Genomic DNA, 57,671 nt, shown 5'->3' with positions numbered 1-57,671 from the left:
TGGTTCCGACACAAGCGATCGCGAACAAAATTTCGGGCTTCTGGACGTGAATTCCGATCCGAAGCCTGCAATGGACGTTCTGGTAGCTGCCAACAAAACCGGAGGCTGTATCTGAAATATTTCGCCATGCTAATCTGCAGTCGGCAAAAAACGGACAATACCAACCGGCGCATTTCCATCGACTTCACAAGCAGGCACAAGTACTGAAGAAAAGACCTGCCGCCTGCCAACCACTGGATGAATTCATGCAATTCTGATGCTTGTCGGATTAATCCGTGAAATACGGATAATTCGCTCTGCCAGATGCTCCGATTTCGCATTCCCGTGGAAGGAAGGTGGTCGACGTGCGTCGACTTCGATTACCACTCGTATGTGCACTGCTACTGACGATCGGATCGTTAAGCGCCTGTGCACCCAAGCCGGTAACAACAACAACGACAAGTGCCCCGCCCGCAACCTGCAGTTCTGTCGGGTTGGGTATCGCAGGCGGAGCGCCACTGAATTGGCTCTCACAAGCCGATCTGGACACCGAGTTGAGTGCCATGAAGAACGCAGGCACGACATGGCTGCGCTTCGACATCGACTGGTCTGCCGTCGAACCGACCAAGGGTCAACAGAATTGGGCAGCAACTGATCGTGTTGTCGATCGAGCGAGACTACAAGGATTGAGTCTCGTCGGCATCGTTACCTACACGCCGGCATGGGCACGTGTGGCCGGAGCAACCGACACTCATGGTTATCCCTCTGACACCGCGACATTTGCCAAGTTCGCTCAACAAGCAGCGCAACGCTATTCAACGAGGATCAGCACTTGGGAGATCTGGAACGAGCCGAACCTCACACAGTTCTTCCGCCCGAAGCCCAACGTCAACACCTACGCAGCGATACTGAAGGCTGCGTCAACCAGTATCCGGGCGGTCCAACCCGGGGCCAAGATCCTCAACGGAGGATTAGCGCCCGCGGTCGACAACGGCTCCGACATATCACCGGTCACCTATCTGAACGCCCTCTACAGCGCCGGCGCTAAATCGTACTTCGATGTGTTCTCCATCCACCCGTACAGTTGGCCTGCCTTGCCGTCCGACGCATCCACCTCGAGTTGGAATACTTTCTACCGGATTCGTTTGATGCGCGACATCATGGTGAAGAATGGCGACACGGGAAAGAAGGTCTGGGCAACAGAATTCGGCGCTCCTACCGGATCGGGATCAACTGCTGTCACTCCGCAACTACAAGCCAGCATCATCTCCGACGGATTTGCGCAGGCACAGGCACTCGGTTACATCGAACGCATATTCATCTACAGCATGCGTGATCGCGGAACCAATTCCCGAGACATCGAGCAGAATTTCGGTCTGGTGACGATCAACTACACGCCGAAACCTGCCCTGGACGCAGTCAAGAAGGCAATCGGGGGTTGCAGCGCCCCCAAGATCTGAATCCCGATATCCTCTATGTCAATCCGGTATGTCAATCCGGCTCCCCGTCCGTACCTTCCTGGTGCACTGAGCCCACGCGCCTCACGGACTGCTCAGCGCGAGTATCACCGTTCTTATTGGTGACCAATACAATCCGCTCGGTGGGTGCCTCGGAGTTGATGTCGTCGCCAATGGATGCGCCATCAACTCCGTCGGGGGCACTTACCCCGTCCTGATCGGTTCGCTGTACTGCCGTTTCTGCGCGAGCGGTTCGGGCTTTCTTGCCGGCAGACGAGGGTAAGCGATTTCGTTCGATGGTCACGGTCTGCGCGTCGATCAACTTCCCACGCTCACTGCGATCGGCAGATTTGATCAAATCAACTGAATGTGCTTGGCGCACAGGCGCTGGTGTTGCAAGGGATACAGCCTCCGCCGACGCCACTGGTGTCGGGCCACTTGCCGGAGTCTGCGCGTAAGGCGAGGTGTCCGGCACCGCCAATATCGTCGCAACCGATTCCTTGACCACAGGCCGTGGACTCACTGAGTGTGATGTGTCGCCTCTGCCCCGAAATCGTGACAACGTAATCAGTTCGATGAACGGTTCAGACGCGGCTGGACCGACGAGCACCAGCGAGCGTGTGACGTCAACTTCTGCCAGCGCTCTGAGAGCATCGACGATGTCTTGCTGTTCCGCCTTCCGAGCCGAGACGAGCACAATGGCGAATTCCGTCCCACTCGAATCGATCTTGCTCCACCATTCCGATTTCAAGGGGTGGACGGCTATCCGAGATTGCAGGTTTTCCGGAAGGTGCCACGAGTTGGTGTCTACTCCGTCCCCCACCAGCACGAGTACGTCGTCACCCAAGCTCGCGCGCTGACTCAGTGTAAGAGCGACATTCGACGGAATATCGGCGCCCGATGTGTGCTGCACGAGCAATGATGCACCGAACTTTCTGGAGGCACGCCGAGCCCACGCGTCGGTAACCCGAGAACTGAACCGTCCACGGCAAGCAACAAGAATTTCTGCCACCAGTATCAGGACAACCAGGAACACAACTGCTGCTTCTGCAAACGGTTTCGGCGCTACCGGTAGACCGGTCCCCGTCGGTGCCGACAACAGCTGCAACCGATCCGCTGTCGAGTCGGAGGCACGCAGTTGCCTGAGCTGTTCAAGCCTTGCATCAAGATCGGCCGAGGTCGTCGGATCGGCTATCGGTGTCTCGTCGTTGTCGATGCTCTCTTGACGCGCAGCCGCGAGTTGCGAGTTGAGCCGCGCAATGTCGTCAGTCAATGCTTTGGTGCGCAGAGCAAGAGTTTCAGCGTTGCGTTGAGACTGCGCATCGCTCAGTATCTCGACTACGCTGCGGGCGAGACGGTCCGCCTCCTCCTGACTGGATCCAGTCGCCTTCACCAACACCAGGGCCGGCGAGGTGCCGGGAGTAACCGCGATGTGACTCGAAACGTCAGACGCCGTCCAACCGTTGTCCATCCGACTCTGAATGCTGGCAACTACCGCGCTATCAGAGGCGAGAGCGGTGTATGGCGCGACCAGTTGTCCTAGATTTGCATCACTGACGACAACCTGGGAACCCGCTTGCACTTCCGCGACGATGTCCGATTCATAGACCGGTGACTCACTCCCCCGAACGAGATACATCGCACCACCGGCGATCAACGCAATTACTAACGCAGGCAGCATTACCCGAGAGAGATTCCGAACGTGCGCTACCAGATCAAATGTCGGTGGCACGCCCAACTCGCGACGAATCGCTGCGTCCCTGGCCCGCACATCTGACACGTCGAAACCTCCAATTCGGCCCTACAGTTCAAGATCAACAAAGGAAACCGCAAGTTTGCTGAATAACCACAAACATACCCGAAGTGCGGTAGTCAGTTACCCAGCAGGCATCGAAGTTTCGACGACACCACGGCAATACTCGACAATTCCGGCGCCGACGAGGTCGCCTGGTCCGCTCAGCGACACGGTCCCAGACCTGTTTTGCCCCTACGTAATCCACAATGCCGTAAATCCGGCATATGCCCCGAGGGGTTCACATCCATCAATATCGCGCGCATCGATGCAGGTATTGTCGGGCTATCAGAAAAATGTCGAAAGCCTCGAAAATCGTAGCCATCTCGGTGTCCGCGCTCGCCCTGACAACCATCGCAGGGTGGCCACTCTACGTGTCCCCGAAGGTTGACGAACCGCAATCTGCCGACGCCGTCGTAGTACTAGGTGGCGCCCACGACGGCCGCGAAGAAGTGGGACTCGAACTCGTGCGACGCGGATACGCACCACGAATTATCTTCTCCAATCCCTACAGCGACAACGACAAGAAGATGCAATCGATCTGTAACGGATCATTCGATTTTCCGGTCGATTGCTTTGTGCCTTCCCCCTCGACAACCGAAGGGGAAGGTCTCGAAATCGAGCGGCTTGCGCGCCTGAACGGTTGGACAACCGTCATCGCTGTGACCTTTGTTCCTCATATTTCGCGCGCACGATTCATTATTTCCCAGTGCTATTCGGGGGAACTACTGATGGTCGCGAGTCGTCCTGACCTCTCCATCGGCACGTGGGCCTACAATTACGTCTACCAAACAGCGGGGTATCTCAGAAATCTGCGGGCCGGTTGCGCAGACTCCCGTTTCAGCGCAGCTCGGTAAGTTGTTGCTAGTAAGCCCCGTCACTCCGGACTACCGCTGAGACCGTGCGAGCGATGATCGAAAGATCCTGCACCACAGACCAGTTCTCCACGTACGAAGAATCGAGCCGAACCGATTCTTCCCACGACAGATCGCTCCGACCGCTGACCTGCCACAGACCGGTGATGCCTGGCTTCACGAACAGACGCCGCGACACTTCGTCGTCGTACATCTCGACTTCGCGTCGCAACGGCGGACGCGGACCGACGACACTCATCTCACCACGTATGACGTTGAAGAACTGCGGAAGCTCGTCGATACTCAACCTACGGAGAATTTTGCCGATGGGTGTGATTCGCGGATCCTCACGCATCTTGAACAACACTCCGCCGGCGCCCTCGTTGTCACCCATCAGATCGACAACCTGTTGATCGGCACCCGCTACCATCGTTCGAAACTTGTACATGGGGAACGGTTTTCCGTTCAGGCCGATCCGTTCGGCCTTGTAGAATACCGTGCCTTTCGACGTGATCTTCACAGCAAGTGCAGCGGCAACCATCACCGGTGCAACAAGCAGAAGCATCACAGCCGAGAAGGCCTTGTCGAACGCCCCTGACGCCCAACCGTTCGCGCCTTCGTATCGTGGACGCGCCACATGCATCAACGGGATTCCCGCGACCGGCCGGATCATCAAGCGGGCCATAGAGACGTCGGCTATGACTGGCGAAACAACGAGGTCGATTCCTTCAGCTTCCAAGTCCCACATCAACTTCCGAATTCCGACCTGACCGAGGTCCTCGGTTCCCGTCACGATCACGGTGTCGGCATTGCTCGCCCGCATTGCCTCGATTACTTCGAATTCATTGCCGAGCACCGGCACACGAGCGCCGTCTACGACAATGTGATCGTCGAGGGCCGTCGAGCGTCGTGGAATGCACACGCCCACAACGTCGTAGCCGGCTCCCGACTCTCGAACGAAAGATCGGGTAGTCGCAACCACGGACGCGTGACCACCGACCAGCAGGACCGAGTTGCGGCACAGACCCGCTGAGCGCTTCCCCTGAATGCGGCGGCGCCACAGGTAACGACCAAGAATCAGGGCCACCAGTCCGAGCGGCAATGCAATCATCAGGTAGCTTCGCGCGATTTCGATCCCGAGAAGGATTCCCGCGAGTGCACCCAACCCGAAAACCTGGCCAGTGGCAAGGACCACCCGCTCGTACTCGTCGCGTCCGTCGCCCAGCATCGCTTGATGCCGACTGCGTCCGCGTGCAAGCACCGTCATCCACAGCACGCCCAGAGCAATAGATGCAACCACTTTGAGCGGTGTCAGCCACTCGATCGGATTGGGCCACATGCTTCCAACCTGCGCGAGCGCGATAACGAGGGTGACGATGACCGTATCTGTGATCGCAATCCTTCGCCCGTACTCCCGCCGCCAGTCAGTCCGCAGTTCTGCATCCGCCCGCCGTGTTGTCGGCTGGATCCCCACCTCAGCATGAACGCTCATGATCATCAGTCTTTCGTGTCTACATGCGGCGGCACCGGCTACATCATGGTTCGCATTGGTGGTCGCTGATCGGTAACCAACCCTGGAGCCAAGCACGGCAACACCCCGCCGGCTGCCGTACCTGGCATCTCACAGTGCGGAAACGAACCGACGATCATTTGCCCAACATAACCGCCGTTCAGGCAGCTATTTCTTGAAAAAACAACCGTAAGTAGCTCGTTCCGTACGTAAACATACCTCAGGTTTGTTTTCTCTGCACCTGAGTGACACGAGCTACTTTTACGATTGCCAATAAATTACCGGGCAAATCATTTCAAATCGGACGGATTCGGGCGTTAGAGGGATGGGTCGGCCTCGCGCGCGCGAATCGCGCCGATCAGCAAGTGAAGGGCACCGGCAAGCGCCGCATCTGCTTGCTTGCACTGCGCAACGAGTCGCTCCAACTCTTCCTCGTCGATGGCGTCACTTAGTCCTGCTTTCTCTGCCCGCGCCCGAACCTTCGCGGCAAGGAGGATCGGCGGTTGCGACGTGGCGATTCCGTCCATCACCGAAGCCCGAGCCTTCTCGGCAGCTTTCAACTCGTCCCAGGCGCGCTCTTGCTCGGCAATATCGACCACCCCCGAACTCGTCAGGTGTGGACTTCGATGGATCAGCTTCTCGATCAATGCGGCGGCTACGTCGTCCAGCTCGAACACATTGTGTGCTTGTGCGATCCGCGAATGGAAAAGAACCTGCAGCAGAAGATCGCCAAGCTCCTCACGAAGGTCGATCTCGTCACCGCTGCGGATGGCGTCGAGCACTTCGTACGTCTCCTCCACAAGGTAGACCGACAGGCTCTCGTGGGTCTGAGTCGCTTCCCAGCCGCCACGGCTCCATAACCGATCCATGATGGAAGCAGCCTCTACAACACGATCACCCTGAACAGGCGCCGCCCGGATGACGTGCACCCCGGCTTCCGCCTGTGCGGACACCGCTGCGTCGTCGCCGGCCATCATCACGATCACTCCGGCACCCGGTGTCGACTTCGGAAGCGCCTCCCGAACCGACACCGGCACGTCGTCGTCGATCCGGATCGGTCCGGACAACAAAGAGAGTGCCTCGAGCGGAAAAACGTGCGGCCGCAGCGGATCGAGCAGAACTATCGTCGATATCTCGGTCACGACCGGGTCATGCCTCCATCACCACGGCACTCGCGGCGCGACCGTCGATCGCCAGGATGAAATCGGCAATGTACTGCAGCAATTCCACATCGCGCAGGCGATCGGAACCCACTCCCCCGGTTCGCGGCAGTGGCAGCTGCACCAAGCCTGTCGTCGCCCGGTACTGCGCGCTCGGATAGATCCGCTTGAGCCTGATCTGCTTGGAATCGGGCAGCGACATGGGCGAGATCTTGAGTTGAGTACCGGTTACCGCCACTTCCTCGAGTTGGTACTCGCGGCACAGCAGCCGCAGCTTCGCCACCGATACGAGTCGACGCACTTCTTCCGGTATCGGGCCGTACCGGTCAACAAGTTCTTCTACGACGGCAGCGATGCCCTCGGAATCTGTTGCGGCAGCAATCTTTCGATAACCTTCGAGACGAAGCCGATCGCTGGTGACATAGTCCGGCGGAATATGTGCGTCGACGGGTAGATCGATGCGAACCTCTTTCGGGCCCTCGTCGGTCGTGATCGGGAGCCCGTCAGCGGCGGCGCGGTAGGCCTCGACCGCCTCGCCGACCAGGCGGACGTACAGGTCGAACCCGACGCCGGCAACGTGTCCGGACTGCTCGGCGCCGAGGACGTTACCGGCGCCGCGGATTTCGAGGTCCTTCATGGCAACGGCCATACCGGCGCCGAGATCGGAGTTCTGCGAAATGGTGGCAAGGCGATCGTATGCCGTTTCGGTCAACGGCTTCTCCGGCGGATACAGGAAGTATGCGTATCCGCGTTCCCGGCTGCGTCCGACGCGACCTCGCAACTGGTGGAGCTGTGAGAGGCCGAGTGAATCAGCGCGCTCGACGATCAACGTATTCGCGTTGGAGATATCGAGACCCGTCTCGATGATCGTGGTACACACCAGGACGTCGAAATCTCTCTCCCAGAATCCTTGAACCGTTTTCTCGAGAGTGTCCTCGTTCATCTGACCGTGGGCGACCACAACCCGCGCTTCCGGTACCAGTTCACGGATTCGCTTGGCAGCCTTGTCGATCGAGCTGACGCGGTTGTGAACGTAGAACACCTGACCGTCGCGCAGGAGCTCGCGCCTGATGGCGGCCGCGACCTGCTTGTCTGCATACGCCCCGACGTACGTCAGAATCGGATGACGCTCTTCCGGCGGGGTCAGAATGGTAGACATCTCGCGGATGCCGGCCATGCTCATTTCCAGCGTACGAGGGATCGGCGTTGCAGACATGGTCAGAACATCGACGTGGGTCCGCAAGGATTTGATGTGTTCCTTGTGCTCGACGCCGAATCTCTGTTCCTCGTCGACGATCACCAAACCGAGGTCCTTCCACCGAACGCCGGTCTGCAGCAGACGATGTGTGCCGATGACGATGTCGATCTCGCCCTCGGCCATGGAAGTGATGATTTCCTTGGAGTCCTTGGCGTCGGTGAAGCGCGACAATCCGCGTACCTTCACCGGGAACGACGCCATCCGTTCGGTAAACGTCTGAAGGTGCTGCTGCGCCAGCAGAGTTGTCGGAACCAGGACAGCCACCTGCTTACCGTCCTGTACCGCTTTGAAGGCGGCTCGCACAGCGATCTCGGTCTTGCCGTATCCGACGTCACCGATCACGACGCGGTCCATCGGGACGGCTTTCTCCATGTCGCCCTTGACTTCACTGATCACGGTCAGCTGATCGACCGTCTCGGTGAACGCAAAGGCGTCCTCGAGTTCCTTCTGCCACGGAGTGTCGGGGCCGAATGCATGGCCGGGTGCTGCCTGACGCGCGGCATAGAGCTGCACGAGTTCGCCCGCGATTTCACGAACCGCTTTGCGTGCCTTACGTTTTGTGTTCGCCCAATCGGATCCACCGAGCTTGCTCAGCGCGGGCAGCTCACCGCCGACATAGCGGGAGAGCTGATCGAGCGATTCCATCGGCACGAACAACCGGTCCCCCGGATGGCCTCGCTTGCTGGCAGCGTATTCGATGACCAGGTACTCACGCCTGGCCCCGCCGATGGTGCGTTCCACCATCTCGACAAAGCGGCCGATACCGTGCTGGTCGTGAACGACCATGTCGCCTGCGGCAAGTGCAAGCGGATCCACTTGGTTGCGACGCTTGGCCGGCAACCGCTTACCGTCGCCCACTGCCGCAACTCGATTGCCGGTGAGGTCGGCCTCGGTGACGACAACCATTCCGGGAACGTCGCCGTCGCCGTGCAGAACCAGACCGTCGTGCAACGATCCACGCAATACCGAGACCTGACCGCGTGCCGGGACCGCACCTGGCTCAGCCATTGTGGCCGGAACCTCGGCCTCACCGAGTCGTTCGAGGACTCGTTTTGCCGTTCCGGCACCGGCAACAACCACGGCCGCGCGTCCACCCGTGGTCACGTGCGCACGGAGGCTGACGAAGAGCTCGGCAAGAAGATCGTCCGACCCACGCACCTGCGGGGCAGGCTGAATCGGGAGTTCGAGTTCTTCACCACTCCCCGATGCCAGCGGGCTGACGGTCCACCACGGACGCCCACCCGCTTCTGCGGATTCGCGCACCTGACGCAGCGACCGGTAGGCAGACGCGCCGAGCCCCGAGTCGCCGCCGGCGAGGATGGAGGTATCGAGGGGTGCCGCGCCGCCGATAGACGCCGCAGTCCACGACGCTTCCAGGAACTCCTGCCCGGTGCGAACCAAATCCGTTGCGCGGGTGCGCACTTTCTCCGGGTCACAGAGCAGAATGTGGGTTCCGGCGGGAAGAACATCGGAAAGTAATTGCAATTCACCAGGTTTCAGCACCGGAAGCAACGCCTCCATGCCCTCCACCGGAATACCCGCCGAGATTTTGTCCAGCATCTCCACCAGCGAGGCGTCGGCCTGGTTCTCTGCGGCAATCGCGGCAGCCCGATCCCGAACGTCGGGGGTCAACAACAATTCACGGCACGGCGGCGCGATGACGAGGTCGACGTCGATATCCGGTAGCGAACGCTGGTCGGCAACGGAGAAGTAGCGCAGCTCCGAAACCTCGTCGCCCCAGAACTCGATGCGAACAGGGTGATCCGCGGTGGGTGAGAAAAGGTCGAGAATGCCGCCCCGCACTGCGAACTCGCCGCGCTTGCCGACCATGTCGACGCGGGTGTACGCCATTTCCACCAGCCGGACCAGAACCGACTCGAAGTCGATCTCGGTGCCGACGCGCAGTGTGATCGGCTCGATCTCACCCAGCCCGGGGGCCATCGGCTGAACCAGAGAGCGCACGGTCGTGACCACAACCCGCAGCGGCGCACCGTACGAGGAATCGTCAGGACGAGCAAGGCGTCGGAGAACCTCGATACGCCGCCCGACGGTATCCGCGCTGGGCGAGAGCCGCTCGTGAGGCAACGTTTCCCACGACGGGAACTGTGCAACCGATCCGCCGATCATCTCGGTGAGTTCGGCCGTCAGATCGTCGGCTTCACGACCTGTTGCGGTCACCAACAGCACTGGCGTTCGCGATGCAAGCGCGGCCGCGATGAACGGCCTCGCCGGTTTCGGCGCAACGATGTCGAGGGTGGCTCTACCGATCGCCTCGGTCACCGAGGCGAAGGCCGCGTCTGCGAGCGCGGCCTCGGCAAGGCCGGCAAGCGAAGTCTGGGCGGCGGGCAAGGCAGTCAACGAATGCGCTCCTCGGCGGTGACGGCGAGCTGCGGACGAACAACCCGAGCGTCACCCACCAGCAGTGGCGTGACGCCGAGTCGATTCTATCCGCGAGCGTGCCCTACCTCCGCGGAACCCGCTTGGTCGACGGTTGCCGAGGTGGATCGGCAACCAACGGCGGGCTGACCGGGGCGCTGGAATGGGAATTGAGTGCTCGAACGCGACCGATCACCATCTTCGCCTGACCGGTGCGACGCAACCTCACCGTCCGCGCACCGCCTGGTGCGAGATGAAACCAGGAATCTTCGGGCTCGAACCCCTGCAGGTCCAGCGACACGTATTGCGCCGTACCTTCCGAGGTGACGTCGACAAACCAGTCGTCGCCGACACTGCGGGCAATGGCGGCGAGGCCGACGGTGCGTTCCAGGGGTCTGGCCGGGCTTCCCAACAGATGCACAACTTCGTCGATAACCACGCCTTCCTCGTTCTCGAGAGTGATGGTGACTGCGTCGTAGTTGCGCGGCCCGAACTTGAAGACGTGCGTGAGATCGGTGAATCGCCCCACCACCTCGTCGACCGTCAGACTCCGTTTCCCGTGGGCGTCGACCTTGACGGGCGCGACCACATCCACCGGGACCACACCAGACCTGTTGTGCGCTCGGATACGGATTTCGGCAACCAACGGGTCACCGGTCTCGTTGATCACGTCGAGCCGGAGTCCGTCCAGACCGTCGTCGGTGACAATAAGGGCCACGGGTTTCGAGTACCGCCGTAGCACGTACCACGGAGCCTTCGGTGTGCCATGCCAGTCGAGGATTCCCCACCCTGGCCCAGGTTCGAGATCCATCAAAGCCAAGGTCAACGCACCGTCACAACCGGAATCTGCTCGACGCCAGTAACCGAGTGCTGCGCCGAAGGCCTCGCAGATCGCCGCACGCCCCAAGTCGAGATAGCGTTCCGGATCGGACCAGCGAACCTCACTCGGATCCTCGCCGAACAACGTTCTGACGTAGTGATCACGAACGTCCTCGAAGTCCCAGGACGACCCGTTGTCCCGTGGCACAGCAGCCTTCCACGACGGGTGGTGGCCGGCTACGGACACAGAGCCGAACTCGTTCTCGACGGCAGTGTTCGACGGCGGAATGGAGAACGCCAGGCACTCGGTTGCGAATCGCACCCGCGCGCTCAACACATCGTCGAGTGGACGCCGGTACCCGCCTATTCCGAAGTAGTGGGCGATACCGGTGCCTACGTGAGTCGCCAATGTTTCACGGTCGGGCGGTGCGGACGGAGACGAAGTGACGTACTCGAGTCCCGGTGCGAGTTCCTCGAGCATCGCAGGCAAGCGGGAATGAATGATCGAGATGTGCTGATCGACCAGACCGAGCATGGTCGGTTGCTGTTCGGTTTCACTTCCTCCGCAGAAAACCGCGAGCGCCGGGTTGCCACCGACCTGTTGCAGGAACGCACGTACCTCGGCGGCAAAGAGTGCAAAGAACTCGTCGGTGTCTGGCGGATCGAGCGTCGCGAGCATCGCGTCCTGCCAGACGAGAATGCCCAACCTCGAGCATTCGTTCCAGAAGTGATCACTCTCGTAGACTATGGTTCCCGGAATACGCAGCATGTTCACGCCGGACGCTGCACAACGCTCGAGCACCGACGTTGTTTGCGCCTCGCCGCGGAAGGAGACGGGATCGGTGGGCACCCACACCGATCCCCGGCAATACACGTCGACCCCATTGACCGATACTCGAAATCCACCGCCGGTTCGATCTACCTCGAGACTACGAAAACCGATGTGCCCCAGGTGGAGCACATCTCTGCCCACGTCGATCGACACAGAGTATCGATGCGGCCGACCGTGCGTGTGCGGCCACCAGAGATCCACATCAGGAATTTCGACGACGCCGGATACGACGGCAAGTCCACCGTCTCGCGATGTCACTGTGAGGGAACCACGAACGTTTCCGACGGTCACCGGCACTGCCGTGACAGTGCGGGGCAGACCCGTGAGACGCGCCGAGATCTCGACGGCCCCGGACGTTCCATCGACGGTAGCGTGAAGAGTCCGGGAAACGACGCTTGCCTTGCCGACGTCCAACAATCGAATACCCCGCCACGGCCCCACCGGCACCGGCACACCGGCGAATACGGGTGCACTCCCCAGCAGTGTTGTACGTATCCATCGCAGGCCCTGCTCACGCACCAACGACGAACGCCATCGGCCACGAGGCCGACGCGTACTCAGAACTGTTGCCAGAGAATGAAAGTGGATCGAGAGTGTGAATTCACGACTCTTGGCCGCCTCACGGGTTACGACTACCTCACCGGGAACGAACATGGACTCAGAAGACAAGACGACAGTGTCATCGACCCAGACGTCCGCGCCCGCCGTCAGCCCCTGGAGGTGGAGCAGCCACGACCCCTCACCGGCCGTGGCAACCCTCGTGACGAACCACCAATCACTGGCGTCGGCAGCCACCCGACGAGCCGCAGCGGAGCCGTCGGCTTCGCGGACCGCCCCGGCCACCGTGCCCGGCACCGTAGCCGGTAGCCATCCCGTCTTTCCCGACAGCTGCGCGGGATTCACGATTTCGCCGGGTTGCGTTGCGATACAGCGCCACTGCGCTTCCTCGAGAAGATCTGTAGCGTATTTCCGCGGCATCACACCAACCTGAGATGTCGCTGGGAATCAACTCCGACAATGGAGGTGATGATGTCCATGGACTGTGTCCAGGACACCGCCATCTCGTCGAGTTGATCACGGGGATCCACAACGCGCCCCCTCGCCGCACGCGCCATCTGAAATTGCACACTCTTGGCGCCCGCAGCGACACTGCGGAACCCCGCCGCCGCCTGCGCTGTACCGGAAAACCCTGACGCATCGAGAAATTCGCTGACATCGCCGGCAAGTTCAGCGCTGGCGCCGCACTGCCTCAGCAACCCGAACGACCACAGATGGAATGCCTCCATGCCGGCTGTGCGGATCCACTCCGAATCCTCGACGACCCTGCGCCCCAGCTCGCGTACCGGATTTCCCGGAGGCCGAACTGCCGCGTTCCGACGAGCTACTTCTGCGATGTTTCCCGCGTTCATCTCGTGAACGGGCGAAAGACGGACCTGCTCGACGTAAGGAACGAAAGGCGGGATGCTCGAACGATCGAGATCGAACACCCCGGAAAAATCGTCGCCCCGAAGTACATAATATCCACTGTTGTGGAAGTACTCGAGTTCTCCCGCTACTCGATCGATCCGGTTGGGGACAATTGTTGTCTTGGTATGCGTCTCATGGTAACTCGTACCCAATGTGTCCGGCAGCCAGTAACCGTCGACCTCCACCGTAGACAACATTCCTGCCTCGAGGTTGTCCTCGACGTGTATCAGTGGCGCGCGCCAGACGTTCATCTCGGCAACGTCGATCCCGTAGAGCGCAAAGATATCCTCGGCCTTGAACTTGAGGAACGTCCACTGAGCACCGTCGAACCGTGACGCAAACGCACATGCCATGGCGGGAACCGGGTCGAGGCCGAGCGAATGCAGAACCTCGATCCAGAGATCCAGGTAACAGTTCGTCTGCGCCCACACCCGGTCCTCGTGATGCACGGCATGTGAGTTGTAGCGATCAGGGGTGATATCGAGGAGTCTGGCCATCACAAACCCATATGTCCACGGACGCCGCCTGGCCAGGCAGCAATGTCAAGACCGTGTGTTCGCAAGAGAGACAGAGCGATTCGCTCCATTCCGAAACCGACGCAGGAACTGTGCGCAACCTCCCCGTTGGCGGTAGTGATGTCGAATGTCTTGCCGAAGTGATCGAGGTGGTTGTTGGATGACACGATTGCCGTGCCCTCGTCGAGATCGCCGTACAACCGAACTGTCAACTCCGTCTTCAGGTTTTCATCGCGTTGGTTGGCCGCCAACATCCGGCCCGCCCTTCCGAAGAACGGATCGTTGGCAATGACCGGCGTGGCATCGAGGCCGAGGTCGCCCAAGACTCCCATTCCGCGTTCGATCCACTTTTTGCGGTGAGCTGCAGCGGCGTCGGCGTCGCCGATCGTCACGAACTCGTGCATGCGGAACGCCTGCATACGGGCTGGATCGATGGCCGGTTCGTGCCGAAAGCAGAATCCGTAGATATCAAGAAGCACTCCGCCTTCGGGCAACTCACCCGTGTACTGAGCGTAGGCGGGGTGGCACGCGGCCGACACCAACATCGTCTCGGTCGGTTCGAGATAGCGATCCCACGATTCACCGTTGGCGCGATCTGCGAGCAACTGTGAGTGATCACGATTGCTTCCGTTGAAAGTATTGATGGCACCGGTCAAGTTGGGGAACGACGCGATGTAATCGGTGCGCTCGAAACTCGTGCGAGGAAACACCGGTGGAAAGCGCAGACGCGTTGCTGCGGATCCGGGACCCGCAGCAACGACCACGCGGTCGATTCCGTCGATGATGTCCTCGAACAACCCGGAACGTCCGTAAAGACCTAGGACATTTGTCTCGATGAGAATTCCCGCACTCAGCAATTCACGCTGAAACTCGGCCCTGGCGAGATCGAGTTCGGAAGGGGTGGAATCGGTCTCGGCGTTCACGAAGTCGGTAGTCACATTGTTCCTTGGTATCCGATGGCCATTTGAGCGGACCCAGCCATGATGCGATCGTTGTTCACCATCACGGCAGCCCCGTGGGCATCACGGAGATGACGCCCGAGCGAGAACTCACTGTCTTCTCGGTACCCGGAGATACCGCAGATCAACATCGTCTGACCGACAATCTCCACCACAGATCTCGATGTGGCGACCTTCAGGTTGTTCATCGACAGCGAGAACCCGACACTGTCGGTTGTCGTCGCCCCATCCAGTTCGCCGCGAGCGCAGACGGCGCGGTCGTAGCGACTGGCGGATGCGTCAACCAAGTCCGCGAATTGTTGAGCAGTGGACGCTGTTTCAGCCAGACGAAGCGCTGCCGGCGACGAGACTCCCGGCTGCTTGCGCGCCGCGGCGCGCACGTACTTGCGCGCCTTGTCGAGTGCCGCGTCAGCGATGCCGAGCCACACCGAACTCCACACGACGTGCGACACTGGCAACATCGTGTTGGTGGAAATGTCGGCGTACGGAGTATCGATCATCATGTCCGGCGTGGACGTCGCCCGCAGGATGTACCCGAGGCTGCATGTTCCCCGCAACCCGAATGCGTTCCATTCGGCAGTCCTTTCCAGTGTGAGATCCCCGCTGCGACAGACAACAAGAACCTGATCGTTCGGCTGACTTTCCGGCGAACGTCGGGCGGTGACCAGAATCGCGTCTGCATGCTCGCCGTACGAGATCACCGGCGCGTTCTTGATCAGCAGCAGATGGCCACCGAGATCCTCTACAGCGCAGTAACTTCGGCTGACGTCGCCGCCGATTCCCAACTCCGTTGTTGCCGATGCGAGCAGCAACTGCTTTTCGACGGATTCGACCACGAACGCCCGCAGCGCCTCGGTGTTGCCGTGCTTGACCAGGGAGTAGATCTGCGTCTGATGCATCGCAAAGATCATTCCGCTGGACGCACAGCGTGATCCGATGATCCGCGCGATGGTGGCAACCTCACGCAAGGACAAGCCGTCGCCACCGAGCTCGGCGGGAACGGCGACAGAGAGCAGACGCTGCTCGCGCATCGCAGCAACCGCCTCGACGGGGAATCGAGAGTCTTCGTCCACCTCGGCCGCCCACACGGCAGCAACTTCGTCTGCGACACGGCGTGCCCGATCGAGGGCGGGCTCGACAATAACGTCGGGATGCGGAATGCTCACGCTTCACCCAGGCCGATCAACGCACTCTCGATCGCCCTGACGCTGGCAAAAGTGCTCTTCCGGAGCAACTCGTCCGGGAATTCGATATCGAACGAATCTTCCAGCGCCAGCATCACATTGACACTCGCATGGGAGGTCAAACCCAACGCGTACAGATCGGCGTCGATGTCGATTGTGCCGACGTCGACTGCAAGCCGACCATGCTCCATGAGCACTTTGCGAATTGCCTGATCACTCATCGGTGACTTAGTCCTTCTGTTTGTTGCGAACGGCCGCGATGCATGGCAATCACCATGGCGATAGCGACGTCGGCCTCATGCGAAATAGACACTTGAAAATCCTGAAGATCCTGCGCCACAGCAAGTTTTGCTGCTTCGCCGAAAAGCTCTACCCCACATCCCCCCCACAGCTCACGCGTAATCTCGATGGAATTCCACGGAATTGCTGTGTCCGCGGGCCGGAGAACCTTGACCACTGCTTCCTTCGCGGCAAAGCGCGCCGCGAGTCGCTGATCCCTGGCAGCCCCGCTGCAGATCTCCAACTCGCGTGCGGTGAACGTCCGCTCGAGGTATCGGCTCCCGAACAGATCGATACTTCGACTGACATCCACGACATTGACGACGTCGCAGCCGATCCGGGGGGTCCCATCGAATGTTGCTGACGAAACAGCCGAAACTGCCGAAGTCCCCGACGGTACAGATTCACCCATCTTCGATACCCCTTTCATCGATGGACCGGGCGACCCCCTACCCCGCCCGGTACACCGACTTCGTCTCGAACAATCGAGCTTCCCTGACCGATCGACAGGTTGCAGCAATTGTTCAGCTACTGGAAGAACATACCGCAACGTCGAGCAGGTCGGCAAGATCAGACCATCGGACATTTAGTTACGGGATAAACATACTCTGAGTTTGTTTCAAAAGCCCAATATAGGCCAATACCACTTCCGTGACACGATTAGATCCACACAAATGGGAGATACATCCCACCAACTGTCCAGGTCACCGACCCGAGCGCCATTCGGACCGGCGCAACCAGATTGCGACCCCGGACAAATTGGACGTCCCCTTATTTGTTCGGATTGTCCACCGGAAGTTACGGGATCGGGCCACATTTCGCAGGATCCCGTTGTCGCGACCACGCGCCCTTCCCGTGGAAGAGGTAGGGAATCTTCCCACCTGGGTCGCTCTTCATGCATTCGCGAAAAGCCGCAGCGAGGACGATCGTGCACTGTTTAGCGGAATTGCTCCCGAATAGCCGTCCCTCGGATGCAGTTTCACTGCGCGCGTTTGATGGCTTTGGACGCCAGCGTCCGATCCTTAGCCAATTCTAGCTACCCTCCCCAATTGACGGTCCGGGGCCGGCGTTGCGGATCCGCGTCGGGTTCCTCGCGGCGTACGTTGGAGGAGCACTCCGACCGGTTTGGTGGGGGCGACATTTTGGGAGGGTGGGAGTTCGCCACCAATCGACTAAATGGTGTCGAACATGGACTGCAATTCCTTGTCTTCTAGCGGCCGTCGTTTTCGGTGTCGAAACAGGCTGTCCGCATAGCCTCCATTGCAGGTCAGGAGCTCCGCGAACATTGCGATTCCCGAACTACCGAACTACGACCACTGCACCAAGGCAGGTCGCCGCACATGCGGAAGATGCACTCCGTACCCCAGCCAACGGAGCCTTCACTTCAGGCTTCTCGGACAGGCGGCGCATCTGTCCAGCACAGATCCTGGTACTCAGATCGGAATACTCAGAGATGTTGCTAGCCCCGCGGCGGATCGTTATCCCTGTTCGCGTCCGGCGACAGCAGCCGGCGCCCGCGCCGCGGGCGATAAGGGTTCGAACCGAAGGCTGCAACGGCCGCGGCATCAACAAAAATCGGCATCAGACTGGACTCGGTCATCGATGCGATCTCCTCGAGTAGGCTGCCTCCCAAGAGGTATGGCCCTGGTTCGGCAGACGGGCAGAGGACTACGACACCGCTGCAGTCACTGGCCAAGACGGTGTTCGCAGTGCTTTGCATTCCCCTGTCCACATACCGATGCCTATCGATCGTCACTGACGGCCACACCCCTGGAACGGCACAACTCGCCGCGAAGGCAGCAACAAGCGAAGTCCCCTGATCCCCCTCGAACACTACGAGCTCCCCCGAACTGCACATCGATCGCCGTGATCATCAGCAACCGATTCGGCCAATCGTGCAAGGGAAGGCGAGCTTCGATGACTGACCTGCGCACGACTTCGCTGACTGTGGGAGCCCTCAATGCCGAAGCGCCGATCCGCACGAGTCGGCCGCGAGGCGACGCGGCCGCGTCGACGAGACCGTGGGCGAAAACCTTCATCAGCTGATCCATCTCGGCGCCCGACTCGATCTCACTTGCCTCCTCTGTGCACATAGTAGAGGTCCAGCAAGCTTGCCCCACTGGCGATTTGCGCGGCCACAGTGGAACAGGAAGACGTGCCGAAGAGGCGCCCGGAATCGAGTAGTGATTGCGCCACACTCATCTACTCGTCTTGGGTCCGAGAAGAAATCCCAACTCCCGCGCGATGCCTCCGACGCCGCCTCCCACCAGCAAAAAGTGCTCGATCCCTCAGCGGCCAGATCCTCCCGTATTGTTGGATGTCACAGCGAGTGGAATACGCTCCGCTGCAAGTGCGACTCAGCCTCCCCCAGAGCATCCGCGAGTTGAGCCAGAGAATCATCTTGCATCTGCAACCGTCCATCGTTGATGTCTGGGTTCTGCTGGTCGCCTTCGCACAGGACGCACGTGGACCGCCGACTGGCGTCAGCCACCCATTCGCCGGTTAGTTGGAAGGCCCACCCGGTGCCTTGAGCAGCGAACCTGCATCAACCCTCAACTGCTGACCGGTGACATACCGGGACTCGTCAGAGGCGAAGTACAGCACCGCATTAGAGATGTCGGCCGGTTCGACGTAGGGAATAGGCATCGCCTGGAACGTTGTAAAGGCAGGCTCCACGTCCTCACGCGTTGGGTGCTCGAGATCCGGACGGAACATGGAGTAGAGACCGTCGTTGTGCAGTAGGTGCGTGTTGCAGTTTGTGGGATGAATACAATTGACACGAATGAATTCCGGAGCCAGGTGCAGTGCGAGTTGCTCCGTGTAGCCCATCAGAATCTTCTTCGACCAACCGTATCCCGCTGAGCCCGGTCCCATGCTCGGATTATCCGTAGTGTTGGGCATCATCGCCGCAGTCGATCCGGTGATCACCACCGACCCATTGCGGCCCAGATGCGGCATTGCCACCGCAACGGTGTTCATCACACCTACGAGGTCAACATCAACTGCGTCGACAAAGTCGGATGCGTGGGGATCACCCATCGCCATCGGCAAGATACCGGCGTTGGCCACAACGATGTCAACATGACCCAGAATCGCGAGTCCCTCATCGAGCGCCGATTTGAGCTGGGATCGGTCTCGAACGTCGGCCTTGACCGTCACGATCCGACGACCCAGCTTCTCGACCAGTGCAGCGGTCTCTGCCAGATCTTCCTCTGTCGCAAGCGGATACGGATTCGACTCGATCTGTGCGCAAATATCGATCGCAATTATGTCGGCGCCCTCTTCAGCCAGCCGCACCGCGTGGCTCCTACCCTGGCCTCGTGCCGCACCGGTGATAAAGGCGACCTTGCCTTCGACACGTCCTGTCATGATTTCTCCTCGTTCAGTGTTGATCGTCGATGAATGGATGTGCTTGATTGATCAGGGGATGTCCAGCGGCAGCGTCGACGCGACGGCCTTAGTTTCGAGATATGTTTCGAGACCTTCGATTCCGCCTTGCCGACCGATGCCGCTGTGCTTGTAGCCGCCGTATGGTGAGTCTGCCCCGTAGAACATGCCGCCGTTGATCATGAATGAACCGGTACGCACCCCGCGGGCGATGGCAAGCGCACGTTCCGGCGAAGACGTGAAGACATTGCCGGACAACCCATAAACACTGTCGTTTGCGAGTCTTATCGCATCGGCGTCATCGTCGAACGGCGTCACAGACAGCACCGGACCAAAGATCTCGGCCTGAGATATCGTGGCCGAATTATCCACGTCGGCAAACAAAGTCGGTTGTATGAAGAAGCCGTTGGGCTGGTCCTCGGGTATTTTCCCGCCGACGATCAGACGGCCACCTTCGGCTTCACCGCGCTTGATGAGGTCGAGGATGTTGGTACGTTGCTTCTCGCTGATAACCGGCCCGGAGAACACACCTGGATCAGTTGGATCACCGTAAGGAATTGCGGCGTAAACCTGTTCGAGCGTGACGATCGCCTCGTCGTAGCGCGATCGGTGCACCAGCAACCGTGTCGGCAACGCACAGCCCTGTCCAGCATGCATGCATGCCGACATGGCCGACGGAAGTGCGAGCCCAAGATCCGCGTCGTCCAAGATTATTCCGGCACTCTTTCCCCCGAGTTCGAGCAGCAACCGCTTGAACGTTGGGGCGGACTTCTCCGCGATCAGCTGTCCCGTTCGGGTGGAACCCGTGAACGAGATCATGTCCACCCGCGGGTCGGTGACCAACTGTTGCGCCACTGCGACGTCACTGGTGGTGATTATATTGACCACTCCGGCCGGAATGTCGGTCTTCTCAGCGATCAGCCGCCCGACACGCGTCGCATTCCACGGTGTTTCGGACGCAGCCTTGACGACCACGGTGTTGCCCGTGGCCAGGATCGGCCCGATCTTGTTGATCAAGATTTCGAACGGAAAGTTCCACGGAACAATTGCCGCAACCACGCCGACCGACTCTTTGAACACATGCCTCATGCTCGTCATCCCCAACAGAGGACTATCGGGCAGACGCCGGTGCCACGACAGCTCACCGACAGCTTCGGCAGGCCACAGGAGCCCCTCAGACAATGGCCAATCAAGCTGTGCCATATACGTAGTCATGAGTGGCGCACCCACCTCGGTAACCAGTTCGTGGCGAAGTTCTTCCACCTCGGACATGATCGCCTCGTGAAGCTGCCGGAGGCAGCGCTGCCGAAACTCGAGATCCGTCGACCACGAGGTGGTGTCGAACGCCCGACGGGACGCGGCGATGGCGGCGTCCATATCGCCCGCAGTGGCGTCGGCGACGCAGCCGACCACTTCTCCTGTCGCCGGATTGACGACGTCGAATGTGGACCCGTCTCCCGAGTGCCACATCTTGCCGTCGAGCAGAAATCGCTCCTCGTGAATGACCGAAACCGATTGTGATGCTGACATTTACATCCTCTCAACCCTGCACGTCTACGTACAGCGAAAGCTGTGGCCCCTGTCACAAGCTACCTTTTGGATCTGAGGTCCACAACCCCTGGCCGTAGTATTGTTTCGCGAGCAGAAAGGGCAGATGACCGAAGTGCAGAAGATCAATCGGGGCGGACGGCCCCGCGTCACCGACAAGGCTGCGATTGCGGCTGTCGGGTTGCGACTGTTCGCCGAACACGGCTATGACACAGTCACTATGGCCGATATCGCCGAGGCCTGCGGAATCGGGCGCAGTACCCTCCTCCGATACTTCGACACCAAGGTGGACATCCTCTGGGATCGCTCGGACGATGAGGTGAGCGCACTGGCCGAGAAATTGCACGCCGTGCCAAAGACTGCCGACGCCGTGACTGTGCTGTGCACGAAGCTTTCAGCAATGCTCATCTATGCGGATTCTGAAATAGACCTACTACGCACGCAGGTGAGAATCCTCTCCGAATCGGTTGACAGAGGGCCACTCGGCTCTGCCCGGTTCAAACCGTGGGAATCCGTGGTCGTCGGGTTCATCACCGAACGCACTCACCACGGGATGAACGACCTGTTCACAAAGCTGTTGGCGCAGAGCCTCTTCAGCGCCGGATGGACGGCATTGACAGTCTGGGCAGAGTCCGACGAAGACCGACCGGAGCGGCTACTCGAGGAAGCTTTTGCACTGGTACGCAACGGTTTCACAACCGAATGACGGTATATCAATCCCACATCAGGCCACCGTCGATAAGCAATGTGTGTCCCGTGACAAATCCCGCCTCGTCCGACAGCAGGTAGGCAACGGCTGCAGCTACCTCATCCGGCCGACCCATGCGGCCCACCGGAATGAGATCTGCCCACACACCCTGCTGCTCAGCGCCAAAGGCGGCCAGACCCTCGGTGAGAATTGTGCCTGGACCGACGGCATTGATCTGAATATTTCGGCGCGCGTATTGCAGTGCAGCATTCTTTGTCAGGCCGACAACGCCATGTTTCGCCGCGGTGTAGGCCGCCATACCCGGGGCATTTTTGGTGCCCGCATTGGACGCCATGTTCACGATCTTCCCGTGACCGGCCTCCACCATATGTGCAAGCTCTCCGCGCATACACAAGAATGTTCCGCGCAGATCGACACTCATCACCGCGTCCCACTCTGCGATGTCCAGCTCATGCAAATCGCCTGGCGTGTGCGCAATTCCGGCATTGTTCACGGCTAGATCCAGGCCGCCAAGGTAGTCAATCGACCCCGCAATGAGCGCGTCGACGCTGTCCGCATCCGAGACGTCTGCCTGAATGAACGTGGCCTGTCCCCCGGCGGCCGTGATTGTTTCGACCGTTGCCGCTCCTCCATTTTCGCTGATGTCGGAAACAACCACCCGCGCTCCGTCTTTCGCGAGTCGAACGGCGATCGCCCGGCCCAGACCTGAACCCGCTCCCGTGACCATTGCTCCGGCCTGCTCAAATGTCATCATCTTCTCCTCAACTGAGTTCGCGGCATGCAGGTTCGACCGGCCCGCTGGGCAGCAACCGAAGTAGTAGAACTTCCCTACTCGACTCCATCGCCGCCGACCAACGACGATGGGTTGGTGCCCATAGTGGCGCTCGCACGCCTCCCCTGTCAATCAATACGCACTCAATCCAATGGTGACGAGCACGTTAGATCAGTGACGAACTTCGACAAAACTCCGCTGAGAACCTGAATTCACAGCCGGCCGAATCCGCCAATGCCACAGACTCAACTGAGAAGTGCAAACCACGTTGCACTTGACAGAACAGTCCACCAGGAACAAAAGTAGACGCTACTGTCAGATACTGGAGGATGATACCCGTGGCTTTTGTAATCTTGCAGGCTTGCTGCAACGACGCCTCCTGCGTTGATGTATGTCCGGTCAACTGCATACATCCGACGCCCGACGAACCGGGCTTCATGCGTGCCGAAATGCTGCATATCGATCCACAATCATGCATCGACTGCGGCGCTTGCGTTGAGGCCTGCCCTGTCGAGGCCATCAAAGCCGAAGACGAGTTATCGGACGAAGAGCTCCCCTACGTCGCGCTCAACGCCGAATATTTCGAGCAACACCCGATGGAGGAAGCTCAGCTCGACGCACCAAAACCACTGTGGCGCAAGGCCGACTTCTCGAATATGCGGGTCGCGATTGTCGGTTCCGGACCGGCAGCGTTCTACGCGGCGTCCGAACTGATCGCACTGCGTGGCGTTCAGGTCGACATGTTCGAACGACTACTCACGCCCTACGGATTGGTGCGGTCCGGGGTCGCACCCGACCATCCTGGCACCAAGGCAGTCACCGACATCTTCCGAACTCTCGAGCGACGCAGGAACTTCAGGTTGCACCTCGGCGTTCAGATCGGCGAGGACCTGACACACGATGAACTGGTGGCACACAACCATGCAGTCATCTACGCAGTTGGGGCCTCCTCGGACCGCCGCCTTGGTATCGAGGGCGAGGATCTGCCCGGCAGCCACACTGCGACCGAGTTTGTCGGCTGGTACAACGGGCATCCCGACTACGCCGACCGCACCTACGACCTGAGCGGTGAACGCGCCGTCATCGTCGGCAACGGTAACGTCGCACTCGACGTCGCCCGCATTCTTCTCACAGATCCTGACGAGCTCGACCGCACCGACATTGCCGATCATGCGTTGGAGGTATTGCGCAACAGTAGTATTCGCGAAGTCGTCGTACTGGGCAGGCGGGGAGTCGCGCAGTCCGGGTACACCAATCCCGAAATGATGGCGCTACGCCATCTGCCGGGCGTAGACCTGGTGATCGATCCCGACGAGGCCCAGATCGACGAGGTGACCCAAGCCATTCTCGACTCGCCGGACACCGAGTCTTCAGTCAAGGCAAAAATCGCACTGGCACGAAAGGTTGCCGACGCCCAGCCTGCGGGCCAATCGAAACGGCTTGTGCTCCGCTACCTCACCTCCCCCACCGAGATCTCGGGTGCCGAGCGCGTGGAGACCGTAACTATCACCCGGAACCGTCTCGAGCAGACGGCAGAGGGCACGGTCATCGCGGTTCCGACCGATTCGACCGAAGTCATCGAAGCCTCAATGGTCTTGCGTGCAGTAGGTTATCGCGGTGTTCCAGTCCCTGGGGTGCCCTTTGACGACGCCCGCGGTGTGATCTCCAACCTCGAAGGTCGAGTTGTGCCTTTGGGTAGCGAGGATCCGATTCACGGTGTGTACGCCACCGGGTGGGTCAAGCGTGGCCCGTCGGGAGTCATCGGAACCAACAAAAAATGCGCAGCTGACACAGTCGATCTACTACTGCAGGACTACGTCGCCGGCGCCCTCCCCTCCCCACAGATCGACGCAGAGTCATTTGCGAAATTGGTATCCGGGCGGGCCCCCGACGTCGTCGACTTCGCAGGCTGGTCGCTGATTGACAAAGCCGAGCGTGCGGCCGGAAAGCCTCGTAACCGGCCACGTGTGAAGTTCGTGGATGTCGACTCGATGATGAACGTCGTACGCGGCGACTGACGGGTACCCACCAATCGCCAATCTCTGCCAACAAATCTGACACCAGTGAGTGTTAAATACATAAGGCCAGGCGTCGATCACATCAGAATTTGACGCAAGAGTTTTCGCCAGTTCGCATCCCAAATGTCGGCTTTGTCGCCTTGGCCCGCAATTTTGGGTGGAATTTTGATTACATTTCAATAACATTGTTACCAAATAGGCGGAGTGACGCCCGTCATAGCTCACGATTCAGTGGTTCGTATCTGACATTGCGTTTCTAAACGGTGTGATCCTCGATCCGCCCGCAGAATCCGACACGACGCTCAACGAAACAACCATGCGGGCGCAGTCTCAACGTCCCGACGGAGGAGCACAACATGCAGAAATTAAGGACCGGCCGACGGTTGCTCGCAGTAACCGTGCTGTCTGCCACCCTTACCGCAGGAATGGTCGCCTGCAGCAGTTCTGACGACAGCGGCAGTTCAGCCGCCAAACCGTCAGCCAACGAGACCGTCCTGGGTACCCCGAACAAGGCGACCGGCTCGCCGGTAACAATCGGATTCATCAGCGAGGGCAAGTCACCCTCCATCGATACCACCGACGAGATTCGCGGCGCCAAAGCTGCTGCCGCATATGCCAACGACTACCTCGGAGGCATCGGTGGCCACCCCATCGAGGTGAAGGCTTGTGAAGCACTGGCGCAGCCCGCTGTTGCCACCGATTGCTCCAACCAGATGGTGCAGGCCGGAGCGGCAGCCGTAGTAGGACCCAGCCCCGGCGAGCTCGACAACCTCATCGACGTCCTGTCACCGGCCAGTATTCCGCTCGTCATTCACAGCGGTTCCACGCCAAAGGGGCTCAGCTCTCCCGGAGTCTTCTCCCTCTCGAACGGCACCGCATACTTCGCCATCTCTGCCGTCTCCGCAAAGGACCAAGGACTCAAGAACACCCTCGGTATCGCGATCGGCGTGCCTGGCGCCGAAGGTCCCACCAAGCAGATCGGTGGCTTGCTCTGGGGCAATGCAGGTCTGAAGTTCAATGTCACCGGAATCCCGCCGGGTACCGCAGACATGACCCCGCAGATCGCCTCCGCCGGGGCTGACGCCGACAACTTCTTTGTCATCGGCAACGACAGCTTCTGCACCAGCGCATTCAAAGCGATCAAGACAACCAAGCCTGACGCCCCGATCTTCGCAATCGACCGCTGCATCACCATCGGTGGCGGCAGCTCGATTCCCAACGGTTACGAGGGTATAAACGTAGCGACGTCGCAGAACCTCAGCCCGGATGCGCCTGATTCCCAGCTGTACTCAGCTATTCTCGCGAAGTACGGCGACGGCGCAAAGTTCGGTCAGATCTCTTCGGTCGGTTACGCACCGATGCTCGGCATGATCAAGGCACTCAATGCTGCCAAGATTAGCGACCCGACGAAGGAGACCGTGATGGCGGCTATGAAGTCGGCGCCGCCGACCGAGTACCCATTGACCAACGGAATCATGTTCCAGTGCAACGGAAAGCAGATCCCCATCTCGCCCAACATCTGCAGTTCAGACGGAATTGTCGCCAAAGCGAACAAGAACGGTGAACTCACCGACTTCCAGCAGGTCAAGATTGATCCGTCGCTCTACGCAGCACCGACTCCCTGATCACTAGCTTCACCTGAACTGGCCGTCAGCCCCTCAAGGACTGACGGCCAGTTCATTTGTGCCACTGAGCTTTCCCTTCAACTCGGTCACATCTTCTGCAACGGTCCACATCGATCCCACCGCTCAACTCCAGCGACTGCCGACAACTAAGGCAGGCAGGCACAGCGTGGATCGGGCGTATCTGCCCAGCGAATATCGTGACCGGACACAACAACGCCGGCCACCACTCCGTTGAGGAATGGTGGCCGGCGCCGTGGATAAGGTCAGACAGCCTCGCCGAGATACGCCTTCTCCAGAAGATCCGGATTCTTTGCGAGATCGCTTGCCGGACCGCTCAGTCGAACTCCGCCGTGCACAATCACCACGGCCTCGTCAGCGACTTCCAACGCCAACTGGACATGCTGTTCCACCAGAACTACAACAGCTTTGGTCTCGTCCGCGATACGACGCACAATCGGAAGCAGTTCCTCGACAATAACTGGCGCTAGCCCCATGCTCATCTCGTCGATCAGCAGAACCCTAGGGTTCTGTGTAAGTGCCCGAGCGACGGCCAGCATCTGCTGCTCGCCACCCGATAGCGCTCCCGCGGCGACCTTGATGCGCTTACCGAGCGCAGGAAACATCTCGATCGCCGCGTCCACGTCCAATCCTCCCGGCCGCTTGGCAATCGAAAGATTCTCTTTGACGGTCAGCGTGGTGAACAGAGCTCGATCATCCGGAACCAGAACCAATCCATGACGATTGGCTTCGGCAGGTCTTCCACTTCGCAAGGCCTTTCCCTCGACGATGATCTCACCGCCCTTGCGCGGCAACAGGCCCGCAAGAGTATTCATCAGAGTCGACTTACCCGCACCGTTAGGACCGAGGATCGCAAGCACCGTGCCTGCCTGAAGCGAGAAACTCACGTCACGCACGACTCGCACCGACCCGTAGCCGGCCGAGACGTTGCGGCATTCCAGGACCGGGATCCCCGTCGGTATCGGGGCATCATTCGAATCATTCTTACTGTCTATCAATTCCAAATCAGCCATTGACCTTAGCCTCTCTACCTAGGTATGCCTGCGCGACAGTTCTATTGGCCCGAATTTCTGATGGCGTCCCCGACGCGATCAATTCACCGAAGTTCAGGACGTGCACTTCGTCGCAAATGTTGAGCACCAGATCCATATCATGATCCACCATGAGGATGGTGATCCCGCTGTCACAGATTCTCCTCAGACGTTCACCAAGCCAACGACTCTCGGCACTGTCAAGGCCTCCGGCCGGTTCGTCGAGCAAGAGAAGGTTCGGTGATCCCGCCAATGCTCTGGCGATGGACACCAGCTGCCGCTGCCCCTGCGAGAGTTCGCCGGCGGGCCGCTCACTGATGTCACCGATCCCGAGTAGATCAAAAACCTCGGCTAGATGGCCGATGTCGTTGTGTTCGGCCGAGGCAGCCGGACGATGCACGGCCGCTGTGCGGCCCACCTTCACATTTTCGGTGACGCTCAAGTCGTCGTAGAGTTCGATCGCCTGGAAGGTACGTCCGAGACCTGCGCGGATCCGGTTGTGCGGAGCAAGGCCGGTCATCGACGCACCTGCCAGCACAACATCGCCGCTGTAGTCGGCAAACCCGGTAATGGCATCCATCAGGGTGGTCTTACCAGCTCCATTCGGACCGATAAGTCCAACCAGTGCACCCCTGGGTATCTGCAGCGATACCTCCGACAGCGCAACCGCGCCACCGTATTTGACCGACACGTTCTTCAAATCAAGTTCCGGCTGCGCCGTCCGATCAAACTTCCGCGGCTCGGTAGGTATGTATTCCTTACTCACGCCCGCAGTCGAGCTTGCTGCCGAAGGCCCGGCCTTGGCCTCCAACGCTGCCGAGCGGCGGCTTGCGATCAAAGTGTGCGCCGGTCCGACGATACCCTCGGGGTTCAGGATGACCGTAAAGATCAGCAACACACTGGAGATCACGATATACCAGCCGCTTACCGACCACATTTCATCGACGAAGATGTAAAGCAGCCCGTTGGCAGCAGTGACACCGGCCAAGATTCCGCCGGCGACGGACGTAATACCCGCGAGGTAGACGGTGGCGAAGAGCGCAACACCGGCCATCGCCGCGTACGAATCAAAGGTGACTGTCTGCTGTTGGTATGCCAGTAGGGAGCCGCCGAGCCCGGCAATGAATGCGCCAATCGCGAAGGCCAAGATCTTGACGCGGACCACGCTGACACCGGCTGCGGCAGCGGACCTTTCGTTGGCTCGAACGGCCAACATCTCCGTGCCGAGCCGACTACGCCGCAACAGCGCCACCCCGACCGCGACCGCAACGAGCACCACCAGCACCAACACACCGAACGTCACGCGCGGGTATTCCAAGCCCTGACCAATACTCAGATCCCACCCGAACAGACTGGGCTTCGGCGCTTTGATGCCTTCGGAGCCGACGATGTCAACGTTTCGGAACCACACTGCCTCCACGGCGAACGCCATAGCCAATGTCACCACAGCGACTGTAAGACCTCGAATCCGCAAGGCCGGCAACCCGATCAGCACACCGAGGGCAGCTGCGCAGATCGCCGCCACGATGGGAGCGATCGGGAACGGCAGATGGAAGGTATTGGCGATGGGGCCGAGGAGGAAGCCGGCAACACCCGCAATAGTCAACTGCGCCAGCGAAACCTGTCCCGCATAGCCGGTGACCACCACTGACGACAGCGCGATGATAGCCATGATGAAGCTGACGATAAGACCGTTTCGCATGCGGTCATCGAGCAGTACAAGCGCCAATACTCCGACAATCGTCATCACCACCGCAGTAGGCGCCACGTGGTGTGGACGCGGCGCGCGGCCGAGGGTTTGCAAAATGATCGCACCGCGCGCCGGCAGGGGTTTCGCACGAATCAACAGCACTGCGAGGATGAGGACCAGTGGCACGAGTTCCGGCAGTCCCGACGAAGGAAGGAAGTCGAATTGTGCTGCCAGATACTGAACTTCGGATTGCAGCATTCCAACAGCCAGACCTGCAACGACCGCGACAATGACGAAGTCGAAACGCGCCAGAATCGCGGCGGCCAGAGCCGGCACGATGAACAAGGTATACGCGACCGGAACCAGCGGGACGATCGGTGCGATGAGAATTCCGGCCAGACCTGCGACTGCGGAGCTCAGCATCCAGTTGTATGCCGCGATTCTGTCGGGATTGATGCCGCTGACGTAGGCGCCGCGTTCGGTTTCGGCTGCGGCACGGGTAGCCAAGCCAAACTTGGTGTACCGGAAGGCCAATGCGAGCACCACTGCAAGCAGCAGGATCGTCAACGCAAAGTAGAAGCGGTCAGCCGACAACTGCAGAGCACCGGACTTCCAAACGTCTGACGGGAAGATGGGCTCCACCGTGACCGGGTCGGTGCCGAGTTTCTGTGCCACCAAACCGGCAATCAGCAGGGAGATTCCCAAGGCCGCCACAGCTCGCGCTACCAGTGGTGAGGTCCGTAGCGGCCGGAACACCAGCAGATACAGAACCAATCCGAGCACCGCTGCGATCACGAGGGACATCGCGATTGCGGGCAACATGCCGATCGGACCGCCGAGATCTATGGAGTCGGGCAGCCCCGGTATCAAGATCAGCAACTTACCTTCGCGTAGATAGGCGTACGTGTACGCGGTGTACAGCGCGATCGCTCCCGTCGCAAAGTTCACGACGCCCGAACTGCGATACGTCAAGACGATCGCCAGTGCCAGAGCACCGAAAACCGCACCATTTCCTAGACCGAGAAGCAGAAATACCAAATGCTGCATGTGACGACATTCCTCACCGGAGATCCTCTGAAGGTGACACTGATGTTAGATCATGGTGCGACGTACGTCACGTCTTATCTCAAAACTGACGAGCATCACACTCGGGGAGGGGTCGGGTGACATCCCTGCAACTCCGCCCGGCGACGAGGTGCGCCCGCGACGGGAGCCGGAATTCGAGCTGGACAGTGCAACTGTGGCCGAGCTAGCTGCCTGTCTGCGCAACCCTGTGCGCCCGGACATTCGGAGCAACTTCAGTTGCAAAAATTCGCATTGTCTCGGCGTTCGCAAAGTCATGGAATCGAAGGACGAACAAGTCGATCCCGCGGGCTTGTTCATCCAAGAAGAGATCGACCAATTGATCGGGCGTACCGACGAGCGCTTTTCCCCATCCAGCTTCGGGCATCCGACGGGCCGTCTTCGCAGCCACCTCGTCAATGTCCGCTGTGGTGCGAGCAAGACCGACGGCATACTGAGCCGAAATCCTGGCACTTCCCCGCAGTGGGGCAAGATCCTCGAGTCGATGGCGTGCACTTCCCACGCAGTTCCACCAATCCGCATGTCTGGCAACCAGTGGCATGGTCAACTGTCGCCCACCTCCGCCGATGTGAATTGGGATTCGCCCGGCGACGGGACGTGGTAAGCCGAACGCACCGCGGAGTTCGAAATGCTTACCGCTGTAGTTGAATGGCTCTCCGGTAAACATCAATTCAAGAATCTCGAGAGTCTCACCCAACGCATCGGAACGTTCGCGGCGCGATCCGAAAGGGAATCCAAAAGTTGTCAGCTCGTCCTCTACCGATCCCCAGCCCAAACCCAGGTCCAGCCGACCTCCACTGATCTGATCGACTGTGGCCGCCATCTTCGCCAGAAGGGAAGGGTGCCGAAATGGATTGCACCCCACTAGATGACCAAGGCGAATCCTTGACGTCGCTCCCGCAATCGCAGAGAGCAGCGTCCAGCTCTCCAACGAATCACAGCCGGGAGCGCCGGGCGCATAGAGGTGATCCATGATCCAGAAGGAATCAAACTGATGCTCTTCAGCTTGCTGCGCAACAGCAATGACCGATGCTGCATCCATCTTGAGTTGGGGAACGTACAATCCGAACTGCGGACCAGGTATCGAATCGTTCATAGCCGGTTCTCCGTAGTCGGCTCAGGGCTGCCCGGGCAGGAGCCGTACAAAAAGTGCCTCCGCGTCGACAAGTAGATGCTCACCGTCGAACAGTCGACCCGACACCATTGTCTTACGACCTTCGATCGAATCTATCGATGCTTCCACTCGCAGGACCTTCCCGATGGGGGTGATCTTGCGGTAATTCGTTTTGAGATATGCAGTCCGCGAACCCTCTTGGCCCTTGCGGCTCACGAAGATACCGAGCAGATCGTCGAAGAGCAACGGAATCACGCCGCCGTGAACAGCGCCGTTGCCACCGAGATGAGCTTCCGTAAACTCCACGCTTGCCACCATGGTCCGCTCACCGAGCTGCTGGAACGACCAGGGAACCACTACCGGATGATTGCGCCCCGGCAAATCTGAGAGTCGCACGTACTGCTCATCGTTGGGTACCTGAAACTTCGCCAGTTTTGCAGTAATCTGCCGAAACTCTTCTGCAAGTTCGGCACTGAACGCTGCTGGTGGTGCGACAACACACAACGAGGCTTGCAACCCACGAAAAGCCTCCACCGCGTCGAGGAATCTCGCGTGATTCTCACCCAACGACTCTTCCACGAATACCAACGCGTCGACCTCTTCGCTCACGCGCCCTACTGCTGCCCTATTCATCTCTGCTTCAACCCATTTCGTTCAGTAATTGTTGGAACAGATACTCGCTGCCACAGCAACACTGCATCGAACGCCGGTAGGGCCGAGACGTTGCGACTCGGCCCGATCCGTACGCCGCTCGTCAGTTCGAGATCAGCTTTTCGCCCATCATCGAGATATCTCGCTTGAATTCGTCGAAACTTCGACTGGACGGTTCGATCGTGATCCACGTGACGCCCGCATCCTCGTACTCACGCAGTCGCGGAGCAACAGCTTCACAGAACCCCACCGAATCGCCGGAATGCAACAGGTCCTTCTCGAACGGCACGAAGGATACGTCGATGTCAGGCTTGCCCGCCTCGACGCGCTTCTTGTTTTGTGCAGTGATCATTGTCCGAAGCTCATCGATGTCCTCGAGCGGCGGAGTCTTGGTGATCGCCGCCATTTCGGAGGACTGCGCCATCGGCATCCACCCATCGGCCAGTTCGACGACACGCCGTTGGGCGGCCTTGCTGTTTCCACCGATCCATATCGGTGGTCCGCCATGCTGCGCAGGCAATGGAAGTGAAATGTGATCAGTGCGACCGAACTCAGGGCCGTCATGATCGATACCCAGCCACGTTGCCCTCATCGCAGCGATTGCTTCGTCCAACAACTTGCCACGACGCTTGAAATCCGCTCCAAGCGCGTCAAATTCGGCCTCGAGGTAGCCGGCAGCCATACCGAGTGTGAGTCGCCCGCCCGAGAGCAAGTCCAGACTCGCTGCCGAATTCGCCGCCAGATAGGGGCTACGATAACCCGCCACCATGACGTACGTGATGAGCTGGATCCGCTCGGTCGCCTGCGCCGCCATACTCAACGAGACAAACGGGTCGAAAGCATGATGGCCACCGTTAGCCAGCCATTTCTTGCTCGGGTACGGATGCTCGCTCATCGAAAAGCCGTCAAATCCGTTGTCCTCGACAAACTTCGCCACACCGCCGAAGTCACCACCGTCGATCCACTTCGAATAGTGCTTGACAGCCCGCATCGGAAACATCAGGTTGAATTTCAAAGCCATGCTCGGCGCCCCCTCGTCACTTCAACAAATCTCGTGCGATGACCACACGCTGAACTTCGGTAGCGCCTTCGCCCAATCGCTTGACCCGTAGATCACGGAACCATCGCTCGAGCGGAAGCTCGTCGGAAAGTCCCAGCGCTCCGTGGATCTGTATACAACGGTCGACCACGTTGTACGCCACCTCGGTTCCGTACATCTTGGCGACGGACGCATCGACTTTGACGTCCTTACCGAGGTCGGCATTCCAGGCAGCCTGGTACATCAACAGTCGAGCGGCACGAAGCTCGACCTCGCTCTCCACCAGCATCCATTGGATACCTTGTTTGTCAGCTAGCTTGCCTCCGAATACATCTCGGTTCTTCGCCCACTGACATGCCATGTCGAGTGCTGTCTGCGCAATACCGATCGGACCTGCCACGTACAGGATCCGGCCGTAGATGAGGGAGCTGGTGGCCAGGGCGAATCCTTTGCCCTCCTCCCCGATCATGTTCTCGACCGGGATCCGCACGTTGTCGAAGTGCACCTCATATGGAGCAAAGGAAGCCATAACGCCGATTCGGCTGAAAGATGTTCCCGGAGTGTCTTTCTCCACGATGAAGCAGGAGATTCCTCCGCGCCCCTCACCAGTGCGAGCGTAGACGATCCCCCAGTCGGCCTTCTCGGCGTGACTCGTCCACATCTTTGCCCCGTTGAGGACGTAGTGGTCGCCCTCGCGCACAGCTTTCAACTGGATCGCGCGAGCCGGATCGGATCCGCCGGACGCCTCACTGATCGACGTGTAGGCCTTGGTGGCGGTTCCGTCGATAATTGGCTGGGCAAACTTGTCGAACTGCTCTTTGGTGGTGTTGAACATGATGTTCGGCGGATTGCCACCGAAGGCACCCAACGCTGGAAAGAATGCGCCCATACGGCATTTGGCGGCTTCTTCCGCAACAACAACTTGTCCGAGCACGCTGAGACCGGCTCCACCGAACTCTTCCGGGGTCTGCAGCGCCCACAGCCCGAGTCGTCGGGCTTTCTCCTGTAGTACGACGAGCTGCTCGCGGGGCAGGCCCGCAGCATCATGGGGCAGAGTGCTTTCCAGCGGATGCACCTCTGTCTCCATGAACCGCCGGACGGTGTCGCGGAGCATGCGAAATTCTTCCGGTAACTCCCAGGCTCCGGTCACTGATGCCTGTTCCACGGTGGTCATCGAGCTGTGCCCTAAACCTTTTCGCCGAAGCGACGTGCACGCGCATTCTCGAGCTGCGGCTCGTGGTTCGCGTCGTACTGCGCGATCCATTCTTCCGGCAGCTTGCCCCACGCGTCGCCGATGCGCAGCCGAAGTGCCTCGTTCAGAATCTCGGACGCGACTACGTCGCCGACAAAAATGGTGCTTTCCTGAACGTCGAGCGATCCGGAGACTCGAGCTTCCACATAGCTGTGCGCGTCAAGCAGGATAGGGGCGCCGGTGACTCCGGTCTTGGTGCGCAGCGTCGACAGCTTGTCACCGTCACGCCCCGACCTGCCTCCGAGAGTCATCAAGATTTCGAGCGACTTCTCGATCTGATCATCGGCTGCACTCAGCATATGCATGACGAAGATGCCAGAGTTCAACACCATGTCATGGGTCTTGTTGTACTTCGTCAGACTGATAGTCGCACGGGGAGCCTCCGGAACGATGCTGGCCGAGCCCGCAGAGAGTGACATCAGACCATTGGCGAACCCGCCGTCGATTGTGGTGATAGCCACCGGGAACGGACGAAGACCTGCGAGAACTCTGTTTGCGATGTCGGGATCGTAGCTCATGTGGGTTTCCTCTTTCGTGTTTGACCTGTGCGAAAAATTGCAAGGCAGTCGACGTCTTTGCTTGAGAATTATTGCGCGCCTGTCGATATCGATCTATTCAGGTAATCGAGAAGCCCGGCGGTAAAGACGTCGTTATCGTCGCCGGCAACCATGTGACCCGTATCCCGCACGTCGATGACTTCTGCATGCGGGATGAGAGTGCGCATTTCAGCAACGCCCTCGTCGGAGACGACGTCGGACTCCTTGCCCCGAACCAGCAGCACCGGACAGGAAATGTTTCCAGCGGCTTGTTTCGAACGCTCGTAGATGACCGCACTGACGGGGGCCTCGGGATTGCCTCTGGCATCTCCGGGGAACATGACCCGCGGGTCCCAATGCCAGTGCCAACGTCCTTCTCTCAGACGCAAATTCTTCTTCAGTCCTTCAAGATTCCCGGAGTGCCTACGACGTGGGTTGTAGGCCGAGATCACTTCGGACGCCTCTTCCAGGGAGCCGAACCCGTCGGGCGCGCTCATCATGAAGTCTCGGACTCTGCGACCTCCGGCTTGCTCGACTCGCACAGCGATGTCGACCAAAACCAAAGCCTGTGCGAGTTCGGAATCTTCACCGAGAGCGATCAACGAGACTTTGCCGCCGAGTGAAGCACCAACCAGCACCATCGGAATATCTGGATTTTCATTTCTGACATGACGCACGATTTGGTGGAGGTCTTCGGCCATGATCGACATGCCGTAGTTACCAGCGTCGTCCCAATCACTGTCGCCGTGCCCGCGCAGGTCTACCGCGTACGCGATCCAGCCCGCTGAGCCAAGTCGTTCACCCGTGTTTCGCCACGAGTGTCTCGTCTGCCCGCCACCATGGAGAAGTAGCACGATTCCGTGCGGCTCCACTTGCCTGCCTGCGGTTCTCCATCGATCTGCAGAAAGCCTGAGGCCGGCGCCGGCTATGTCCAACGACACGAAGTCCAGATTCACGTGGGGACCTTCCATGAAAAGTATCTCGATCGCCAAACGCCAGACGATTTCGGAAGTACTAGCCGGCAGTTCGGACGAGGTCGGGGATAAACACCCGTCCGAACTGCCATGCTTTCACATTATCTGACAGTGCTGTTCATTTCTAGTGCTTTGGGGCAGGCACTTCGATCACAACTGCGCCGGCCTGGCCGCCACCCGCACACATGGCTGCAACGCCATAGCCACCGCCCCGACGGCGGAGTTCGTTCATCAGCGTGATGATCATCCGCGCGCCGGAGGCCGCCACCGGATGTCCAAGGCTGCAACCACTTCCAGCGGTGTTGACGATCTCCTCGTTGATGCCGAGCTTCTTACACGCCGCTACCGGAACTGCCGCAAATGCTTCATTGATCTCCCACAACGCCACGTCCTCGATACTGATACCCGCGCGTTCGAGAACCTTCGGGATCACGTCGAGAACTATCATTCCGGTGCGCGCCGGATGATCAGCCGAAGCCGCCCACGCTTTCACCGTGGCGAGTGTCTCCAGTCCGGCCTCAGCTGCCAATTCGCTGGAAACCACCATGACTGCCGCAGCGGCGTCGTTGATACCACTGGCATTGCCGGCGGTGATCGAAAAGTTGTCGATCTCGGGGTGCAGCGTCTTCAGCGTCGCCAACCGCTCCAGCGTCGATCCGCTTCGCGGGTGCTCGTCCGTATCGAAGTCTACAAACGTTCCGTCTGCCTGGAGCACGGGAACGGGCACTATCTCATCCTTGAACGCGCCGGATTCGATTGCTGCGACAGCCCTGTTCTGTGAACGAACGGCCCACGCGTCCATCTCTTCTCGGGTCAGATCGGCATCGCGAGCCGTGTTCCACCCCACCGTGATGGACATGTCCATGTTGGGCGCCTCGGCCGTATCCGGATGTGTGGGCGGCATCCACTTCTCGATGAATTCATCGACACTTCCGGGCTTGCGAAATTTCTGCACGGGGCCCGTCGACGAAGACTGGGTGCCCCCGGCGATGACTGCCTTTTCCGCACCGGCCATCACCGTCGCGGCGGCGTTTCCGATTGCCGTAAGACTCCCGGCGCAGTGCCTGTTCACTGATTGGCCAGGCACCTGCAGCATTCCTGCGACGACCGCAGCATGTCGAGCGATATCACCGCCGCCGTAGTTGGACTCAGCGAGAATAATGTCGTCGATCTGCGAAACGTCCAAGCCTGAACGCTTCTGAACTTCCTTCACCACAACCTCGGCGAGTTCCATCGCGGTCGTGTTTCTCAGAGTTCCTTTGAATGCAGTGCCGATAGGCGTTCGGGCGCCGGCAACGATGACGGCTTCGATCTTTCCGTTTTCAGACATACTTCTGATCCTTCGATAGTGGTGGGTACCGGCGTCAGCCGAGTGTGAACGGATCACGCGTGTTGCCGGTGAGTTCGACCCAGATCGCTTTGGTCTCAGTGAAGTCCTTGACAGCATCGATTCCGTTTTCACGTCCGATGCCGCTCGATCCCATTCCCCCGAAGGGCACACTCGGCGACACCGCGCGGTACGCGTTGACCCAGATCGTGCCGGCTCGGAGTTTCGCGGCAACCCGGTGAGCGCGGTGAACGTCCTTCGTCCACACTGCCCCGGCCAGTCCGAACTCCGTGCCATTGGCCTCCGCGATCGCCTCTTCCTCGTCGGAAAAGGTCGACACCACGAGTACCGGGCCGAAAATTTCCTCCGAGACAGCACGCATGTCGGACGTCACGCCGGTGAGGACGGTGGGCTTGACGAAGTATCCGCCCAACTCTTCGACAGGCTCGGCGCCGTAGGCAATCGTGGCCCCCTGCTCGCGGGCAGAGGCAAAGTGCGACAACACTTTTTGGTATTGCGGCTCATTCGATACGGGACCCATCTCCGTCCGGGGGTCCTTCGGGTCACCGACAACGATGGTCGACGCGCGGTCGACGATCTTTTGCACCAACTCGTCAGCCACGCTCTCATGCACAAGCAATCGCGATCCTGCTAGACAGGTCTGTCCGGTCGCAGCAAAGATTCCGGAGATCACACCATTGGCCGCTGCATCCAGGTCTGCATCCGGGAATACGACCTGTGCCGATTTTCCGCCGAGTTCGAGAGTGAAGCGGGTCATGTTCTGGAGCGCAGCCTGGCCGACCTTGATTCCCGTGCCCGTCGAACCGGTGAATGCGATCTTGTCGACGCCCGGGTGCGCGGCCAGCGCAGCTCCGGTCTCGGGACCCCAACCGGTAACAACATTGATGACGCCGGGAGGAAAGCCTGCTTCCTCGAGCAGAGAAGCAAACGCCAATGTTGACGTCGGGGTGTAGTCGCTCGGCTTGACGACAAACGTGCAGCCCGCCGCGAGGCCGGCCGCAAGTTTCCACGCGAGCAACAGAAGTGGCGAGTTCCAGGGCGTAATCGCTCCGACGACGCCAACCGGCTCATGCTTGGTGTAGACCAAGTAGTTCGGCTTGTCCGTCGGGATTACCGCGCCTTCTAGCTTGTCCGCCATTCCGGCGTAGTAGTAGTAATACTCGGGCAGGCCCTTCATCTGGCCGGACATCTCCCGTAGGAGCTTTCCACCGTCCCGCACTTCGAGTTCTGCGAGATTCTCGGCTTCACGGGCGATGACGTCGCCGAGCTTCCAGAGAAGCTTTCCGCGTGCAGTTGCCGTCAACTGCCCCCAAGGGCCGTTCAGCGCATCACGGGCTGCCTGAACCGCGCGATCAATGTCAGCTTTTCCACCATCGGGAACCTGAGCCCACGCGCTACCCGTGAAGGGATCAGTACTGTCGTAAGTCTTTCCGGACGCAGCTTCTACCGATTCTCCGCCGATCAGCAGCGAAAACCGGAGAAGAGTTTGCGTCACCGGCCCGCCATTCGAAGCACTGTCGTTCACTACACTGCTGCTCACAGCACACTCCTTATTGGGTTGACGCCCGATTGGTTGGGCACGCTCATCGGAACCGTGGCTCGCGCTTGTTCACACGTGAGTCGGTTCGGCCGGTACCTTGGTTGCCGATCTGTGTGTAGGACAGACCATTTCGCAATGCCATCGACGGTGTCATCTCCAGGGACTCCCAGATCGCTCGGACCGTACCTTGTATGGCCTCGGGGCGACGGCCGGCGATCTCGACAGCCAATTCATGGGCACGCTCGCGTAGCTCAGCCGTCGACGTCACCTCCGTCACGATGCCCGCACGCAATGCGGTGTCCGCTGTGATTCTCTCGTCACTACCGAGAAGAGCCCAACGCATGACCTCGCCTAGTGGTACTCCGCGTGCGAGCATGCCCATCGGCTCGAGTGCAGAAACCATTCCACCGTTGGCGTGTGGATCGAAGAAGGTGGCGTCCGACGAGCAGATGACGATGTCGGACTCATTGATGAAATACATTGCGCCACCGGCGGCCATACCCTGTACGGCACAAATGACGGGCTTCCACACACTGTGCTGTTTGGGTCCCAGCATCACCCCGGGATCTTCCTGATTCCATCGACTCAGATGCGTCCACCATGGACCCTCGCTCAGATCGACTCCGGTGCAGAACGCGCGTTCGCCATTGGCTCGAAGCACCGCAACGTGAATGTCGTCATCGTCCCGAACTCGCGCCCACACCGATGCCATCTCATTGGCCATTGCTTCGTTGAAACAGTTGAGCCGGTCCGGCCGGTTCAACGTGATTGTGGCGATGTGATCTGCGACCTCGAATTCGATGGTCACAAACTCTTCTTCAACCGCCATCGCTCACACCTTCTCTACATTGCTGTCGTTGATATCTTTCGAATACCGTTTTTGCAGTTCAGGTTTGGATATTTTCCCCAGCGGGTTGCGTGGGATCGCCTCGACCACCTCCACTTGCTCCGGGAATTTGCGCACATTCAACCGAGTAGTTCTCAAGTACTTCTGGACCGATTCGAGCGTCGGGAAATTGCCAGGATCAGCAGCAACGACGACCGCGCACACCCGCTCGCCCGATTTTGCATCCGGCACTCCGATCACAGTGAGATCCGCAATACTCGGATCCCCCATCAGTGCTTCTTCCACCTCCCGGGCGGAGATGTTCTCCATCTTGCGAACAATGATGTCCTTGATCCGTCCGGTAACAGCTAGGCGACCGTCTTGATCCAGGAACCCGAGATCGCCGGTGCGAAAGAAGCCGTCCTTGTCGAATGCGGCACTGTCCAAAGAGGAGTCGACGTATCCGTGGAACAATTGCGGTCCGCGAACTCGGATCTCACCGATCTCACCGACCGAGGCGCTCGACTCGCCCGCGCCCACGATCCGAACTTGGCCACCCGAACACGGAATTCCCTCGAATTCTGCGTGCTGCTCGTCTGTGTCGTGTGGAGTTCCCCAGGTGATATACGGGCATTCGGTCATTCCGTAACCCGAAATGATCCCTACACCACCCAAGTGCTCTTTGGTCAGTCCGCTCAATCCTGCCGGGCGGCCGGAACCGCCACCGAGGGTGGCCCTCGAGTGAGGAAACAGCGGTGCGATGCCACGTTCGCGGGAAAGCCGCAGATACTCATTGGTGAAAGGCAATCCCGATCCCACCAGGGTTGCCTTCTCCTCGATGAGTTGATCCGCATTCGCTTCCGGCGCAAAAGCAGCACTGATGATCAGCGAGTGTCCGACGAGCAATGAATGCAGCATGTGCGCGATCCCACCGACGTGAGCGATCGGCACGAATGCGGCACATCGATCTTCCTGCATCACTTCAAGATTGGAAACAAAGGTCATCGAGGCTGCAAGAAGACCGCGGTCGGTGTGCTTGACCCCCTTGGGTGCCGCAGTCGTACCCGACGTGTAGAAGATCCAGGCGATCGCGTCGGCGTCGACGTCGGTGCGGACCGTCGGCAGACTTGATGGATCGCCGAGTTCCCAGCCACTGTAATCCCCTGTCGCCTCGAGAACGAGGACATCCAACCCCGGGACTACTTTGCGGACTCGCTCAGCCAACTGCCCGTGGTCATATCCGCGAAATTCTCGCGGGACGATCAGCAGAGACGCGCCGACTTGATTGGTGATGAACTCGACTTCGGCGTCACGGAACATCGGGATGACGGGATTCTGCACGGCGCCCAGGCGCGAAAGTGCCAGAGACATACACATCGCCTCGACAGTATTCGGCAACTGCCACGACACGACGTCCCCTGCTCGAACACCGCGCGCATGAAGTGTCGCGGCGATGCCCTCCGACAAGGTCTGACACTCTTCGAATGTGAAGCGTCGTCCGTGCTCGTCGACGGCGAACTCGAGAGTGGGTGTCGCAGCGGCGCGGTCTGCTACGAGATCCCACACTGCTGAGGCATGCAATGCACCATGATTCTTCACCGCCAACATTTCAGTCCCCTTATCCTGTAACGACATGCAAGTCATCGGCAATCACGCGCTTGAGAATTTTTCCTGCGGGACCGAGCGGAAATTCACTCCGGAAGACAAACCGGCGAGGCTGCTTGTAGCCTGCCAATTCAGCGCGGCACAGCGCCGTCAATTCAGCGGTGAGGATTTCCTCGTCCACCTCGCCACGCGGTACCACCACCGCGACCGGGGTCTCACCCCATTCCGGATCCGGAATACCAACAACCGCAACCATTTCGACTCCGGCATGATGACCTATGACTCGTTCGATTTCTGCTGGATAGACATTGAATCCGCCGGAAATGATCATGTCAGTCTTGCGGCCCGTGATGTGCAGGTACCGCTCGTCATCGAGGTACCCGAGGTCACCCGACCAGAGCCCGTTCGGCCGGAAGGCCTCAGCGGTCTGCTGCGGCCTGTTCCAATAGCCGACAGCGTTGGCCTCACTGGAAATGACGATCTCGCCGATCTCACCGGCAGGCAGGTCGTTTCCGTCTGCGTCGACGATTCGGATCGACACCATGGGCGTCTCCTGGCCACAGGAGGTGAGGATCGAGGTTTTGCCCGCCACCATGTCGCGATGATCTTGCGGAGTCAGAATGGTTGCCTGACCGCCACATTCAGTCAGACCGTATCGCTGCTGCATATCGCAACCGAGCATGTCCATTGCCTTCTTCGCAAGGCCGGGAGGCACCGGCGCCGAGCCATAACTGATCCGACGCAGGCTCGACATGTCACGCCTGGGTCCTTCTTCCAGAATTCGCAGCGTCCGCTGAAGCATCGTCGGAATGAAAGTGGTGAACGTGACTCCGCTGCGCTCGATTTCATCGATGACGGCCTGCGGATCGAAGCGCTTGTGGATGACCATGGTCTGACCCAGATAGGTCCATGACAAAGTTCGGACCATGCCACCTGCGGTGAAGAACGGTGTGGTGGCAAGAAATACATCCGAGCGGTTGCCCTCGGTGACCAGCGTGGTGTCGACAACCTGGGCGAGCATCCCACGGTGAGTATTCACGACTCCCTTCGAACGCCCGGTGGTGCCGCTCGTATAGAGAATGAACTGAATGTCCTCCGGCGTCAGATCCGACGGCGTCGGATCTGACGATGTCGCCTCACGCAGTGCCTGCTCGTAGTCGGCGCCGACGACGACGGCATCCACACCAGCAGCGCCGATCTCGAGCACCACGTCAAGTTCATTGAGCTCGGAACCGAATCGCTGCGCTTGATCGGTGTGGATGATCGCACCCTTGGCACCGGCGTCGTCACGAACGTGAGCGAGCTCGTCCGGGGCCAGTCGTATGTTCACCGGTACGGCAATGAGCCCAGCCTTCGCCAACGCGTAGGTGATCTCGGGCCACTCGATGCAGTTCCTGGCAATGACCAGGACACGGTCACCCTTCGTCAGGCCTTTGCCGATCAGGTGGTTTGCCAGCCGCCGCGCCCGCTCATCGACCGTCGGCCACGTATGGGTTCGGTCTCCCTCGATAATCGCCGGCTTGTTGGGGTACCGCCGTGCGTTGTTACGTGGGATGTCGCCTACCAGCACAGTTCCTCGCAATATTCTCAGGAAGGCCTCCGAGCAACAGGGGAAGCTGTCACTGTCCGGCCTTCGGCAAATTGAAATCGGTGTAGTCGGATCGGACTTCGCGTCAGATCAGGAAAGCCAAGGTGTCGACCGGTCCAGCCGCACCGTTGAGGTGAACGGTCTTGCCGGCCAACTTCAGGCCGCCAGCGGTACGGCGAACCTTGTGGATGACGCGCCCCGCCCAGATGCGTTGGGTGTAACGGTATTCGAACAGCGCGAAGTTCGAAGCCACCGTGACGGTATCCGCGTCCGTACCGAGAACCTCCATGTTGCTCAGGAGACGACGCATGACAGACGGGGGGGTCTGCGAGTGCCGATTTCCGGTATTGAGCTGTGCCACACGGCTCTTGATTCGGCGACGATTGTCGTAGATATACGACAGCTGAGTCTTCGGATCGTCATCCGGGTGCATCGGCACCCAGTAGAGCGCGTCGTCGTCCCACAGAGACTCCCACTCGGAGTACCGGGCCTCGTCGGCTAGCCGCGCCTCGAAGAACAGAAACGACGCAATATCTGCGTCCGGGGCCGGAAGGGCGGCGAACGGGCTCATTGCAATGAATTCGGTAGTAGTCATTTCTCTCAGATCTCCTGTCCGACAACGCTGGCCCACTGACGGTAGAAACCACGCTGCGGTGTTTCCGCGCTCTTGTCGCTGTTCACGATTCCGGTCTCATCGGTTTCATCGGTTTCCAGACCGCGGGAAAGCCGGAGCCATTCCGGATCCTGCGCGGCCAGACCGGCCTGATTGCGCATTCCGATTTCGCCGTCGTCCGCGATGAGGAATCCCGCGGGTCCCATTGCTCCCTCGGAACGTCGCAAAGTTCGCTCGTTGAGCTTGTCCTGTCCGGGGACGATGACAGCAGTGGTGTACGCGACGGTCTCGTCAACGCCTATCGGCTCGACGTACATGATGTTCATCTCGGCCAAGAACAGGTTCGGCCAGATGAGGGTGTGAGGCGGGCCGACGACGAGGGAGTCGTGCGCTTTGTCCTCACCGTGCGTTTTTTCCAGCGCCGCAACATATTCGGGCAACTTCTCACGCGGCGTGCGACCGTACCAGACGAATTCCTCGTCGAGCTTGCGGTACTCCGCAGAGTAGTCGATCTCGGAATGACCCGAACCTATGTCGCGTACCACCACATCAACTTTGGAGGGGACGTGTGAGACCTTCGCCGGGCGGATGGCGTCGTACACCGATGCATGTGTGAAGAGTGCATGATATCCGTCGACATTGTTCTCCACCACCATCTTCCAGTTCGCATGATGGACATGCTTCATCCAGTTCGAACGCAGGTCGATTGTGCCCGTGGGCGACAGGTTGAGCAGTCGATCGATCGCCTTCGTCGCTCCGCCGAGGTGTTCCTGGAGAGAAATTCCTTCTGCGGAAAGCGATGCGAAGATGAACCCGCCATAGCTGTCGACGCGAGGCGCCTCCGCCATTCCCAACTCGGAACGCACCTTGTTGAACGCTTCGCCATATCCCTCACGCATCGGAACGGCGGTGAGCGAACCGGTGTTGCTGAAAGTCCAACCGTGATACGGGCATCGGAAGGACGTGGCATTTCCGGAATCCGCATTGCAAAGCTTGTTAGCGCGGTGTGAGCAACGGTTGAGCAGTACACGAACCTCGTCGTCCTTGCCGCGGACAACGACGACAGGGTCGTGGCCGATGCGACGCGTCAGGTAGTCGCCCCGCTCGGTGACCTCACTGTCGTGCGCCACATATACCCAGCCCGTACGGAATATGGTGTCCATCTCGCGTCGAAAAATTTCCGGCGACGTGTATACCGAACCGTGAACACGGTCTTCTTGCACGATCTTGGTTACATCGAAAGTGTCAGCAGACGTTGCTGTCTGGATCACTGGGGTCGTCTCAATAGTTGTCATGGGCGGGCCTCCGTCTCATTTGGGGCGGTGTTCTGGACTGGGCTGTAGGCGGCGGGAATTGCGACCCCACCGAGATTCCGAAATGCGATCCCCACCTCGCTGCCGATACGAGGGGTTGCACTTGTGGGATCGAGTGTCGTCATGATCAATCGGTGGCCGCTGGTCAGTTCGATGTCAAGGATCGGGTACGGATGTTGTGTCTTCACCAAACCAGGTTCGAAGCGATGCATCGTGGTGGCCGAGTGCACGGTGCCGACGAGATCGACCCTGCGCCAGTCACTGTCGAAAGAACCGCATCGATCGCAGACCGCTTGTTCCAGGTCCAGTGTCGATTGACAGCCGGCACAGAAAGGCAAGATGAGTTCGCCACGGGCCGCAGCTGCATAGAACTCGTACATCGACTCGTCTGCGGTGTCGGGGGCCAACGTGTCGTCGAGTAGCCAATCCCGCGTTGCTATCGGCGCCTTCACTGACCGGGTCATGATGCACGCTCCAGGATCATCGCCGCATGGTGGTCGATGCGTCCACCGATACCGCCGACCAACGCTGTTGTTGCTCCCGGTACTTGCCGGTCGCCACCCTGACCACGAAGTTGAATCATCGCCTCTGCCAACGGGGTCATCCCCTGCAGATAGAAGCCGGAGAGTTGGCCACCTCCGGTATTTGTCGGAAGCGTTCCTCCGGCGCTCGTCCCACCACCACGAACAAAATCACCAGCACTCGATTTCCCAGTCAGTGCGTACTCTTCGAGCAGCATAAGTGTGACCACCGAGAAGGGGTCGTAGAGTTGCGCCATGCTGAGATCGGCCCGAGACATGCCGGCCTGTTCGAGCGCGTCGTCGACTGCCCGGCGTCCACCCCCGAACCACGATTCACTACCTGCACGCCGGCGCCGGACCGGATGTTCCCGGCCGGTCCCTCGGACGTGGAGTCGAATCGGATTACCCAGCGTCTCGTTGTCACTGACGATGATTGCGACGGCGCCGTTAACGGGGCGCGCGCAGTCGAGGCGCCGCAACGGCTCGGAGATCATCGGGCTTTCCAGGTAGCCGGTGACATCGAGTGGCTTACGCACCACAGCATCCGGGTTGCCCAGAGCCCAAGCCCTAGTCGTAGTTGCGACGGCGCACAGATCCTCAGGAACCGCACCTGTTACGTGCATCCATCTCTGGGCCAGCAACGCGTATGTCGGTACGGAGCCGAGCACGCCAGATGCCCTCTCGAGCCCGCGCGCTCCGGCTTGCCCACCACTGTGCGCGTAGGTGGATCCCGCGCCCTTGCCCGCAACGAGCGGAGCATCAGCGAATACGCACACCACCGTGCTGGCAGCGCCGGACTCGATGGCCAACTGCGCTCGCTGCACCATGGCAATGGTTGTGGCGCCCTTGATTTCGACATGTTCTAGGAGTCGCAGGTCCGAGAATCCGCCCTGCGCCGCAAATGTGACGCCGAGCCGATCCGGGCGGACACCCTGAGATGAACCGACCAGGAGTCCGTCGACGTCACGGTGGTCGATACCTGCATCCGCCAATGCCGCGTGTGTCGCTTCACAGGCTAGTTGCAGTGGTGATTTTCCAGGCTTCAGCGACATCGGAGTCATTCCGAGTCCCACGAGTGCCGTACCAGCGGAGGTCACGGGGTCGATCCGTTTCGAAGCGGACCCAAAGATCTGTCGCGACGCTCGTCGCGGTAGTTCCCAACCCGCATCCACTCTTCGCGATCGTCGGGAGTAGCCAGGCACAGGCTCGCCAGTTCCAATGGCGACAGGAATATCCGGTCGCCGGTTTCGACATCCTCAACCAGTAGTCGCGGACCGTTTCCACTCGTATCCAATGACACGCGGACGACCGCGAACTCGTTCGCCAACTGTGTCAGTTCCCGCCGTTTGATGATGCGGGTCTCCTCGTCTACAGACATTGCCCTCAGCTCTTCTCGTGACCTACCCGCAAACTGCTCCTGGCGGACAAAGTGCCGAATTGCGCGCCCGAAGGCTTGCTCATCGGTTGAACACCCCTCATAGTCATATCGTATGCGAGTGTCAGAAACAATGTTCCGTATCGGGAATCTGCAGAGCAGCTGTCTGCAGATACCCCAGTTCAAAGCTATATACATGTAGATGTACAAAGATGAACACAGTGAACACATCCACAAACAATGACAGCGTCGTCAGATTGACTGCCGGTCAACTCGATGACATCGACGCCCCACCCACGGAAGGCCCCCACATGAGCGAAACCGCAAATTCCACGCCAACGGTGAACACGACCAACTACCGCAGCATCTGGGGCTATCTCCAGGAGTTGGAGTTCCGCCAGGGCTTCGTCGAGGTCGAAGGCGTCCGAACCCGCTTCGCTGAAGCCGGCTCAACGGACAAGCCCCACGCGATCCTGCTGCACGGCACCGGCGGGCATTGGGAGACCTTTGCACCCAACCTCGGCGCCTTGAGCGAGCATTACCACTGCGTGGCCATCGACATGGTGGGCAATGGGTTTTCCGAGAAGCCCGACTACGACTACGAAATCGACGTGTACGTGCGCCAAATCCTTGCCGTTATGGACAAGTTCTCAATGGACAAAGCTCATTTGATCGGAATGTCTCTCGGCGCTTGGGTATCCGCTGCCGTCGCAGTCAACCATCCGGATCGGGTGAACAAGCTGATCTTGATGTCGCCGGCCGGCCTGATCGCCACTGCCTCCAACATGGCACGCATCCGCGCCGAGCGCACAGCCGCCGTGGAGAACCCCACCTGGGATTCGATCCACAAGGTCTTCGAGCACCTCATCGCCGATGAGGACAACCGACTACCCGATCTGGTTGCATTGCGTCAGGTCATCTATCGCCGCGACGACACCCGGAACACGATCGACCATTTGCTGATTCTGCAAGACGCCAGCGCTCGCGATCGCAACCTGATTCCAGAGAAGAAGTGGGCAACAATCACCGCGCCCACGATGGTCGTTGCTTCGGGCAAGGATCACGGCGAGTATCAGAATACTGCCCGCACGGTAGCTCGTGTAATTCCTACCTCCGAGATCTTCGAGATGGCCGAGGTGCGCCACTGGCCGCATTTCGAAGACCCTGAGAGTTTCAATCCCGCAGCACTCGCATTCCTCGGAAAGTGAGCACACACCATGTCTGAAGAGCGCATACTCAGCAACGACGCGGTCGCCGATGCCGCAAGGCGCCTCTATGAAGCTGAGAGAACGCGCGTGCCGATCCCGCAACTCTCCCTGCAGTATCCCGAGATGTCGATCGAAGATGCATATGCGGTGCAACGCGAACTCGTTGCACTGAAGGTGGCCGGCGGCCTGGTCGTGCGCGGGCGCAAGATCGGCCTGACCTCCAAGGTCATGCAGCGGGCAGTGTCCATCTCCGAACCGGACTACGGCGCCTTGTTCGACAACATGTTCTTCGACGACGGCGGCATCGTTCCCGCCGGCCGTTTCATCAGGCCCCGCGTGGAGGTGGAGTTGGCATTCATTCTCGGTGAGGATCTGACCGGCCCCGGAGTCACCCTGTTCGACGTCCTGCGTGCAAGCGAGTACGTCACTCCGGCGCTCGAGATTCTCGACGCTCGCGTGCAGATGAGCGATCCCGAAACCGGGCACTTGCGCACCATCGTCGACACGATCTCCGACAACGCAGCGGACGCGGGGATAGTTCTCGGCGGTCGCGTGGTGCGCCCTATGGACATTGACCTGCGCTGGGTTTCAGCACTCCTGTTACGGAACGCGTCCATCGAGGAATCCGGTGTTGCAGCAGCGGTTCTCAATCACCCTGCCAATGGTGTTGCCTGGCTTGCAAACCGATTGGCCCCTCACGGCGTTTCCCTCCGAGCAGGCGAGGTAATCCTCGCCGGATCCTTCACCAAACCCGTATTTGCGGAACCCGGAGACACTTTTGTCGCGGACTACGGACCCCTCGGAACGGTGTCCTGTGTGTTCGCGCGCGAGGAGGACTGATGGCAACGAACCAGTGGGCCGAATTACTCCGCGGGGACCGCGCCCAGTTCGGAATGTGGATTGCGTCGGGAAATGCGTACTCCGCGGAAATCTGCGCCGGCGCTGGACTCGACTGGTTGATGCTCGACCAAGAACACGTGCCCAATGACATCCGATCGACCCTCGCGCAACTTCAAGCGATAGCGCCCTATCCCGTCGAGGTCCTGGTGCGACCCGCATCGGGAGATCCTGTTGCGATAAAACAACTACTCGATATCGGCGCGGTTAACCTCATCGTTCCGATGGTCGAATCCGCCGACGAGGCGGTCCGCCTTGTCGCGGCTACACGCTATCCACCATTAGGAATTCGCGGTGTCGGCAGTGCTCTCGCCCGAGCATCACGATGGAATCGGATTTCTGACTATCTCATCACCGCAGATGACGGCATTACCCTCACCGTGCAGGTGGAATCTCTGGACGGACTGAAGGCGCTGGAGGCGATTGCGTCGACCGCCGGGATCGACGCGGTATTCATCGGACCCGCCGACCTCGCGGCATCGATGGGTTACCTCGGCAAACCCGAACACCCAGAGGTAGTGAGCACCATTGAACAGGCAATATCAACCATCGTGGCGTGCGGAAAAGTTGCTGGAGTCAACGCGTTCAACGAAACGATTGCTCGGCGCTACGTGTCTGCCGGCGCACGGTTCGTATTGGTAGGCGCAGATGTGACACTTCTGGCACGAGGGAGCGAAAACCTTGCAACCCAATACGGATGCAATCTCGACAAAACTTAGATATAGCTTTCAATCTGACGATGTTGTCACTTACACTGGAGTGAAGTCGACGCGCGGATCACATTGTCCGCCAACATGGAAGGTCTCCAAATGGATTTGGACTTCACGAAGGAACAGGTGGAGTTCCGTGACCAGGTGCGAACGTGGCTGGTCGAGAACAAACCGCGCGAGGCCCGTCCTCGAGACAACGCAGGAATTCGCGAATACGACACCGCTTGGCAGAAGACCCAGTGGGACGGCGGCTGGGCTGGGATTGCCTGGCCGAAAGAATACGGCGGCGGCGGACTCACGCTGCTACAACAACTAATTTGGTACGAAGAGTATGCCGCACAGGGGTTTCCCGGAATCGACGCAAACTTTGTCGGCTTAAGTCACGCAGGTCCCACGCTGATCACCCGTGCCACTGCGGAGCAGAAGACGTTCCATCTACCCAAAATCCTCAAGGGCGAAGTCGTCTGGTGCCAGGGATTCTCCGAGCCTGAGGCCGGTTCCGATCTCGCCTCGCTGAAGACCAAAGCCGTGATCGACGGCGATTCTCTCGTAGTCACTGGGCAGAAGATCTGGACCAGCTTCGCCACCGGCGCGGACTACCAGGAACTCTTGGTACGCACAGACAATTCAGGTTCCAAGCATCAAGGCATCACCTGGGTAATCTGCGATATGAAGAGTCCGGGCATTGACATTCGCCCTATCGAGACGATGGAGGGTGGCAACGAGTTCTGCGAAGTCTTCTACGACGACGTACGAATTCCGCTCGCGAATGTCGTCGGCGAGGTCGGTTCCGGCTGGAGCGTGGCAATGTCCACACTCTCCTTCGAACGTGGAACTGCGTTCACTGCCAACCAAGTTCGGCTGGCAAAGGTAATCGAGGACCTGATCGAGTTCGCCCGCGACAATACGGGACCGGACGGAACTCGTCCGGCAATTGCAGATGACGAAATCTCGAGACGATTGGCACGCGCCCGCGCGTCGGTCGCATCACTTCGAGCAATGACCTACGTCGGGATCTGCCAGAACATGCAGTCCGACACCCCTGGTCCGCGCGGGTCGATGCTCAAACTTCACTACGCAGATCTGTGCAAGGAGATCGCCGCTCTGGCTCTGGACATAGTCGGATCCGATGCCCTACGCAACTCCTCACGATGGGACCACCACGGGTGGGTCGGCAACTACCTGTACTCCTTCTCGCAGTCCATCGGTGGGGGCACGTCGGAAATTCAGCGGAACATTATCGGGGAACGCATCCTCGGCCTTCCGCGGTGACAGAAAGCAGAGATCATGAATCTTCTACCCTCTGAAGACCAGCTCGAACTCGTCGCTGCGGCAACAGATTTCATAACCTCACGAATGCCGATCGAGAAGATCCGCACGCGTTCCGCAGAGGACTCAGCCGTCGACCCGATCGCGTGGCGCGAAGGTGCCGAACTCGGGTTGCTCACCTTGGGTCTCGACGAGCGCAGTGGCGGGTCTGGTCGGCCACTCGATGACGAGGTACTGCTCTTCGCCGCACTGGGCAAGTACCTGGCCACGGGACCATTTCTAGCCTCCACACTTGCGGCACGCGTCGCGGCTCGCTGTGGCGACACGGAATTGACCGAAAAGATCGGCAACGGAACCGCGATGGTCGGGCTCGCGGAACTCCGCGGCAACGGATCCATCGGACTCGACGGAATCAAAGGATCGTTCGATCTTATCGATTGCGTTGGTGCAAGCCACGCCCTGTTGGTCGCGAAACATGGCGCCGCACTGGTCGAGCTATCCGAGTTTTCGGACATCACTGACATCGAATCAGTAGATCCGGGAGTACGATTGAGCGCCTCGACCATCACGTCCGGCCTCGTTGTGCATTGGCTACCTGCCGAGACCGAATCAATCTGGAATCGGGCAATGGTTCTGGCTGCTGCCGGATTAGCCGGACTTGCCGACGCAGCCAAGGACCTTGCCACCGAGCACGCCAAGACCCGCATTCAGTTCGGTCGACCTATCGGCGTGCACCAGGCGATCAAACATGCCTGCGCAGATATGGCCGTGTCCTCCGATGCAGCGATTTCGCAAACACTCTTCGCTGCGGTCTGCCTACAGTCTGCCCGTGACGACACCCTGTTCCAGATCCTCGCGGCAAAATCGGTGGCCGCACGCGCAGCCGTGAACAACGCTGCTTCCGGGATTCAGGTTCACGGCGGAATGGGCTACACCTACGAGCACAACGCGCACCTATATCTCAAGCGCGCACTCGTTTTCACACATCTATTCGGCGAGCCCACCGACGTTCTCGCCGAACTCCTCGACCAGGGAGCAGCACAATGAACAGGAAAGTTGCGATCGCCGGCGTCGCATTGTCCGACGTCGGGCGCGTAGACAACAAGAATGCCTACGAACTCATGGCGCAGGCCAGTCGACGCGCGCTGACGGAGGCCGGGCTGCGTCCGCAAGACGTCGACGGTCTCGCGTCGACCGGTCAGGGAACGTTGCCACCCACCGACGTCGGTGAGTACCTGGGACTCAAGCCCCGTTGGATCGATTCGACCTCCGTCGGCGGCGCGTCGTGGGAGGTCATGCTGGCCCATGCAACCGACGCAATTGCTGCTGGGCACGCTGACGTCGTGCTGCTGACGTACGGGTCCACCGCGCGAGCAGACATCCGCAAGGGCCTTCGTGGATCCAACATCAACTGGGGGTCACGTGGTCCGCTGCAGTGGGATGCACCGTACGGTCACACTCTGATCTCCAAATACGCCATGGCCGCTCGGCGTCACATGCACGAATACGGCACCACCATCGAACAACTCGCAGAGGTGGCAGTGTCGGCGCGCTTCAACGCGAAGGACAATCCCGACGCGATGTACCGCGACCCGATCACCATCGACGATGTCCTGTCCGGACCGATGATCGCCGACCCGTTCACCAAACTGCATTGCTGCATACGCTCCGATGGTGGAGCAGCCGTGGTGCTGGTGGCCGAGGATCGTGTCAAGGACTTGAAATCCGATCCGGTATGGGTGCTCGGCACCGGTGAAGCCACGTCGCACATGCTCACCAGCCAGTGGGACGACATGACTGTCGGGCCCGCGGCCGTGACCGGTCCTCTCGCTTTCGCTCGCGCCGGCCTCAAGCCTTCCGATGTCGACGTCGCCGAAATCTACGATGCCTTCACCTACATGCTGTTGGTGACCATGGAAGATCTCGGTTTCTGCGCCAAGGGAGACGGCGGCAAGTTCGTGGAGTCGGGAGCCTTGCGACTCGGTGGTGACCTACCGACCAATACCGACGGCGGCGGGCTCTCCGCCGTTCACCCCGGCCAGCGCGGTTTGTTCCTGATTGTGGAGGCCGCCAGGCAGTTACGCGGCGAATCGGGACAACGTCAGGTCGACAATGCCAAAATCGCCTGTGTCAGCGGCACCGGCGGGTGGTTCTGCTCGAGCGGCACGGTACTTCTCGGATCAGAAGCGCCGTGACCGTGTCTGCGGCAGCAGGTGGCTCGGCGACTCCTACAGGGGTTGCCGGGCCGCCGGTTTCGGGCGCCTTCACCAACACTCGGGAATTGCTCGAAGCCGCGGCCATCGTGCACAGCGACCGAGATGCGTATGTGGAGCAAGACGGTACTCGTATCAGCTTCGCGCAGTGGGCTTCCCATGCCCGAAGACTTGCCGCGCATCTCTCGTCTCGCGGAATCCGCAAAGGGGACGTAGTTGCGCTGATGCTCCCGTCCGGGATCGACTACGCGATCTGTTATGCCGCAATCGCAGTGATCGGAGCAATCACCACCGGCCTCAATCCCAGACTTGGCCCTCGCGAGACCGAATCTGTGCTCCGCCGCGCCGAACCCGTCCTCGTGATTCGCGATTCGGATGCCGGCCTACCGCCTGTTCCAGCCGGAATTGCTATGATGGGCCGCGATGAACTCGCCGCCGCGTACGCATCCCCGGCTTCACAACTTCCCACCGTCGACATAGGACGGTCGGATCCGGTGGCGATCATATTCACCAGCGGCACAACCGGATTACCCAAAGGCGCTTGGTTCGACTGCGACAACCTGGCAGCGTCGGCTTCCGCATCCGGCATCATGAGCGCTCCATACGACCGGCGACTCTCGTCGACTCCGTTTCCCCACGCCGGATACATGTCGAAACTGTGGGATCAGTTGATCTGGGGCACCGCCGTAGTGATATCACCTGTCCCCTGGTCGGCAGCCAAGATGTTCGCAATCCTCCAGGACGAGCGGATCACCGTCGGCGGTGGAGTACCTACACAATGGACCAAACTTCTGGATGAGCCGGGCGTCAGCCGCGATGCCCTTCCGCACCTTCGTGTCGGGGTTGTGGCCACTGCGCCCGCTTCACCGGACTTGATCGAGCGCACCGCCGGCCGACTCGGCGTTCCGTTGGTAGTGCGCTACGCAATGACCGAGTCGCCCACCATTTGTGGAACCGAACCTTCCGATTCACCGGAAGTGCAGTTCAGAACTGTCGGTAAACCACAGCACGGCATGTCGGTCCGAGTGACTGACGACGCCGGGAATGCCTTACCAGTCGGTGAGGTGGGTCGGGTGCGTGTACTCGGCGGCTGCGTCATGCGAGGGTATTGGAACGACCAGGAACTGTCGGACAACGCATTCGACGCCGATGGCTATCTCATCAGTGGAGATCTGGGCAAATTCACTGCGGCAGGAGATCTCACATTGGTCGGTAGATCCGGTGACCTCTATATCCGCGGCGGATTCAACGTCCACCCTGTCGAAGTGGAGCAGGTCATTGCCGAACATCCATTGGTGAAAGAAGCTGCAGTGGTTGGCTATCCGGCGCCGGCTATCGGCGAGATCGGAGTCGCCTTCGTCGTTCCCGAAGATCCTTCACACCCACCGACCCTGGATCTTCTGCGGACCTGGACACGAAAACATCTGGCCGACTACAAAGCGCCCGACCATCTGATTGTCCTGGATCAGCTTCCCTTGACGGCCATGTCGAAAATCGACCGAATCCGCCTGAGAGAAATCGCCGAAACACATCCGCCGGCTCCGCGAAACTCCCATGGCCCCCAGCAACTCCGAACGTGAGGATGCACCGTGCTCGAGACCGACCGCATGTCCAATCTGAGAGACGTAGCGGGCCTTCCATTCTCCGATGGTGGCACGACGCGATCTGGTGTCCTCTACAGAAGTGATGCGCCTTATGTCGGTGACGCGGTGCCGACGCAGATGTCCGTGTGGCCTCCAAGCGTCGTAGTCGACCTGCGTTCGTATGCCGAGCGTGAGCGGGCACCCTACGAGTGGAGCGAAGGAACATCGTTGCAGCACTGGCCGTTACACGATGCAGCGGCTCCGAATGCTGAGCTGCCACCACATCTGACGGCGCTTTACACCTCGATTCTCGACACAGCGTCACATCGCATTGCCGCGTTGCTCGAAGTAGTTGCCCACGCGCAGGGGCCCGTCCTGGTGCATTGCGCGGCCGGCAAGGATCGAACGGGTGTCGCGGTAGCTGCGCTGCTACTCGGCGCGGACGTGGAGCCCGACGCCGTGATCGGTGACTACCTCGAAACCGCGTCGAACATCGACGCACTCCGCGCACGGTGGAAGGCGCAGGGTGCGCAGGCGTCTCACAGCCGACCCCTTCCGGAAAGCTGGCTTCTGGCCCCCGAAGAAGCAATCACCACGGTGGTGGAGCGACTCACCCAATGGCCGAGCGGCCCTGCGGGCTGGCTCCTCGACCACGGCGGGAATCGCGCCGATTTGGACGCGTGGCAGTCCAATCTACGCAATTAACCTGCTGGACAGCCGGTTCTACTGAAAACTGAACGTAACCGACATCCGACCGCAAGCCCGATGAGAGAGGATCGACATGCAGGTACATATCGAACTGGAGCAATGCGAAGGGCACGGATTGTGCGCCGCAACCGCACCCGATCTCTACGAACTCAATGATGACGGTTACGCCGACAAAGCCGACATCGATGTCCCCGAGAACCTGATCGATCAGGCTGAGTCCGGAGCCTCGGCGTGCCCCATGCATGCCATCAAGATCGTGCAGGGCCGATGACGCTTCCACTTGCAGGCATCAAGGTAGTCGAATTCTCAGAACACGGATTTGTGCCGGCAGCGTCGGCAGCAATCGCAGATTTCGGTGCCGACGTAATCAAGATCGAACGCATCGAGGGCGATCCGATGCGGGCTCTCGTTCCCAACGGCGTTCTGCCACAGGCTGATGGAACCGACTACATGTTTCAGTTGGTGAATCGAAACAAGCGAGGTATCGCGCTTGATGTCACCACCGCGGACGGCCGAGAGATCTTCGAACGGCTCATCGCCTGGGCAGACGTCTACATCACCAACCAACTCCCACGCGTACGACGAAAATTGAAGACGGAACCCGACGATCTCTTCGCGATCAATCCCACACTTGTCTTCGCCAAGGGACACGGTCAGGGTCAGCTCGGCCCCGACTCGGAGGCCGGCGGTTTCGACTCCGTCTCCTACTGGTCACGCGGCGGTGTGGCGCAACTACTTACGCCCGCCGATGCCGCGGAACCCGTGCAGCAGCGACCGGCGATCGGCGACATCCCGAGTGGAATGCACCTTGCCGCAGGGATTTGCGCCGGCCTCGTCCACACACTACGGACAGGCAAAGGCGTTGTCGTCGACACGTCGCTTCTCAATAGTGCGATGTGGGCACTCGGCCCCGACCTCGCTTATGCCTCCATCACGGGCGAGAAGATCGAACTGAACTCCGGCGCCCCCCGGACCCCACTCATGTGCACCTACCGCACCTCCGACGGTCGTTTCGTCGTCTTCACGATGCTTGACGAGGATCGATACTGGGCGCCGGTGTGCCGGGCCCTGAATCTGCCGGAACTCATCGACCGCTATCCGGATCGAGACTCGCGACGCCCGGATTGGGGCTCACTTACCTCGCAGTTCAAGTCCGCCATAAGCGATCTCGATGCAACGGATCTCCAGCGCGCACTCACCGAAGAAGGCTGCATCTACTCGTTCTACGCGACTCCGGCTGATGTTCTCGCCGACGAGGCCGTCGCTGAGAACGGGTATCTGATGGACCACCCGGACCATCCCACTCTGCGACTGCCCGGTCCGCCCGCACAGTTCGACAACACACCCCCGGCAATGCGCCGGCCGGGTCCGAACCTCGGTGAGCACACTCGCGAGATACTCACCGAGCTCGGATATCTGGCGGATAAGATCGACCGTCTCTGCGGGGAAGGCGTAGTTCTCGCCTAGCGGTCAGGTGTTTCGAACGCGGAAATCGATGTCAGCGCGGCTCCGGATCGGCACAAAATTATCTCGCGTCATCCAGGACGGGCATGCAATGTGCCCGTCCTCCGGCCGTGCCCAGTCAACCCACGGGCCCCAGTCTTTTCGGCTGAGCTCAGCAGTCTCGGGCTGCGGGAACTTCCGCGACGCTTCTGCAACGGCGGCCCCGAATTGCTTCATCTCGTACATCACCCACCAGTCCTCCTGCGCGGACCACTTTCCGCCCCCGGCATACGTGATGATCTGCAGCGACTCGAAGTCGATCGGCGGTGCACCTGGTTCGGGGTTGTCTACTCGGTTCAAAATCTTGTAGACGACACGATTTCCATCAATCGTGTACCAGACAAGCGGGTTGTACACGGCAGGTGCAGCACCCATGGTCCCTTCGAGGTACCGACCGATCTCGACGGGTCCGGTGAACGTTCCGTAGAAGTGATCGCGATACTCGCCGTCCTCGGTGAACAGTTCTGCGAAGCCCACCCAATCCTCGTGAAGCAAGCCGACAGTGATGTAGCGCCGGAACGCCTGCTCTACCTCTTCCCGATCAAATGTGTTCAATGACATTCCCTTTCGCTAGTTTCAATGGTTTTCAGATGACGAGAAAGCTGTTCCACATCGGCAATCGAACGCAAGAGATCATTGAGGTGCGTACATGACGAGATACCATGGAACTCGCCACCCACCGCAGCATCGATCTCTCTGACCGTTCTGCCGACAAGTCTCTGAGCACCTGCGATAGCGCCTGGACATTCCGTCCAAGGCAGGACGTGCGGCGTCACCTCGAGCTTCTCGATCTCCAGCGAGTCTGCCCGCACACGAAGATCTACGTGGTATTCGTGGACCACAGTTTCCAGCCCGGAAGCGTCGACGTAGCTGTCTCGGAACATGGCGTCGACCAACAGTTCGTCCTCCCCGGAAACGTCAATTCTGCGCAACCTGCGCATGGAACGCATCGGGAGTGCTTCC

The 57,671-nt window shown here is 59.7% G+C and carries 51 protein-coding genes (2 of these 51 running past the window's edge); 17 read left to right on the top strand and 34 right to left on the bottom strand.

Annotated elements, in window-relative coordinates; all coding sequences use genetic code 11:
• Together RG2_RS19605 and RG2_RS19600 are read left to right on the top strand one after the other, a co-directional pair.
• On the top strand, positions 1-115 hold the end of the coding sequence (locus RG2_RS19605; RefSeq protein ID WP_033234558.1) for a GH39 family glycosyl hydrolase. Its footprint begins 971 nt before the window's first position; 115 of the gene's 1,086 nt are visible here — the last part of the coding sequence; the start codon falls outside the window, past its left edge; it ends in the stop codon at positions 113-115.
• 229 nt (positions 116-344) lie between these two features.
• Complete coding sequence (locus RG2_RS19600; RefSeq protein WP_045069850.1) at positions 345-1,439, top strand: cellulase family glycosylhydrolase; 1,095 nt, start codon at positions 345-347, stop codon at positions 1,437-1,439.
• Positions 1,440-1,470: 31 nt separating this feature from the next.
• Here RG2_RS19600 and RG2_RS19595 read toward each other — a convergent pair whose 3' ends face one another.
• Complete coding sequence (locus RG2_RS19595; protein WP_133637970.1) at positions 1,471-3,216, bottom strand: GumC domain-containing protein; 1,746 nt, start codon at positions 3,214-3,216, stop codon at positions 1,471-1,473.
• Between the two features lie 308 nt (positions 3,217-3,524).
• Between RG2_RS19595 and RG2_RS19590 the strand changes: the two genes are divergently transcribed.
• Positions 3,525-4,085, top strand: a complete 561-nt coding sequence (locus RG2_RS19590; protein ID WP_033234561.1) for a YdcF family protein — start codon at positions 3,525-3,527, stop codon at positions 4,083-4,085.
• Positions 4,086-4,092: 7 nt separating this feature from the next.
• On the opposite strand, the gene RG2_RS19585 is transcribed toward RG2_RS19590, so the two are convergent.
• From RG2_RS19585 to RG2_RS32375, 10 genes are all read right to left on the bottom strand, one after another.
• Entirely contained in the window at positions 4,093-5,574 is a 1,482-nt protein-coding gene (locus RG2_RS19585) for a sugar transferase (RefSeq protein ID WP_033234632.1), read from the bottom strand.
• Positions 5,575-5,909: 335 nt separating this feature from the next.
• Complete coding sequence (locus tag RG2_RS19580; protein ID WP_051730509.1) at positions 5,910-6,734, bottom strand: nucleoside triphosphate pyrophosphohydrolase; 825 nt, start codon at positions 6,732-6,734, stop codon at positions 5,910-5,912.
• Between the two features lie 7 nt (positions 6,735-6,741).
• Positions 6,742-10,368 (bottom strand): transcription-repair coupling factor, encoded by a 3,627-nt coding sequence (mfd, locus tag RG2_RS19575; RefSeq protein ID WP_051730510.1) that lies wholly within the window; start codon positions 10,366-10,368, stop codon positions 6,742-6,744.
• A 103-nt stretch (positions 10,369-10,471) separates the two neighbouring features.
• On the bottom strand, positions 10,472-13,015 hold the full coding sequence (locus RG2_RS19570) for a glycosyl hydrolase 2 galactose-binding domain-containing protein (RefSeq protein ID WP_051730511.1): 2,544 nt from the start codon (positions 13,013-13,015) through the stop codon (positions 10,472-10,474).
• A complete protein-coding gene (locus RG2_RS19565; RefSeq protein ID WP_033234562.1) occupies positions 13,015-14,001 on the bottom strand; it encodes a DUF1839 family protein in 987 nt (328 codons plus the stop codon). The genes RG2_RS19570 and RG2_RS19565 overlap by 1 nt, the downstream gene beginning before the upstream one ends.
• On the bottom strand, positions 14,001-14,957 hold the full coding sequence (locus tag RG2_RS19560; RefSeq protein ID WP_051730512.1) for an amino acid--[acyl-carrier-protein] ligase: 957 nt from the start codon (positions 14,955-14,957) through the stop codon (positions 14,001-14,003). Before RG2_RS19560 ends, RG2_RS19565 begins: the two co-directional genes overlap by 1 nt.
• Positions 14,954-16,144: an acyl-CoA dehydrogenase family protein gene (locus tag RG2_RS19555; RefSeq protein WP_051730513.1), complete on the bottom strand. Its 1,191-nt coding sequence runs from the start codon at positions 16,142-16,144 to the stop codon at positions 14,954-14,956. The genes RG2_RS19560 and RG2_RS19555 overlap by 4 nt, the downstream gene beginning before the upstream one ends.
• On the bottom strand, positions 16,141-16,383 hold the full coding sequence (locus RG2_RS19550; RefSeq protein ID WP_033234563.1) for an acyl carrier protein: 243 nt from the start codon (positions 16,381-16,383) through the stop codon (positions 16,141-16,143). Before RG2_RS19550 ends, RG2_RS19555 begins: the two co-directional genes overlap by 4 nt.
• Positions 16,380-16,853, bottom strand: coding sequence for a holo-ACP synthase (locus RG2_RS19545; RefSeq protein ID WP_080711734.1), 474 nt, complete (start codon positions 16,851-16,853; stop codon positions 16,380-16,382). Before RG2_RS19545 ends, RG2_RS19550 begins: the two co-directional genes overlap by 4 nt.
• Positions 16,854-17,900: 1,047 nt before the next feature.
• Positions 17,901-18,041: a hypothetical protein gene (locus RG2_RS32375; RefSeq protein ID WP_230590153.1), complete on the bottom strand. Its 141-nt coding sequence runs from the start codon at positions 18,039-18,041 to the stop codon at positions 17,901-17,903.
• 317 nt (positions 18,042-18,358) lie between these two features.
• On the opposite strand from RG2_RS32375, the gene RG2_RS32370 reads away from it, so the two are divergent.
• Entirely contained in the window at positions 18,359-18,487 is a 129-nt protein-coding gene (locus RG2_RS32370; protein ID WP_255285229.1) for a hypothetical protein, read from the top strand.
• Between the two features lie 456 nt (positions 18,488-18,943).
• Here the strand turns inward: RG2_RS32370 and RG2_RS19535 are convergent, their stop codons facing one another.
• The gene (locus RG2_RS19535) at positions 18,944-19,810 is read right to left on the bottom strand and encodes a mycofactocin-coupled SDR family oxidoreductase (protein ID WP_033234564.1); all 867 of its coding nucleotides are present in this window, start codon (positions 19,808-19,810) and stop codon (positions 18,944-18,946) included.
• Positions 19,811-19,861: 51 nt separating this feature from the next.
• On the bottom strand, positions 19,862-21,358 hold the full coding sequence (locus RG2_RS19530; protein WP_033234565.1) for an aldehyde dehydrogenase family protein: 1,497 nt from the start codon (positions 21,356-21,358) through the stop codon (positions 19,862-19,864).
• 124 nt (positions 21,359-21,482) lie between these two features.
• Between RG2_RS19530 and RG2_RS19525 the strand changes: the two genes are divergently transcribed.
• Positions 21,483-22,082, top strand: coding sequence for a TetR/AcrR family transcriptional regulator (locus tag RG2_RS19525; protein WP_051730514.1), 600 nt, complete (start codon positions 21,483-21,485; stop codon positions 22,080-22,082).
• A gap of 7 nt (positions 22,083-22,089) precedes the next feature.
• Here the strand turns inward: RG2_RS19525 and RG2_RS19520 are convergent, their stop codons facing one another.
• Complete coding sequence (locus RG2_RS19520) at positions 22,090-22,839, bottom strand: SDR family NAD(P)-dependent oxidoreductase (protein WP_230590154.1); 750 nt, start codon at positions 22,837-22,839, stop codon at positions 22,090-22,092.
• A gap of 356 nt (positions 22,840-23,195) precedes the next feature.
• Here RG2_RS19520 and RG2_RS19515 point away from each other — a divergent pair, with 356 nt between their 5' ends.
• Both RG2_RS19515 and RG2_RS19510 read left to right on the top strand, forming a co-directional pair.
• Complete coding sequence (locus tag RG2_RS19515) at positions 23,196-24,875, top strand: FAD-dependent oxidoreductase (RefSeq protein ID WP_033234567.1); 1,680 nt, start codon at positions 23,196-23,198, stop codon at positions 24,873-24,875.
• 356 nt (positions 24,876-25,231) lie between these two features.
• The gene (locus tag RG2_RS19510; RefSeq protein ID WP_072782636.1) at positions 25,232-26,500 is read left to right on the top strand and encodes an ABC transporter substrate-binding protein; all 1,269 of its coding nucleotides are present in this window, start codon (positions 25,232-25,234) and stop codon (positions 26,498-26,500) included.
• A 263-nt stretch (positions 26,501-26,763) separates the two neighbouring features.
• On the opposite strand, the gene RG2_RS19505 is transcribed toward RG2_RS19510, so the two are convergent.
• The 18 genes from RG2_RS19505 to RG2_RS19420 all read right to left on the bottom strand — a co-directional run bounded on the left by RG2_RS19505 (position 26,764) and on the right by RG2_RS19420 (position 46,620).
• The gene (locus RG2_RS19505; RefSeq protein WP_080711735.1) at positions 26,764-27,531 is read right to left on the bottom strand and encodes an ABC transporter ATP-binding protein; all 768 of its coding nucleotides are present in this window, start codon (positions 27,529-27,531) and stop codon (positions 26,764-26,766) included.
• Entirely contained in the window at positions 27,524-30,286 is a 2,763-nt protein-coding gene (locus RG2_RS19500) for a branched-chain amino acid ABC transporter permease/ATP-binding protein (RefSeq protein WP_033234568.1), read from the bottom strand. Before RG2_RS19500 ends, RG2_RS19505 begins: the two co-directional genes overlap by 8 nt.
• Before the next feature lie 202 nt (positions 30,287-30,488).
• On the bottom strand, positions 30,489-31,418 hold the full coding sequence (locus RG2_RS19495; protein WP_033234569.1) for an LLM class flavin-dependent oxidoreductase: 930 nt from the start codon (positions 31,416-31,418) through the stop codon (positions 30,489-30,491).
• Between the two features lie 21 nt (positions 31,419-31,439).
• Positions 31,440-32,045 carry a PaaI family thioesterase gene (locus RG2_RS19490; protein ID WP_230590155.1) on the bottom strand — a complete coding sequence of 202 codons (606 nt, stop codon included), beginning with the start codon at positions 32,043-32,045 and terminating at the stop codon, positions 31,440-31,442.
• A gap of 145 nt (positions 32,046-32,190) precedes the next feature.
• A complete protein-coding gene (locus tag RG2_RS19485) occupies positions 32,191-33,108 on the bottom strand; it encodes an LLM class F420-dependent oxidoreductase (RefSeq protein ID WP_033234570.1) in 918 nt (305 codons plus the stop codon).
• Between the two features lie 16 nt (positions 33,109-33,124).
• Positions 33,125-34,300 carry an acyl-CoA dehydrogenase family protein gene (locus RG2_RS19480; RefSeq protein WP_033234571.1) on the bottom strand — a complete coding sequence of 392 codons (1,176 nt, stop codon included), beginning with the start codon at positions 34,298-34,300 and terminating at the stop codon, positions 33,125-33,127.
• Positions 34,301-34,311: 11 nt separating this feature from the next.
• A complete protein-coding gene (locus tag RG2_RS19475; RefSeq protein ID WP_033234572.1) occupies positions 34,312-34,896 on the bottom strand; it encodes a flavin reductase family protein in 585 nt (194 codons plus the stop codon).
• 68 nt (positions 34,897-34,964) lie between these two features.
• Positions 34,965-35,870 (bottom strand): alpha/beta fold hydrolase, encoded by a 906-nt coding sequence (locus RG2_RS19470; RefSeq protein ID WP_230590156.1) that lies wholly within the window; start codon positions 35,868-35,870, stop codon positions 34,965-34,967.
• Between the two features lie 142 nt (positions 35,871-36,012).
• Positions 36,013-37,218 carry a thiolase family protein gene (locus RG2_RS19465; protein ID WP_033234574.1) on the bottom strand — a complete coding sequence of 402 codons (1,206 nt, stop codon included), beginning with the start codon at positions 37,216-37,218 and terminating at the stop codon, positions 36,013-36,015.
• 34 nt (positions 37,219-37,252) lie between these two features.
• Positions 37,253-38,731, bottom strand: a complete 1,479-nt coding sequence (locus RG2_RS19460; protein WP_033234643.1) for an aldehyde dehydrogenase — start codon at positions 38,729-38,731, stop codon at positions 37,253-37,255.
• An 88-nt stretch (positions 38,732-38,819) separates the two neighbouring features.
• Positions 38,820-39,605 carry an enoyl-CoA hydratase/isomerase family protein gene (locus RG2_RS31875; RefSeq protein ID WP_033234575.1) on the bottom strand — a complete coding sequence of 262 codons (786 nt, stop codon included), beginning with the start codon at positions 39,603-39,605 and terminating at the stop codon, positions 38,820-38,822.
• 3 nt (positions 39,606-39,608) lie between these two features.
• Positions 39,609-41,201, bottom strand: a complete 1,593-nt coding sequence (locus RG2_RS19450; RefSeq protein ID WP_218020269.1) for a class I adenylate-forming enzyme family protein — start codon at positions 41,199-41,201, stop codon at positions 39,609-39,611.
• Positions 41,202-41,220: 19 nt separating this feature from the next.
• Positions 41,221-42,777, bottom strand: coding sequence for a class I adenylate-forming enzyme family protein (locus tag RG2_RS19445; protein ID WP_033234577.1), 1,557 nt, complete (start codon positions 42,775-42,777; stop codon positions 41,221-41,223).
• 103 nt (positions 42,778-42,880) lie between these two features.
• Positions 42,881-43,390 (bottom strand): aromatic-ring-hydroxylating dioxygenase subunit beta, encoded by a 510-nt coding sequence (locus RG2_RS19440; protein ID WP_080711737.1) that lies wholly within the window; start codon positions 43,388-43,390, stop codon positions 42,881-42,883.
• A 5-nt stretch (positions 43,391-43,395) separates the two neighbouring features.
• On the bottom strand, positions 43,396-44,703 hold the full coding sequence (locus RG2_RS19435) for an aromatic ring-hydroxylating oxygenase subunit alpha (protein ID WP_033234578.1): 1,308 nt from the start codon (positions 44,701-44,703) through the stop codon (positions 43,396-43,398).
• A complete protein-coding gene (locus tag RG2_RS19430; protein WP_033234579.1) occupies positions 44,700-45,185 on the bottom strand; it encodes a Zn-ribbon domain-containing OB-fold protein in 486 nt (161 codons plus the stop codon). The genes RG2_RS19435 and RG2_RS19430 overlap by 4 nt, the downstream gene beginning before the upstream one ends.
• Complete coding sequence (locus tag RG2_RS19425; RefSeq protein ID WP_033234645.1) at positions 45,182-46,303, bottom strand: thiolase family protein; 1,122 nt, start codon at positions 46,301-46,303, stop codon at positions 45,182-45,184. Before RG2_RS19425 ends, RG2_RS19430 begins: the two co-directional genes overlap by 4 nt.
• A gap of 32 nt (positions 46,304-46,335) precedes the next feature.
• Positions 46,336-46,620 carry a hypothetical protein gene (locus RG2_RS19420; protein WP_033234580.1) on the bottom strand — a complete coding sequence of 95 codons (285 nt, stop codon included), beginning with the start codon at positions 46,618-46,620 and terminating at the stop codon, positions 46,336-46,338.
• 308 nt (positions 46,621-46,928) lie between these two features.
• On the opposite strand from RG2_RS19420, the gene RG2_RS19415 reads away from it, so the two are divergent.
• The 10 genes from RG2_RS19415 to RG2_RS19370 all read left to right on the top strand — a co-directional run bounded on the left by RG2_RS19415 (position 46,929) and on the right by RG2_RS19370 (position 56,672).
• On the top strand, positions 46,929-47,825 hold the full coding sequence (locus RG2_RS19415) for an alpha/beta fold hydrolase (RefSeq protein WP_033234646.1): 897 nt from the start codon (positions 46,929-46,931) through the stop codon (positions 47,823-47,825).
• Between the two features lie 9 nt (positions 47,826-47,834).
• Positions 47,835-48,665 carry a 2-oxo-hept-4-ene-1,7-dioate hydratase gene (gene hpaH, locus RG2_RS19410; RefSeq protein WP_033234581.1) on the top strand — a complete coding sequence of 277 codons (831 nt, stop codon included), beginning with the start codon at positions 47,835-47,837 and terminating at the stop codon, positions 48,663-48,665.
• Positions 48,665-49,441, top strand: coding sequence for an aldolase/citrate lyase family protein (locus RG2_RS19405; RefSeq protein ID WP_033234582.1), 777 nt, complete (start codon positions 48,665-48,667; stop codon positions 49,439-49,441). Before hpaH ends, RG2_RS19405 begins: the two co-directional genes overlap by 1 nt.
• Positions 49,442-49,531: 90 nt before the next feature.
• A complete protein-coding gene (locus RG2_RS19400; RefSeq protein WP_033234583.1) occupies positions 49,532-50,704 on the top strand; it encodes an acyl-CoA dehydrogenase family protein in 1,173 nt (390 codons plus the stop codon).
• Positions 50,705-50,719: 15 nt separating this feature from the next.
• The gene (locus RG2_RS19395) at positions 50,720-51,748 is read left to right on the top strand and encodes an acyl-CoA dehydrogenase family protein (RefSeq protein ID WP_033234584.1); all 1,029 of its coding nucleotides are present in this window, start codon (positions 50,720-50,722) and stop codon (positions 51,746-51,748) included.
• Positions 51,745-52,896 (top strand): acetyl-CoA acetyltransferase, encoded by a 1,152-nt coding sequence (locus tag RG2_RS19390; RefSeq protein WP_033234585.1) that lies wholly within the window; start codon positions 51,745-51,747, stop codon positions 52,894-52,896. The genes RG2_RS19395 and RG2_RS19390 overlap by 4 nt, the downstream gene beginning before the upstream one ends.
• A gap of 2 nt (positions 52,897-52,898) precedes the next feature.
• Positions 52,899-54,494 (top strand): class I adenylate-forming enzyme family protein, encoded by a 1,596-nt coding sequence (locus RG2_RS19385; protein ID WP_051730526.1) that lies wholly within the window; start codon positions 52,899-52,901, stop codon positions 54,492-54,494.
• 9 nt (positions 54,495-54,503) lie between these two features.
• Positions 54,504-55,202 carry a tyrosine-protein phosphatase gene (locus tag RG2_RS19380; RefSeq protein ID WP_033234586.1) on the top strand — a complete coding sequence of 233 codons (699 nt, stop codon included), beginning with the start codon at positions 54,504-54,506 and terminating at the stop codon, positions 55,200-55,202.
• A gap of 76 nt (positions 55,203-55,278) precedes the next feature.
• Positions 55,279-55,476 (top strand): ferredoxin, encoded by a 198-nt coding sequence (locus tag RG2_RS19375; RefSeq protein WP_033234587.1) that lies wholly within the window; start codon positions 55,279-55,281, stop codon positions 55,474-55,476.
• Entirely contained in the window at positions 55,473-56,672 is a 1,200-nt protein-coding gene (locus tag RG2_RS19370; protein ID WP_033234588.1) for a CaiB/BaiF CoA transferase family protein, read from the top strand. Before RG2_RS19375 ends, RG2_RS19370 begins: the two co-directional genes overlap by 4 nt.
• A gap of 3 nt (positions 56,673-56,675) precedes the next feature.
• Here RG2_RS19370 and RG2_RS19365 read toward each other — a convergent pair whose 3' ends face one another.
• Positions 56,676-57,269, bottom strand: coding sequence for a nuclear transport factor 2 family protein (locus tag RG2_RS19365; RefSeq protein ID WP_033234589.1), 594 nt, complete (start codon positions 57,267-57,269; stop codon positions 56,676-56,678).
• Positions 57,260-57,671, bottom strand: partial view of a DUF2889 domain-containing protein gene (locus tag RG2_RS32365; protein ID WP_230590157.1) — the 3' portion only. Its footprint extends 101 nt past the window's final position; 412 of the gene's 513 nt are visible here — the last part of the coding sequence; its start codon lies off the right edge, out of view — the gene reads right to left on this strand; it ends in the stop codon at positions 57,260-57,262. The genes RG2_RS19365 and RG2_RS32365 overlap by 10 nt, the downstream gene beginning before the upstream one ends.

This window comes from Rhodococcus globerulus NBRC 14531 (assembly GCF_001894805.1).
Lineage (GTDB): Bacteria > Actinomycetota > Actinomycetes > Mycobacteriales > Mycobacteriaceae > Rhodococcus_F > Rhodococcus_F globerula.
This window is presented reverse-complemented; position numbering and strand designations above follow the sequence as displayed.

Excerpts from the sequence above, each read along its gene's own strand:
- RG2_RS19590 (WP_033234561.1), top strand. The coding sequence starts at position 3,525 with ATGTCGAAAGCCTCGAAAATCGTAGCCATCTCGGTGTCCGCGCTCGCC.
- RG2_RS19585 (WP_033234632.1), bottom strand. The coding sequence starts at position 5,574 with ATGAGCGTTCATGCTGAGGTGGGGATCCAGCCGACAACACGGCGGGCG.
- RG2_RS19570 (WP_051730511.1), bottom strand. The coding sequence starts at position 13,015 with ATGCCGCGGAAATACGCTACAGATCTTCTCGAGGAAGCGCAGTGGCGC.
- RG2_RS19565 (WP_033234562.1), bottom strand. The coding sequence starts at position 14,001 with ATGGCCAGACTCCTCGATATCACCCCTGATCGCTACAACTCACATGCC.
- RG2_RS19550 (WP_033234563.1), bottom strand. The coding sequence starts at position 16,383 with ATGAGTGATCAGGCAATTCGCAAAGTGCTCATGGAGCATGGTCGGCTT.
- RG2_RS19545 (WP_080711734.1), bottom strand. The coding sequence starts at position 16,853 with ATGGGTGAATCTGTACCGTCGGGGACTTCGGCAGTTTCGGCTGTTTCG.
- RG2_RS32375 (WP_230590153.1), bottom strand. The coding sequence starts at position 18,041 with ATGACCGAGTCCAGTCTGATGCCGATTTTTGTTGATGCCGCGGCCGTT.
- RG2_RS32370 (WP_255285229.1), top strand. The coding sequence starts at position 18,359 with ATGACTGACCTGCGCACGACTTCGCTGACTGTGGGAGCCCTCAATGCC.
- RG2_RS19535 (WP_033234564.1), bottom strand. The coding sequence starts at position 19,810 with ATGACAGGACGTGTCGAAGGCAAGGTCGCCTTTATCACCGGTGCGGCA.
- RG2_RS19530 (WP_033234565.1), bottom strand. The coding sequence starts at position 21,358 with ATGTCAGCATCACAATCGGTTTCGGTCATTCACGAGGAGCGATTTCTG.
- RG2_RS19525 (WP_051730514.1), top strand. The coding sequence starts at position 21,483 with ATGACCGAAGTGCAGAAGATCAATCGGGGCGGACGGCCCCGCGTCACC.
- RG2_RS19520 (WP_230590154.1), bottom strand. The coding sequence starts at position 22,839 with ATGATGACATTTGAGCAGGCCGGAGCAATGGTCACGGGAGCGGGTTCA.
- RG2_RS19510 (WP_072782636.1), top strand. The coding sequence starts at position 25,232 with ATGCAGAAATTAAGGACCGGCCGACGGTTGCTCGCAGTAACCGTGCTG.
- RG2_RS19505 (WP_080711735.1), bottom strand. The coding sequence starts at position 27,531 with ATGGCTGATTTGGAATTGATAGACAGTAAGAATGATTCGAATGATGCC.
- RG2_RS19500 (WP_033234568.1), bottom strand. The coding sequence starts at position 30,286 with ATGCAGCATTTGGTATTTCTGCTTCTCGGTCTAGGAAATGGTGCGGTT.
- RG2_RS19495 (WP_033234569.1), bottom strand. The coding sequence starts at position 31,418 with ATGAACGATTCGATACCTGGTCCGCAGTTCGGATTGTACGTTCCCCAA.
- RG2_RS19485 (WP_033234570.1), bottom strand. The coding sequence starts at position 33,108 with ATGGCTTTGAAATTCAACCTGATGTTTCCGATGCGGGCTGTCAAGCAC.
- RG2_RS19480 (WP_033234571.1), bottom strand. The coding sequence starts at position 34,300 with ATGACCACCGTGGAACAGGCATCAGTGACCGGAGCCTGGGAGTTACCG.
- RG2_RS19475 (WP_033234572.1), bottom strand. The coding sequence starts at position 34,896 with ATGAGCTACGATCCCGACATCGCAAACAGAGTTCTCGCAGGTCTTCGT.
- RG2_RS19465 (WP_033234574.1), bottom strand. The coding sequence starts at position 37,218 with ATGTCTGAAAACGGAAAGATCGAAGCCGTCATCGTTGCCGGCGCCCGA.
- RG2_RS31875 (WP_033234575.1), bottom strand. The coding sequence starts at position 39,605 with ATGGCGGTTGAAGAAGAGTTTGTGACCATCGAATTCGAGGTCGCAGAT.
- RG2_RS19440 (WP_080711737.1), bottom strand. The coding sequence starts at position 43,390 with ATGACTACTACCGAATTCATTGCAATGAGCCCGTTCGCCGCCCTTCCG.
- RG2_RS19435 (WP_033234578.1), bottom strand. The coding sequence starts at position 44,703 with ATGACAACTATTGAGACGACCCCAGTGATCCAGACAGCAACGTCTGCT.
- RG2_RS19430 (WP_033234579.1), bottom strand. The coding sequence starts at position 45,185 with ATGACCCGGTCAGTGAAGGCGCCGATAGCAACGCGGGATTGGCTACTC.
- RG2_RS19425 (WP_033234645.1), bottom strand. The coding sequence starts at position 46,303 with ATGACTCCGATGTCGCTGAAGCCTGGAAAATCACCACTGCAACTAGCC.
- RG2_RS19420 (WP_033234580.1), bottom strand. The coding sequence starts at position 46,620 with ATGTCTGTAGACGAGGAGACCCGCATCATCAAACGGCGGGAACTGACA.
- RG2_RS19415 (WP_033234646.1), top strand. The coding sequence starts at position 46,929 with ATGAGCGAAACCGCAAATTCCACGCCAACGGTGAACACGACCAACTAC.
- hpaH (WP_033234581.1), top strand. The coding sequence starts at position 47,835 with ATGTCTGAAGAGCGCATACTCAGCAACGACGCGGTCGCCGATGCCGCA.
- RG2_RS19405 (WP_033234582.1), top strand. The coding sequence starts at position 48,665 with ATGGCAACGAACCAGTGGGCCGAATTACTCCGCGGGGACCGCGCCCAG.
- RG2_RS19400 (WP_033234583.1), top strand. The coding sequence starts at position 49,532 with ATGGATTTGGACTTCACGAAGGAACAGGTGGAGTTCCGTGACCAGGTG.
- RG2_RS19395 (WP_033234584.1), top strand. The coding sequence starts at position 50,720 with ATGAATCTTCTACCCTCTGAAGACCAGCTCGAACTCGTCGCTGCGGCA.
- RG2_RS19390 (WP_033234585.1), top strand. The coding sequence starts at position 51,745 with ATGAACAGGAAAGTTGCGATCGCCGGCGTCGCATTGTCCGACGTCGGG.
- RG2_RS19375 (WP_033234587.1), top strand. The coding sequence starts at position 55,279 with ATGCAGGTACATATCGAACTGGAGCAATGCGAAGGGCACGGATTGTGC.
- RG2_RS19370 (WP_033234588.1), top strand. The coding sequence starts at position 55,473 with ATGACGCTTCCACTTGCAGGCATCAAGGTAGTCGAATTCTCAGAACAC.
- RG2_RS19365 (WP_033234589.1), bottom strand. The coding sequence starts at position 57,269 with ATGTCATTGAACACATTTGATCGGGAAGAGGTAGAGCAGGCGTTCCGG.